This is a genomic window from Anaerorhabdus furcosa, from assembly GCF_900167375.1.
GTDB classification, from domain to species: domain Bacteria; phylum Bacillota_I; class Bacilli_A; order Erysipelotrichales; family Erysipelotrichaceae; genus Anaerorhabdus; species Anaerorhabdus furcosa.
In genome coordinates this window covers 576,712-623,069 of record NZ_FUWY01000001.1, presented here as the reverse complement: position 1 = coordinate 623,069, position 46,358 = coordinate 576,712, and the positions used below count along the sequence as shown (strand labels likewise).

51 protein-coding genes and 1 other annotated feature (1 of these 52 running past the window's edge) are annotated in these 46,358 nt (G+C 31.4%); of the genes, 28 read left to right on the top strand and 23 right to left on the bottom strand.

The annotated features are described in order from the left end of the window. The 4 genes from B5D14_RS03115 to murQ all read right to left on the bottom strand — a co-directional run. A partial coding sequence (locus B5D14_RS03115; protein ID WP_078711116.1) for an HTH domain-containing protein occupies nt 1-310 on the bottom strand: 310 nt, incomplete at its 3' end. Nucleotides 311-354: 44 nt separating this feature from the next. Beyond that, nucleotides 355-1,632 carry an MFS transporter gene (locus tag B5D14_RS03110; RefSeq protein WP_143254376.1) on the bottom strand — a complete coding sequence of 426 codons (1,278 nt, stop codon included), beginning with the start codon at nt 1,630-1,632 and terminating at the stop codon, nt 355-357. A gap of 102 nt (nt 1,633-1,734) precedes the next feature. Next, entirely contained in the window at nt 1,735-2,541 is an 807-nt protein-coding gene (locus tag B5D14_RS03105) for an HAD-IIB family hydrolase (RefSeq protein WP_078711115.1), read from the bottom strand. After that, complete coding sequence (gene murQ / locus B5D14_RS03100; protein ID WP_078711114.1) at nt 2,532-3,431, bottom strand: N-acetylmuramic acid 6-phosphate etherase; 900 nt, start codon at nt 3,429-3,431, stop codon at nt 2,532-2,534. Before murQ ends, B5D14_RS03105 begins: the two co-directional genes overlap by 10 nt. 106 nt (nt 3,432-3,537) lie before the next feature. Between murQ and B5D14_RS03095 the strand changes: the two genes are divergently transcribed. After that, complete coding sequence (locus tag B5D14_RS03095) at nt 3,538-4,695, top strand: hypothetical protein (protein ID WP_078711113.1); 1,158 nt, start codon at nt 3,538-3,540, stop codon at nt 4,693-4,695. Between the two features lie 17 nt (nt 4,696-4,712). Here the strand turns inward: B5D14_RS03095 and B5D14_RS03090 are convergent, their stop codons facing one another. Both B5D14_RS03090 and serS read right to left on the bottom strand, forming a co-directional pair. Next, entirely contained in the window at nt 4,713-5,204 is a 492-nt protein-coding gene (locus B5D14_RS03090) for a GNAT family N-acetyltransferase (RefSeq protein WP_078711112.1), read from the bottom strand. Nucleotides 5,205-5,264: 60 nt separating this feature from the next. Further along, a complete protein-coding gene (serS, locus tag B5D14_RS03085) occupies nt 5,265-6,545 on the bottom strand; it encodes a serine--tRNA ligase (protein WP_078711111.1) in 1,281 nt (426 codons plus the stop codon). A gap of 35 nt (nt 6,546-6,580) precedes the next feature. After that, nucleotides 6,581-6,780: a binding site (T-box leader), on the bottom strand. Between the two features lie 80 nt (nt 6,781-6,860). On the opposite strand from serS, the gene B5D14_RS03080 reads away from it, so the two are divergent. Next, nucleotides 6,861-7,733, top strand: a complete 873-nt coding sequence (locus tag B5D14_RS03080) for a hypothetical protein (RefSeq protein ID WP_078711110.1) — start codon at nt 6,861-6,863, stop codon at nt 7,731-7,733. 133 nt (nt 7,734-7,866) lie between these two features. Here the strand turns inward: B5D14_RS03080 and gyrA are convergent, their stop codons facing one another. The 4 genes from gyrA to yaaA are packed head-to-tail and all read right to left on the bottom strand — an operon-like array spanning nt 7,867 to nt 13,644. Continuing rightward, nucleotides 7,867-10,389 carry a DNA gyrase subunit A gene (gene gyrA / locus B5D14_RS03075; protein ID WP_078711109.1) on the bottom strand — a complete coding sequence of 841 codons (2,523 nt, stop codon included), beginning with the start codon at nt 10,387-10,389 and terminating at the stop codon, nt 7,867-7,869. Nucleotides 10,390-10,407: 18 nt separating this feature from the next. Further along, nucleotides 10,408-12,345: a DNA topoisomerase (ATP-hydrolyzing) subunit B gene (gene gyrB, locus B5D14_RS03070; protein WP_143254375.1), complete on the bottom strand. Its 1,938-nt coding sequence runs from the start codon at nt 12,343-12,345 to the stop codon at nt 10,408-10,410. Next, a complete protein-coding gene (gene recF / locus B5D14_RS03065; protein ID WP_078711107.1) occupies nt 12,338-13,444 on the bottom strand; it encodes a DNA replication/repair protein RecF in 1,107 nt (368 codons plus the stop codon). Before recF ends, gyrB begins: the two co-directional genes overlap by 8 nt. Next, entirely contained in the window at nt 13,441-13,644 is a 204-nt protein-coding gene (yaaA, locus tag B5D14_RS03060) for a S4 domain-containing protein YaaA (RefSeq protein WP_078711106.1), read from the bottom strand. Before yaaA ends, recF begins: the two co-directional genes overlap by 4 nt. 268 nt (nt 13,645-13,912) lie before the next feature. Here yaaA and B5D14_RS03055 point away from each other — a divergent pair, with 268 nt between their 5' ends. Continuing rightward, on the top strand, nt 13,913-14,362 hold the full coding sequence (locus B5D14_RS03055; protein ID WP_078711105.1) for a GNAT family N-acetyltransferase: 450 nt from the start codon (nt 13,913-13,915) through the stop codon (nt 14,360-14,362). A gap of 13 nt (nt 14,363-14,375) precedes the next feature. On the opposite strand, the gene dnaN is transcribed toward B5D14_RS03055, so the two are convergent. The 8 genes from dnaN to B5D14_RS03015 form a co-directional block, all read right to left on the bottom strand. Further along, nucleotides 14,376-15,497 (bottom strand): DNA polymerase III subunit beta, encoded by a 1,122-nt coding sequence (gene dnaN / locus B5D14_RS03050; protein WP_078711104.1) that lies wholly within the window; start codon nt 15,495-15,497, stop codon nt 14,376-14,378. A gap of 146 nt (nt 15,498-15,643) precedes the next feature. Then, nucleotides 15,644-17,020, bottom strand: coding sequence for a chromosomal replication initiator protein DnaA (gene dnaA, locus B5D14_RS03045; protein ID WP_078711103.1), 1,377 nt, complete (start codon nt 17,018-17,020; stop codon nt 15,644-15,646). A gap of 592 nt (nt 17,021-17,612) precedes the next feature. Next, nucleotides 17,613-18,410, bottom strand: a complete 798-nt coding sequence (locus tag B5D14_RS03040; RefSeq protein ID WP_078711102.1) for an MBL fold metallo-hydrolase — start codon at nt 18,408-18,410, stop codon at nt 17,613-17,615. 65 nt (nt 18,411-18,475) lie between these two features. Further along, nucleotides 18,476-19,102: a Jag family protein gene (locus tag B5D14_RS03035; protein WP_078711101.1), complete on the bottom strand. Its 627-nt coding sequence runs from the start codon at nt 19,100-19,102 to the stop codon at nt 18,476-18,478. Nucleotides 19,103-19,104: 2 nt separating this feature from the next. After that, nucleotides 19,105-19,992 carry a membrane protein insertase YidC gene (yidC, locus tag B5D14_RS03030; protein ID WP_078711100.1) on the bottom strand — a complete coding sequence of 296 codons (888 nt, stop codon included), beginning with the start codon at nt 19,990-19,992 and terminating at the stop codon, nt 19,105-19,107. Between the two features lie 13 nt (nt 19,993-20,005). Next, complete coding sequence (gene rnpA / locus B5D14_RS03025; RefSeq protein ID WP_200804743.1) at nt 20,006-20,371, bottom strand: ribonuclease P protein component; 366 nt, start codon at nt 20,369-20,371, stop codon at nt 20,006-20,008. Between the two features lie 13 nt (nt 20,372-20,384). Continuing rightward, on the bottom strand, nt 20,385-20,519 hold the full coding sequence (gene rpmH / locus B5D14_RS03020) for a 50S ribosomal protein L34 (protein ID WP_078711099.1): 135 nt from the start codon (nt 20,517-20,519) through the stop codon (nt 20,385-20,387). A 103-nt stretch (nt 20,520-20,622) separates the two neighbouring features. After that, nucleotides 20,623-21,324 (bottom strand): M15 family metallopeptidase, encoded by a 702-nt coding sequence (locus tag B5D14_RS03015; RefSeq protein WP_078711098.1) that lies wholly within the window; start codon nt 21,322-21,324, stop codon nt 20,623-20,625. A gap of 106 nt (nt 21,325-21,430) precedes the next feature. Between B5D14_RS03015 and B5D14_RS03010 the strand changes: the two genes are divergently transcribed. The 9 genes from B5D14_RS03010 to B5D14_RS02970 all read left to right on the top strand — a co-directional run bounded on the left by B5D14_RS03010 (nt 21,431) and on the right by B5D14_RS02970 (nt 30,475). After that, nucleotides 21,431-21,796, top strand: a complete 366-nt coding sequence (locus tag B5D14_RS03010; protein WP_078711097.1) for a GntR family transcriptional regulator — start codon at nt 21,431-21,433, stop codon at nt 21,794-21,796. Then, nucleotides 21,793-22,497 carry an ABC transporter ATP-binding protein gene (locus B5D14_RS03005; protein WP_078711096.1) on the top strand — a complete coding sequence of 235 codons (705 nt, stop codon included), beginning with the start codon at nt 21,793-21,795 and terminating at the stop codon, nt 22,495-22,497. The genes B5D14_RS03010 and B5D14_RS03005 overlap by 4 nt, the downstream gene beginning before the upstream one ends. Continuing rightward, nucleotides 22,491-23,249: a hypothetical protein gene (locus B5D14_RS03000; RefSeq protein ID WP_078711095.1), complete on the top strand. Its 759-nt coding sequence runs from the start codon at nt 22,491-22,493 to the stop codon at nt 23,247-23,249. The genes B5D14_RS03005 and B5D14_RS03000 overlap by 7 nt, the downstream gene beginning before the upstream one ends. Nucleotides 23,250-23,316: 67 nt before the next feature. Beyond that, entirely contained in the window at nt 23,317-24,090 is a 774-nt protein-coding gene (locus tag B5D14_RS02995) for a hypothetical protein (protein ID WP_078711094.1), read from the top strand. 12 nt (nt 24,091-24,102) lie between these two features. Further along, nucleotides 24,103-25,749, top strand: a complete 1,647-nt coding sequence (locus B5D14_RS02990) for a MucBP domain-containing protein (RefSeq protein ID WP_078711093.1) — start codon at nt 24,103-24,105, stop codon at nt 25,747-25,749. A gap of 101 nt (nt 25,750-25,850) precedes the next feature. Then, nucleotides 25,851-26,411 carry an aminoacyl-tRNA hydrolase gene (gene pth / locus B5D14_RS02985; RefSeq protein ID WP_078711092.1) on the top strand — a complete coding sequence of 187 codons (561 nt, stop codon included), beginning with the start codon at nt 25,851-25,853 and terminating at the stop codon, nt 26,409-26,411. Next, nucleotides 26,408-29,830, top strand: a complete 3,423-nt coding sequence (mfd, locus tag B5D14_RS02980; protein ID WP_078711091.1) for a transcription-repair coupling factor — start codon at nt 26,408-26,410, stop codon at nt 29,828-29,830. Before pth ends, mfd begins: the two co-directional genes overlap by 4 nt. Further along, nucleotides 29,820-30,110: an RNA-binding S4 domain-containing protein gene (locus tag B5D14_RS02975; protein ID WP_078711090.1), complete on the top strand. Its 291-nt coding sequence runs from the start codon at nt 29,820-29,822 to the stop codon at nt 30,108-30,110. The genes mfd and B5D14_RS02975 overlap by 11 nt, the downstream gene beginning before the upstream one ends. Nucleotides 30,111-30,139: 29 nt before the next feature. Beyond that, the gene (locus tag B5D14_RS02970) at nt 30,140-30,475 is read left to right on the top strand and encodes an FtsB family cell division protein (protein ID WP_078711089.1); all 336 of its coding nucleotides are present in this window, start codon (nt 30,140-30,142) and stop codon (nt 30,473-30,475) included. A gap of 34 nt (nt 30,476-30,509) precedes the next feature. On the opposite strand, the gene B5D14_RS02965 is transcribed toward B5D14_RS02970, so the two are convergent. Next, complete coding sequence (locus tag B5D14_RS02965; RefSeq protein ID WP_200804742.1) at nt 30,510-31,406, bottom strand: aminoglycoside 6-adenylyltransferase; 897 nt, start codon at nt 31,404-31,406, stop codon at nt 30,510-30,512. Nucleotides 31,407-31,507: 101 nt separating this feature from the next. Between B5D14_RS02965 and B5D14_RS02960 the strand changes: the two genes are divergently transcribed. The 9 genes from B5D14_RS02960 (at nt 31,508) to B5D14_RS02920 (ending at nt 37,051) form a co-directional block, all read left to right on the top strand. Further along, nucleotides 31,508-32,038, top strand: coding sequence for a 2'-5' RNA ligase family protein (locus tag B5D14_RS02960; RefSeq protein WP_078711088.1), 531 nt, complete (start codon nt 31,508-31,510; stop codon nt 32,036-32,038). A 102-nt stretch (nt 32,039-32,140) separates the two neighbouring features. After that, nucleotides 32,141-32,941: a MerR family transcriptional regulator gene (locus B5D14_RS02955; protein ID WP_078711087.1), complete on the top strand. Its 801-nt coding sequence runs from the start codon at nt 32,141-32,143 to the stop codon at nt 32,939-32,941. Then, complete coding sequence (locus B5D14_RS02950; RefSeq protein ID WP_078711086.1) at nt 32,934-33,800, top strand: ABC transporter ATP-binding protein; 867 nt, start codon at nt 32,934-32,936, stop codon at nt 33,798-33,800. The genes B5D14_RS02955 and B5D14_RS02950 overlap by 8 nt, the downstream gene beginning before the upstream one ends. After that, nucleotides 33,797-34,504, top strand: a complete 708-nt coding sequence (locus tag B5D14_RS02945; RefSeq protein WP_078711085.1) for an ABC transporter permease — start codon at nt 33,797-33,799, stop codon at nt 34,502-34,504. The genes B5D14_RS02950 and B5D14_RS02945 overlap by 4 nt, the downstream gene beginning before the upstream one ends. Before the next feature lie 53 nt (nt 34,505-34,557). Next, entirely contained in the window at nt 34,558-34,935 is a 378-nt protein-coding gene (locus B5D14_RS02940; protein WP_078711084.1) for a hypothetical protein, read from the top strand. A 1-nt stretch (nt 34,936) separates the two neighbouring features. Further along, the gene (locus B5D14_RS02935; protein WP_078711083.1) at nt 34,937-35,278 is read left to right on the top strand and encodes a DUF1801 domain-containing protein; all 342 of its coding nucleotides are present in this window, start codon (nt 34,937-34,939) and stop codon (nt 35,276-35,278) included. A 131-nt stretch (nt 35,279-35,409) separates the two neighbouring features. After that, entirely contained in the window at nt 35,410-35,961 is a 552-nt protein-coding gene (locus tag B5D14_RS02930) for a TetR/AcrR family transcriptional regulator (protein WP_078711082.1), read from the top strand. A gap of 11 nt (nt 35,962-35,972) precedes the next feature. After that, nucleotides 35,973-36,635, top strand: coding sequence for a hypothetical protein (locus tag B5D14_RS02925; RefSeq protein WP_078711081.1), 663 nt, complete (start codon nt 35,973-35,975; stop codon nt 36,633-36,635). 2 nt (nt 36,636-36,637) lie between these two features. Beyond that, nucleotides 36,638-37,051 (top strand): DUF2871 domain-containing protein, encoded by a 414-nt coding sequence (locus B5D14_RS02920; protein WP_078711080.1) that lies wholly within the window; start codon nt 36,638-36,640, stop codon nt 37,049-37,051. Nucleotides 37,052-37,075: 24 nt separating this feature from the next. Here B5D14_RS02920 and B5D14_RS12115 read toward each other — a convergent pair whose 3' ends face one another. Both B5D14_RS12115 and B5D14_RS02915 read right to left on the bottom strand, forming a co-directional pair. Further along, entirely contained in the window at nt 37,076-37,237 is a 162-nt protein-coding gene (locus B5D14_RS12115) for a hypothetical protein (RefSeq protein WP_159443704.1), read from the bottom strand. Then, complete coding sequence (locus tag B5D14_RS02915) at nt 37,230-38,060, bottom strand: helix-turn-helix domain-containing protein (RefSeq protein ID WP_078711079.1); 831 nt, start codon at nt 38,058-38,060, stop codon at nt 37,230-37,232. Before B5D14_RS02915 ends, B5D14_RS12115 begins: the two co-directional genes overlap by 8 nt. A gap of 146 nt (nt 38,061-38,206) precedes the next feature. Between B5D14_RS02915 and B5D14_RS02910 the strand changes: the two genes are divergently transcribed. The 3 genes from B5D14_RS02910 (at nt 38,207) to B5D14_RS02900 (ending at nt 41,029) form a co-directional block, all read left to right on the top strand. After that, nucleotides 38,207-38,695, top strand: a complete 489-nt coding sequence (locus tag B5D14_RS02910) for a YbaK/EbsC family protein (protein WP_159443703.1) — start codon at nt 38,207-38,209, stop codon at nt 38,693-38,695. A 155-nt stretch (nt 38,696-38,850) separates the two neighbouring features. After that, nucleotides 38,851-40,419: a 2,3-bisphosphoglycerate-independent phosphoglycerate mutase gene (gpmI, locus tag B5D14_RS02905; protein WP_078711077.1), complete on the top strand. Its 1,569-nt coding sequence runs from the start codon at nt 38,851-38,853 to the stop codon at nt 40,417-40,419. A gap of 130 nt (nt 40,420-40,549) precedes the next feature. After that, entirely contained in the window at nt 40,550-41,029 is a 480-nt protein-coding gene (locus B5D14_RS02900) for an SAM-dependent methyltransferase (protein WP_078711076.1), read from the top strand. 70 nt (nt 41,030-41,099) lie between these two features. Here the strand turns inward: B5D14_RS02900 and B5D14_RS02895 are convergent, their stop codons facing one another. Next, complete coding sequence (locus B5D14_RS02895) at nt 41,100-42,035, bottom strand: AraC family transcriptional regulator (protein ID WP_078711075.1); 936 nt, start codon at nt 42,033-42,035, stop codon at nt 41,100-41,102. A 130-nt stretch (nt 42,036-42,165) separates the two neighbouring features. On the opposite strand from B5D14_RS02895, the gene B5D14_RS02890 reads away from it, so the two are divergent. Next, a complete protein-coding gene (locus B5D14_RS02890) occupies nt 42,166-44,031 on the top strand; it encodes an alpha/beta hydrolase (RefSeq protein ID WP_078711074.1) in 1,866 nt (621 codons plus the stop codon). Nucleotides 44,032-44,066: 35 nt separating this feature from the next. Here B5D14_RS02890 and B5D14_RS12210 read toward each other — a convergent pair whose 3' ends face one another. Beyond that, entirely contained in the window at nt 44,067-44,438 is a 372-nt protein-coding gene (locus B5D14_RS12210) for a hypothetical protein (RefSeq protein ID WP_200804741.1), read from the bottom strand. 109 nt (nt 44,439-44,547) lie between these two features. Between B5D14_RS12210 and B5D14_RS02880 the strand changes: the two genes are divergently transcribed. The 3 genes from B5D14_RS02880 to murB form a co-directional block, all read left to right on the top strand. Further along, on the top strand, nt 44,548-45,429 hold the full coding sequence (locus B5D14_RS02880) for a VIT1/CCC1 transporter family protein (RefSeq protein ID WP_078711073.1): 882 nt from the start codon (nt 44,548-44,550) through the stop codon (nt 45,427-45,429). Nucleotides 45,430-45,512: 83 nt separating this feature from the next. Then, nucleotides 45,513-46,058 (top strand): glutathione peroxidase, encoded by a 546-nt coding sequence (locus B5D14_RS02875; protein ID WP_078711072.1) that lies wholly within the window; start codon nt 45,513-45,515, stop codon nt 46,056-46,058. A gap of 97 nt (nt 46,059-46,155) precedes the next feature. After that, nucleotides 46,156-46,358, top strand: the start of a protein-coding gene (murB, locus tag B5D14_RS02870) for a UDP-N-acetylmuramate dehydrogenase (protein ID WP_078711071.1). It continues 715 nt past the right edge of the window; 203 of the gene's 918 nt are visible here — the first part of the coding sequence; it begins with the start codon at nt 46,156-46,158; its stop codon lies beyond the right edge, outside the window.

The window sequence follows — 46,358 nt, the reverse complement described above, 5'->3', positions numbered from 1 at the left end:
TTTCATTTTCAAAGGTTAATTTTCTCTTTTTTCCTTTTGAACTATTCTCTTTACGACTAAATCCTTCAGGTCGCATTGCTTGTTCCCGCATTCTAGTTGTCAATGAACCAACTCGCTTTGGTCCTAATATTTTGGGGCTAATTCCTAATTTGTTTAGTGCTTCTATTGGTGATGCTCCTGTATTGAGTAAACCTGTAAATTCATTCTTAAAATCATCTGTAAATCGTACATTTGCTTCACTGATTTTCTTTACATACTTGCTTTTTCTTAATTCTTCTATTTGTTCTTTACTAAAATAATTTCTTCCCATATTTTCTTTCCTCTTCTAAAGTATACTAAAACCCCGTAAGGTAGTCACTTTTTATCTAGTGTCTTCCTTACGGGGTATAGTTTATTATTAACTAAATCATTCTTTTTATTTTCTATTTTTACTTCTTCAAATTGGAAATTTTTTGTTTCATATTTCTTTGCGTACAAGATAAGAATTATTGGGAATAACGAACAGAAGATAACCGACACAGGTAGGTATAATTGTTCAGATAAGAAAAATGAGCTCACTACAATTAAAAACATTCCAAAACATCTACCCGCTGATAAATATATTTCTTTTGCGATTACTCGACCACATAAGTTTTCATTTTTCTCATAACGTTGAATATTATTCATCATAATAACTTGATATGGATTTGCATACAATGGTGTTGCTAAAGCATTTACAATTCCATAATAAATTGCTCCAAACATATTTGGAAAAATAACAAGTGCTATTGTGCTAGACGAGATAAGCACAGCACCTATCCAATAACATTTATATAAATTTCCAGTATTCATTTTCTTAGACAGGATATAGTAAGCTGCTATTGAAACAACCGCAAACACCGTTAGAAGTGAACTGTATAAACCTCCTGATCCTCCTGTTGCATTATAAACTAATAAGCCTGCTAGAGTTAAAATCAAGGAATCTCTCATCCCATATAAGAAAGTAGAAGTCATACAATAACGCCAACGTTGATCTTTTAATATACATAGATTTTTCAAAACAGAAAATTTTTGTCTTGAGTTATTTGCTTTTATTTTAAATGCAGCTACACTCATCACAACATAAACCACTATAACTATTTTAAAGATATTCATGTACCCATCAACATCTGTTGCTGCCATGTCAATCATGATGGTTGCAAATAATGGTGCAAATAGATTAGCAACATTATTGAATATTCCTAAATTACTTACATATGCTGCACGTGATTTATCGGTTGATACAATTTGATTTAAACTATTTACACTGAGCCAAAAGAATCCTTCTCCCGACCCAACTAAAGCCGCTACAATAAAAACTAAATTTGGATTACTTTCAAATAAATTGTTTGCAGATAAAACATAAACTAAAGATAGGATGGTAATAAATAATCCCATGATTAATGTTTGACTGTAATTTTTTCTTTGTGCCCACTTACCACCTATTGTAAAGAACAATGGAAAGAGTCCTATACGAATCATACAATATATTGTCATGACTACAAGTGACCCTGTATATGCATATAGATATACATTGACAAATACTGCTGACATGGTGTTTCCTAACGTCCATAACCCCGAAATTAAACAAACTAGTTTTTCATTTTTACTCATAAAATTTCACTTTTCTTTTCCCTATTAATTGACAGTATAGCATTACATTATCTTAATGTACATAATATTGTATATTATTTTAAAAATAAAAGATAGAAAGATTTATCCGTCTATCTTTTGAAAAATATCCAATGCTTCTTTTACTGAATTTACAATCGTTGTCGCTTCCTTTTTTACTTCCTCAGTGGCATGATTCATGCAGTAACTATTTTTAAAATTAACAAACATACTCACATCATTTTCTGTATCACCCACTACACCTACGAAGTGCTCAGGAATATTATACATTTCAGCAAGTTCCTTTACTCCATTTCCTTTACTACATCCCTTTAAAGTCATATCAATTAAATCGACATCCGACAATACAATTTCTAATTCATTCCCCAAATACTTTTTCAAAATTTCTTTTACTTTATTTACTTCATTTGGATTAACTAGAGCCATGATTTTAGTAACATGATAGTTTGGTCCTTCTTTATAACGTTCTGCAAATTTTTCTAAGAACTCTCCATTATGATTTGAGTTTTTATCATCAAAGGGATAACAACTAGTTGGTACATAAAAGAAACCTTCATCTGCATTAATCGAAACCGTTAAGTTCAGTTTTTCTTCTTTTGCAATATCTTGAACTTTTTTCACCAACTTATTTGGAATAATATGTTTTCTTTGTCGATCTTGTATTTTGATAACTGCTCCATTGTTTCCAACATAATCAATTTCAAAACCAAGTACTTGTTCAAGTTCTTCTTTATAATCAATTCCTCTTGCAGTGGCAACCGCAAAAATATTTCCACTTCTAACAAATTCTTTAATAGCAGTTTTATTCTCTTCACTAACACCTGCAGAATATTGATCACCAATTTTTAATAGCGTTCCATCTAAATCAGAAACAAGAAGCTTTACTTGCATTCAATAGCCTCTCGTATATGTCCTTTTGCTGCTTCTAATTTTTTACTAGCTTCTTCAAAATTACAATTCAGTAAAATCATTGCGATTGCTGTTTTCACTTTTCCATTTGAATCTATTCTAGCTTTTTGCGCTTCTTCTTTTGTACATCCGGTAGCTTCCATAATTATCTTCTCAGCACGTGCTACTAATTTTTCATTTGTTTGCATTACATCTACCATCAAGTTTTGATAAACTTTACCACAGCGAACCATTGTTCCTGTTGAGATCATGTTGCAAATCATTTTTTGAGATGTTCCAGATTTTAATCTTGTTGATCCTGTTAATACTTCTGGTCCATTATCTGGTTCAATCGCTACTTGCGCTACTTGACCAACTTTTGAGTTTTTATTGCACGCAACCGCAACAGTCTTGCAACCAAGATTATTCGCATATTCTAAAGCACCAATTACATATGGTGTTCTTCCACTTGCAGCCAAACCAATAACGACATCCTTGTTTGTGCAATTAATATTCTTTAAATCCTCTACCCCTAATTCAGGTTTATCTTCAGCACCTTCAACAGCTTTAATGAAAGCTTTTTCCCCACCTGCAATTAAACCAACAACAAGATCTGGAGACACACCAAATGTAGGTGGACACTCAACTGAATCTAACAATCCTAGTCGTCCACTTGTTCCAGCTCCTATATAAATAATTCTTCCTCCATTTTCAATTGCATTAGCGCACCATTCAATAGTTTGTGCAACTTGAGGTAAAACTTCCTTTACCCCTTTCACAACATTTAGATCTTCTTCATTCATGATTGTTACAATTTCCAATGGTGTTTTACAATCCAATTCCATTGTTTTTGGATTACGTGTTTCTGTAGTTAATTTCGTTAAATCTAGCATAAATTTCCTCCATTTTAAATTATTATATCATATCAATATACAAAATTATATACATTGGTGTATATTGATGTATAATGATTACAAATACTTGCGAGGAGATAAAGCTATGAAATATTCTATAAAAACAATAACTATTGACTCACCATTTCCAATTAAACAATCTGGATTTATCCAACAAGTTAATCCAATTAGTCAAGTTCACGACGATTTACATGCACGTATCCTTTCTTTCGAAGATAATGATAAAATTCTTTTTCTATTATCTTGTGATAATCTAGGATTTAGAATTCATGTACAAGATGAAATAGAAAGACAACTTACATTAAGAAAAGAAAAACAATGTCATGTTATTCTTTCATCAACACATACTCATTTTGCACCTGATCCTCATGATGAAAAATACCAAGCTTTTTTCATCGATAAAATAGTTCAAGCATGTATTTCGTTAGAATATACTGAATCAAATTTATTTATGTGTTATCAACATGAAAAATTTGATAAAGTTGGCAGAAGTCGTATATCAAATCATACTGCTAATGTTGTTCTTCAAACATTATCTATTTACGATGGTGATAAGAGAGTTATTACTTGTATTACACACAACTGTCACCCTACAATTTTAAATGGTGATACTCCATTCTTTTCAAGCGAATATCCTGGATACACTCTTCAACATCTTAGTGACATGTACAAAGAAACTTTCTTCACTTTCTTTCAAGGAGCTAGTGGTGATATCAGTTCTCGATTCACTCGTATTTCTCAAGACTATGCAGGAGTTGAATATCTAGGTAATATCCTTGTTAATGAAGTAAACACAATGTTGTTCAATGAAAAGAATTTTAAATCTTTTGATTCAATAGATTTTACTGCGAAGGATTTACCACTTGAACATGACTTTACCCCTATTGATTTATCATTAATTCCAGATGGTTTAACAGATAGAGAGAAAGAAACAATAAACATTGGTATCAAAGTAAGGGAAGAACTATTAAAGAATCCTGAGCAACTAAATAAAGAAGTACGAATTTCTAGAGTTAAGCTTGGTGAAATCAAATTGATTTTCTCCCCTAATGAATTATTCAGTTATTATACTAAAGCTATTAACGAAGATGATTCAATGCTTATCTGTTATTCAAATGGCTATTCACCTTATGTAACTGGTATTAACGAAAACTTTATAACTTACGAAAAATTTACTGATACTCTTACACCTGCTACAAAACACGCACTATTCGATTTAATAAAAGATCTATCAAACAATTAAAAACACTTGATATATATTCAAGTGTTTTTAATTTCTTTCTCCATGTATTTGATATCAGTTTCTTCACTGGTATCTTTTCTTTTTCTTATTTCTTTCAATACATAGCCTTGTTTTTGCCAGAAAGTATAACCTTTCATATTATTCATCAAAACACCCAACGCTATTTTTTTATATGCATTTGAATCAATTACTTTTTCTATCAGTTCATAAAACCTTTTACCATACCCCTGTTTATGGTGCTCTCCGTCAATCATTAGTAATCCGATAAATGATGTTTCTTTATCAGGATAACCAAATATAACATCTGATATCCCAATACATTTATCCTCTTCAAACGCCCCATAAAGAGTTTTATTTTCTTCCATTATGCCCGGTGGCCTACAACTCAACATATCTTCTGCTACTTTTCTTGATACTTCATCGTTGGACATTTTATTATATTCATCATTGGACAGTAGGCAATTATATATATCCTCTACATTTTCCTTTGTTAATTTTCTTATTTCCATAACAATTTCTCCTTAAATATATTATAATATGTTTCACGTGAAACAAAAAGAAGTAGTTTCCTACTTCTTAATGATTTCTTTTCCACCCATGTACATTCTAAGTGCCACCGGAATTTTTACACCACCATCTTCCATTAGATTATTCTCTAAGAAAGCAATCAACGTTCTTGGAGGTGCTACTACCGTATTATTAAGTGTATGCGCGAAATACTTGCCATTCTCACCGTTTACCCTTATACCCAATCGTCTTGCTTGTGCATCACCTAAATTCGAACAGCTTCCTACTTCAAAGTATTTCTTTTGTCTTGGCGACCAAGCTTCAACATCACAACTCTTTACTTTTAAATCAGCTAAATCTCCCGAACAACACTCTAATGTTCTTACTGGAATATCCAATGTTCTGAAGAATTCAACCGTATACTTCCACATTTTATCATACCATTCCATACTTTCTTCTGGTTTGCATACAACAATCATCTCTTGTTTCTCAAATTGATGAACACGATACACACCTCTTTCTTCAAGACCGTGTGCTCCTACTTCTTTTCTAAAACAAGGAGAATAACTTGTTAATGTGTGAGGTAGTGATTTTTCATCTAAAATTGTATCAATAAACTTACCAATCATTGAATGTTCAGATGTACCAATTAAATACAGATCTTCACCTTCTATTTTATACATCATATTTTCCATCTCAGCAAAGCTCATTACACCTGTAACAACATCACTACGAATCATAAATGGAGGAATACAGTATGTAAATCCTTTATCAATCATAAAATCTCTTGCATAGGAAAGAATAGCTGATTGTAAACGTGCAATATCCCCCATTAAGTAATAGAAGCCATTTCCACTTGTTTTTCTAGCACTATCAAGATCCACACCAGATAATGCTTCCATTATCTCAGCATGATATGGTATTTCAAAGTCAGGTACAATAGGTTCTCCAAATTTTTCTATTTCTACATTTTCAGAATCATCTTTTCCTAAAGGTACACTTGGATCGATAATATTTGGAATAGTAAGCATGATTTTTTTAATACTAGCCTCTAATTCTATTTCTCTTTCTTCTAATATTTTAATTTCGTCTCCAATATGAGCGATAGCCTCTTTAACCTCTTGAGCTTTATCTTTAAGTCCTTGTTGCATCAAAGAACCAATTTCTTTTGATTTGGTATTTCTTAACGCACGCAAATCATCAGCTTTAGTCTTTATTTCTCTAAATTCCTTATCCAATTGAATAACTTCATCAACTAATACCAATTTCCCATCTTGAAACTTCTTTTTGATATTTTCTTTTACCAAATCAGCATTTTCTCTAATCAATTTAATATCTAACATATTCTTTCCTCCTCAAAATAAAAAGATATCTTCCATCAAGGGACGATATCTCGTGTTGCCACCCTCGTTGTAATTGTTTCACGTGAAACAATTACCACTCAATGCATTTAACGATGCCCCGTAAAGTTTTACTTTAACTCAAAGGTAGATTTCAATCCCAGATGCAATAGCTTTCACCAACCGCTATTTCTCTACAACCATATTAGAATTTACTTATCCTTCTCAACGATTTGTAATACCATTTAATCACCCTCACTTAGGTTTGTCAAGGCTTGTTTAACAGTGTTATAATATTTAATGAAAGACGGTGAACATATGAAGAAATTAATAGTAATCTTATCCATATTCCTCCTAGTTACAGGTTGTTCAACAAAAACAAATGAACCAAAAGAAATGACTTTTGATGAAAGAATGTTAATGCTAATCCAAGAGTGCATTTCTGATTACAATACAAGTGTGGCAGCAGATTCAATAATTCACACACTTGATACCCCTCCTCTACCAGTAGAAATTGAAACTATTACTCAAATAGAATCTCTTAAAGATCTAAAAACTAGAGAAGATGATCATAGCAATGCAAAATATATAGCTGAACTTGATTTAAATCCATACAAAATGGTATTTCATATTTATGGAGAATGCGACAGTTTTTGGGCATGTGGAGAAGCAAGTTTTGAAGTAGATATAGATACAATTTATCCAGATAACCCAAAACTTGCTAGTACAAAAACTATACTAGATGAATTGCTCGCAAAAGATCGCAAAGCATTTGATTATTTATACGGAATTGGTGTTGAATTAGCAAATCAAGAAAGTGAAAAATATCCTGGTTACTATCAAGTCATTAATACAGCAGAAATTGAAAATCCAACTTCAATTGACCAAATTAAAAATTATGTTGAACAAGTTTTTGATATAAATTTCATTTCACAATTCTATGCTGAAGTATTTGAATCTGAGTCTCCTATTTATATTGAAGATAACGGTGTACTTTATTGTATACAAAATGTTCCAAGTATAACTGATGAACAAGTTTTTAATACTTCATTAATTATTAGTTCAAAAGAAATTGAAAATCAGATTTTAGTTGATATCGTTTCATCTTATGGTGATATTATTGATCCTGAACTAAAACGAATAATTATCACAAAAACAGAAAATGGTTATCGCTTAGGTGGTTTATATTAACTTGATTTAATTTCAAGTTTTATTACAAAAAAATACCCTCTCATTTCGTATTTTCGTGGGTTACTGTCCACAAAAATAATTTCGATGCAAATAAGAGGGTTTTTATTTGCTTTAAAAACGTAAAAAATAGCGATTATTCCTCGCTATTTTCACTATTTTCACTAATATTTTCTACCGCATCCAAATCTGCATTTTCTTCTACTTCTTCTGATTTTTCTACGATAGCAATTGTAGATACTTTACTTGCATCACTTGTTGAAATTAATCGTACACCTTGAGCTCCTCGACCATATGTCGAAACTTGTTCAAGTCGAATTCTAATTACAATTCCATCGTCAGTCATGATCATACAATCTTCATCACCATTTACAGCTTTGAGTGAAACAAGTGCTCCATTCTTTTCTGTAATCTTCAACGTCATGACACCTTTTGCTCCACGCTTAGTCATACGGTAATCTTCAAGAGGAGATTTTTTTCCATATCCTTTTTCTGAAATAACTAAGATATAATTTCCCTCATGATTTGTTGACATACCAATAACTTTTGAACCATCGACATTAAATCCTCTAACACCAGAAGCAGTTCTTCCCATTGCACGAATATCTGTTTCTTTGAATCGGATAGCTTTACCATTGCTTCCTGCAATAATAATTTCATCGTCTCCTGTTGTTGGTTTAACACCAATTAGTTCATCGTCTTCTTTTAATGTAATTGCAATTTTTCCTGATTGTCGAATATTTTCAAACTCATCAACTGATACACGTTTTACAATTCCATTTTGTGTTACGAAGAACAAGAATTTATTTTCATTATCTTGTTTTTTAATTGCGACTAATGCTTTTACTTTTTCTTCTTTATCTAAATTCAATAAATTAACAACTGGAATTCCTTTTGATGTTCTACTTGATGAAGGAACATGATAACCTTTTAAGCGATATACTTTTCCTTTATTTGTAAATGCCATTAGGAAATCATGTGTAGACATTGATAAGAACTGATCAATGATATCATCTTCATTTACTGCCATTCCTTTTACACCTTTACCCCCACGGTTTTGTACGCGGTAAGTATCTGCAGGAATTCGTTTAATGTAACCATTGATTGTCATCGTAATTACAATATCTTCAACTGGAATTAAGTCTTCATCTTCCATATCGATATCACCTTCAATGATTTCAGAACGACGTTTATCACCATATTTTTCTTTGATTTCTGTAAGTTCTGTTTTGATTATATCTACTACACGAGAATGATTCGCAAGGATGTCTTTACAATCCATAATGAATGCCATTAAGTCGTTGTATTCTCCTTCAATCTTTTCTCTTTCCAATCCAGTTAAACGTCTAAATTGCATATCAAGAATTGCTTTAGCTTGAATTTCAGATAAACCAAAATTTTCCATTAATCTTGGCATAGCTTCTGTTGCATCTTTAGAATTTCTAATTGTACTTATTATTTCATCAATATGATCTAATGCAATTTTTAATCCTTCTAAAATATGCGCACGATCTTCTGCTTTCTTTAATTCAAATTTTGTTCTTCTTACAGTTACTTCAATTTGATGTTCAATGTAATATTTTAATATATCGCGAATTCCTAATTGCTTAGGTTCATTGTTTACTAACACTATATTGTTTACACCAAAAGAAGATTGTAACGCTGTCATTCTAAATAGTTGATTTAGAATAACATCTGCTTGCACATCTTTTCTAAGTTCAATTACAACACGAATACCTTCACGATTTGATTCATCACGTAAATCTGTAATTCCATCAATTAATTTTTCTCTTACAAGAGAGGCAATCTTTTCAACAAGATTTGCTTTATTAACCATGTATGGAATTTCAGAAACAACGATTCTTGGTTTACCATTTTGTAGTTCATCAACTTCAGTTTTAGAACGCATAATGATACTACCACGTCCTGTTTCATAAGCTTGTTTAATTCCAGAGCGTCCTAAGATATATGCCCCTGTAGGAAAGTCTGGTCCTGTGATATAGTTTTCCATTAATTCTTGAACTGTAATATCTGGATTTTCCATTAACGCAATTGCTGCATCAATTGATTCCACCAAGTTATGTGGAGCCATGTTTGTTGCCATACCAACCGCGATACCTGTAGTACCATTAACTAATAAATTTGGAAAGCGACTTGGAAGTACTTCTGGTTCTCTTTCCTCACCATCATAGTTATCAACCCAGTTCACTGTTTCTTTTTGAATATCTTTTAATAACTCAGTTGAAATTTTTGACATACGTGCTTCAGTATAACGCATCGCAGCTGCACCATCACCATCGATTGATCCAAAGTTTCCATGACCATCTACAAGTGGATAGCGATAACTAAATTCTTGTGCCATACGAACCATTGTTTCATAAACAGCAGTATCACCATGCGGATGATATTTACCAATAACTTCCCCAACGATACGTGCTGATTTTTTGTGTGGTTTATCCGGTGTCATACCTAAATCATTCATCGCATATAAAATACGACGGTGAACAGGTTTCATTCCGTCACGTACATCTGGAAGTGCACGTGCTACAATTACTGACATGGAATAATCTAGAAAAGAGTTTCTCATTTCATGTGATACATCGGTAGATTTTATTTTGCCATGATTAAACGTATCTGGATTATATTTGTTGTCTTCCATTTAATGATTCCCCCTTCCCTAAATATCTAAGTTCTTAACGAACTGTGCATTTTCTACAATAAAGTTTTTACGTGGTTCTACTTCATCACCCATTAACATACTGAACACTGAATCTGCATCAATTGCATCTTCAATTTCTACTTTAATTAATGTACGTACTTCTGGGTCCATTGTTGTTTCCCAAAGCTGCTCTGGATTCATTTCCCCCAACCCTTTATAACGTTGGATAGATAAACGATCTCCTAATTCTTTTTTAATTACTTCTAATTCATCATCACTATATGCATAACGTACAGCATTCCCCTTTTGTGCTTTATACAAAGGTGGTTGTGCAATATAAATATACCCTTGTTCAATAACTGGTTTTAAATAACGATAGAAGAACGTTAACAATAATGTACGAATATGAGCGCCATCGACATCGGCATCGGTCATAATTACAATCTTATGATAACGAAGCTTACTTGTATCAACTTCATCACTCACACCACATCCAAAAGCTGTAATCATTGAACGTATTTCAGCATTTTCAAATATACGATGTAATCTTGCCTTTTCAACGTTTAGAATTTTACCTCTTAGTGGAAGAATTGCTTGGAATTTACTATCACGTCCTTGCTTAGCACTTCCACCCGCTGAATCTCCTTCGACAATATATATTTCAGAGATACTTGCATCTTTGCTTGAACAGTCTGCTAACTTACCTGGTAAACTAGAAATTTCTAAAGCACCTTTACGTCTTGTTAATTCACGTGCTTTCTTTGCAGCCAATCTTGCTTTAGATGCTACTGTTGCCTTATCTAAAATTATTTTAGCTTCATTCGGATTTTCTAATAAAAAGCGTTGTAAGCTATTTCCAAATATATTTGAAACAATTTTACGAACTTCACTGTTTCCCAATTTTGTTTTTGTTTGTCCCTCATATTGAGGATCTGGATGTTTCACTGAAATGATTGCCGTTAACCCTTCACGAACATCATCTCCTTGTAAGCTATCTTCATCTTTCTTGATGATTCCAGCTTCCTTAGCATAAGTATTAATAACACGATTTAAAGCAAGTTTAAATCCTTCTTCGTGTGTTCCACCTTCATTTGTATTGATGTTGTTACAGAATGTATAAATATTAGGTACATAGCCATCATTGTATTGCATTGCAATCTCAACTTGGATTCCCTCTTCAACACCTTCACAATAAATAATATCTTCATGAATTGCAGTTTTATTTTTATTTAAATAAACGATGTATTCTTTTAATCCACCCTCATAATGAAATACTTCAGTTATTTTAGCTTGATCTTCAATTCTTTCATCTGTGAATATAATTCGAATTCCTTTATTCAAAAAAGCAATTTGTCTTAAACGATCTCTTAACACATTATGATCATAGGCAGTTGTTTCTTGGAATATTGTTGGGTCTGCTTTAAAACGAACAGTTGATCCATGTTTTTCAAGATCGCATGTTCCTACAACTTTAAGAGGTACAGCAGTTTCTCCGCCATTTTCAAATCGAACAAAATGTACTTGTCCTCCATTGTATACACTTACTTCTAACCACTCACTCAACGCATTAACTACAGAAGCTCCAACTCCATGAAGTCCTCCTGATACTTTATATGCACCACCACCGAATTTACCTCCGGCATGTAGAACTGTAAAAATTGTTTCTACTGTTGAAATACCAGTCTTCTCATGAATACCAGTTGGCATACCACGACCATCATCTTTGACAGTAACAACATTATCCTTATCAACAATAACTTCGATTGTTGTTGCATAACCTGCTAAAGCTTCATCAATCCCATTATCTACGATTTCCCAAACAAGGTGATGTAATCCTCTTCCAGAAGTTGATCCAATATACATCCCCGGACGTTTTCTTACAGCTTCTAACCCCTCTAAGACTTGGATATCACTCTCATTATAAGAATGATCTACTTTGTTATCAAATTCAGTCATTGTTACCCTCCTTGGCTTGCATTTGCCCATTTTCCACTACATAAATAAATGGCATACTTTTTAATTCATCAAATCCTTCAACTAACTCTGTGGTTGTAATTATTGTTTGACAATAATTATCCAACAACTTAAACAAGTTAATTCTCTTTTGACTATCTAATTCAGATAGAACATCATCTAGTAGCAAAACAGGAATTTTATTTTCAATTCTTTTTATATATTCAACAAGAGAAAATTTAAGCGCTAAAATCACCATTCTTTTCTGACCCTGTGAACAAAACATTTCAACTTTCTTACCATTCATTATGAAATAAAAATCATCACGATGTATGCCGATTGAAGTCATTTTATATAACAAATCTTTTTCTTTATTTTTGTTATATAATTCTCTTAAATCTTTTTTCATTTGATCAAGACTTGTAATTTCAATACAAGATTCATATACCATCTCAATTAAACTATTTTGTTTTGATAAGAAATTATAAAACTTACTAATTGTTTGATTGCATAATTCAAAGAATTTCTTTCTTTCAATAAGAATCTGAATTTGACATTCAATCATTTGATTTTCCAATACAACCAAATAAGATTCATCAACACGATTCATCTTTAAACATGTATTTCTTTCTTTAAGTAATTTTAGATATTTCGATAAATGAAACATATATTGACTAGAACATTTACCAATTTCAATATCCATAACTCTCCTTCTTTCTTTTGGAGAATCATCAAATATTTCTAAATCACTAGGAGAAAACAAAACCACATTTAACTTTCCAATAAAGTCACTACTTTTTGAAACAGGTTGCGAATTAATTAATAAAGTCTTTCCTTTTTGATAAATTACAGCACCTATCTTTTTTTCTTTTTCATCTAAAATTGTACACTCTAGATTACATAATTCTTTATCGTCCTGAATCATTTGTTGATCATACAATAAACGATGTGAACGAGTAGTTGATAAAAAGACAAGACTTTCTAATATATTCGTTTTTCCTTGTGCGTTTTGGCCTAACAAAACAGTAATTCCTTCTTTAAATTTAAGAGTACAAGAACTAATATTTCTAAAATTTCGAAGTTTTAATTCTTTAATTATCATTTTTCAATAATAAACTTTTTACCATGAATCTTTATGACATCATTTGGATATAATTTTTTTCCTCTACGATTTTCTTCTTGATCATTTACTAAAACTTTTTCGTTAGCTAAAAAGTACTTAACTTCTCCTCCTGAACTAACTAAATCTTCCATTTTCAATAACTGTGATAAAGTAATAAAATCAGTATTAATTTTTGTCATAAATATTCCTCTTTTTTAGGCACAAAAACCCTATTAAATTATACCACAAAAACATCAAAATATGTGCATTTTATCAAGCTTTTTTTACACTTTTTACTAATTTAAAATGAATCAAAAAAGTCTTTACTTTTATTTCATTTATTTCCTAATACTTATTCAAATTTCTTGATTGTTTTTACTTCACTTATTCTTACTTTGTCTAGAATAAATAAGCTAATTGGATTAATTCATTACGTTTTGTTATAATCGTAAGAAAGGAGAGTTATTTATGTTAAGACATGTAGAAAAAAAAGATGAATCTTTGTTTATGGAACTGTGTGATGAATTTTATCATTCTGATGCCGTTTTAGAACCAATTCCAGTATCTTATATACAAGATACATTTAATGAAATTATTCGCTCAAAAGACTATCTAGAATGCTTTATATTAGAATTTAATAATGAACCAGCCGGATATGCTTTACTAAGTAAATCATTTTCACCAGAAGTTGGTGGCCCAAGTATCTGGTTTGAAGAAATTTATGTAAGACCTAATTACCAAGGTAAAGGATTAGGTAAAGAAGTCTTTGCCTATGTAAATGCGAATATAAAAGCAGCCCGCTATCGTCTAGAGGTAGAAGAAGACAACCAACGAGCTATAGCTCTATATGAACGCTTAGGATACAAAGTACTACCTTATATGCAAATGGTAAATGATAGAAAAGAAAACAACGATTAATTATCGTTGTTTTTTATGAATAAGTTCTTACTGGTAATACCAATTGAAGAATTGAATCATCTTCATTGTTCTTAATAACAAATGGTTTCATTTCACCACTAAATTGAATTTTAACTGTTGTAGTAGATAAAGTACGAATAGCTTCAAATACATATCTTCCACTAAAACTTATTTCTATTGGATCGCCAGTATAAGAAATTACATTCAATCTTTCTGTAGATGAACCAACTTCTTGCGATTTACTTGAAATAACAACTTCTTTAGAATCAGCACTCAATTTTACAATTGAAATCCCTTCATTTTTAATAAATGATGCACGATCAATAGCATTAAGAATATCACGACTATCAACAATCATTTCATGTAAAAATTCAGTAGGTACTAATCTTTCAGTTTCAGGATATGAACCATCAATTAAGCGTGTTTGAATTAATGTATTACTAATCCAAAATTGTGCTTTCTTATCAGAAACACAAACATTAACTTTACCATCTTTATCAATTGTCTTCACAATTTCATTTAAACTCTTAGCAGGAATAGTAATATTAAAATTATTATCACCTTCTAATTCAATTTCTTTTCTAGCTAAACGATAGCTATCTGTTGCAACACATTCAAGCTTACCACCTTTGCATCTAAAGTTAACACCAGTTAATACTGGTCTTGTTTCTTTATCACTTGTAGCAAAACTTGTTTGATTAATAACTTTCATTAAAACATCTGCATCCATATCAAATTGTTGACTTGGTTTTGAAAAATCAATTGCAGGATAATCACTGCTTCTCATACCATTAATTTTGTATTCTGCAGAAAGTCCACTAATTTTTGTTAATGATCCATCAACGATTTCAAAATTAATTTCATCAGCATCAATTTTTCTAACGATTTCTAAAATGTATTTAGCTTCAATAACAATCGATCCTGTTTCTTTTACAATTAAGTTTAAATCTTCATCATCATTATTCAAAATCTTTTGAATAGAAATATCTGAATCACTTCCTGTTAAAATAATATGATCATCATTTACTTCAATTTTAATTCCTGATAAAGAAGGTAATGGAGAATTTGCAGAGATTGCTCTTGAAACTACTTGTAATGCATTGTAGAAAATTCTCTTCGATACTTTGAAATTCATAGTGGCCTCCTAGTATATATAAATAGTTTTTAAAGAATTATTACTATTAAGACTGTGGAAAAGTGGAAAACTTCCAAATCGCCTTATTTTATAAGTATATTTTAACACTTTTCTATGTGAAATAAAAGCGTAAAAGTGTGTAAAGTTCAAGACTTAATAATTTTTTCAATTTCATTTAAAGCTTGTAAATAAGCACCACTAGCTTTACTTTGTTTTTCAACTTTCTCACAAGAACTCATTACTGTAGAATGATCTCTACCACCAAATTCTTCACCAATTTTAATGTAAGGTAAATCAAGTAACTTACGACACATGAACATAGCAATCTGTCTAGCGGTTGAAATGTTTTTAGTCCGTGTCTTACTTGTTAGTTGTTGCTTTGTTAATCCATAATATTCAGATACACATTTTATAATTTTTCGAACGGTTATACCCGACTTATCAGAAACAAGCACTTGACCTCTTAAAGCGTTGGTAGCCGTATCAAAACGAATCTTTCCATCATCTTTTTGAAACTCAATCGCATAGAATAGAACTCGATTTAAAGCCCCTTCTAACTGTCTTACGTCACGATTGAAGTTAGATGCTATAAAAGATAAAGCTTCTTCATCTATATTTCTTGATTCAAATGCAGAATTACTCATCTTTAATTTTAGAATTGCTAAAGATGTCTCAAATTCAGGAGAATCAATACCAACAGATAAACCTGAAGAGAATCTACTAATCAAACGATCTTCAAGTCCTTTAATTTCAGTAGGTAAACGATCAGAAACGATACAAATTTGCTTACGATTATTAACTAATTCATTAAATATAGAGAAAAATATCTCATGTGATTTCTCTTTACCAGCAATAAATTGAATATCATCAATCAATAAAACATCAATTGAATACATATACTTCTTAAAGGCATCGATTTTACCTAATTTGATAGAATTAACAACATTATCTACAAATTTATTTGAATCTGTATAATATACTTTTTTACTAGGTTCATTTTTCTTTACATAATTACCAATAGCACAAAGCAAATGACTTTTACCTAATCCAGAATTACCATAAATAAACAAAGGATTAAACAAGTTACCAGGATTATATGCACAAGCTAGTGCTGCAGAGTGACTTTCCCGATTACAATCACCAACAATGAAATTCTCAAAGGTTCTATCTTCTCTTAAAGGGCTACTATCAAATGATTCATCCATTGATTCAATAATATTGACTTCATTTGTATTATCAACAAAGCGTGTTAAATCTTTTTCTAATATAATATCGCATTGCAATTTTGTAGGTGCGTTTAATATATCTTCTAATGTAGTAGAAATTAAATCAATTTCATTCATTAATAAAGTTTTATGAATAAACGAAGCAACAGAAATAAGAGCTTTCTTCTCATTTAAATCAACAAGGTTTGATTCCTTATAAAAATTATCAAATACGAAGTTATCTACACGTCCAGAAGTCCCAATTGATTCAAGAGTTCTCGACCAAATTTCATTCAAATAAAAAGAATTGTTAGTCATAAAAATAGTTGCCCCTTCCTTATAAATTTTCACTAAATAAATATAAGTTGTAGGAACATTATAGCATGTTAAATCTAGGTAAAAAACAGCAAATTGTGGAAAACTTTTTTTATCCACAACAGAAAAATAAATAAAGAGTGATAATTACTAACTATTTTTGAGTTTTCCACAATTTTCCACAACTTTAAAAAGGGGATAAATCGTGGAAAAGTTTACCACATAGATATAGATTGTGGAAAATGTGGGAAAATCGAATGTGCCTTGAAGTTATCTCCATTTATCAACAATCAAAATACGCGATAAATAAAGGGTATTTTAGTGTTTTCAACAGTTTTCCACAATTGTGGAAAACTAATGATTGTGGATTGTGATTTCATTGTTGAAAACTCTAAAATATTGTGGATTTCTCATATGATTCGAAGTTAATTTTTTCAACAATTAAAAAAATCATCGGTTATATGTTAGTTTTCCACATAACCGATGAGAATTAAAGCGTTATAAAGCGGTTTCAAGCTAATTTAATGTAGTAGAATGTATTTTGAATCAAATGCTCTATCACGTCTTAAAATGAAGTTAAATTAGAATTTTAATTCTAGTCAAATCTATAGGTTTCACCACACGATAAATAGTGCATACAATCTAGCTTAGATGCTAAATATTCATAACTCTTTATGCCAGTGCAATGGCAAGTGTAAAATTCTATATTTGGATAATTTTCTAACTCCAAAATGATTTGATCAAGTAGTGGATAATTAATTTGTTTCTTTGTTGCTGGATAAGCTAAATGATATCCACCAACACAAATATGAGGATTTACTTCTTTAGCTTTTTCGAGAATATTAATTAAACCTGCATGTCCACATCCCATAATAAGGGCAGTTGTATTTTCATTGATGATTAAATTTTGTTCATGAAGAAAATTATCTTTCCCCTCTTTTGTATAAAGATGATCATTTTCAATAGATCGACATTTGCTTATATTGCTTACTACAAATAAAGTTAATTCATCATCAATTTTTAAATCACCATCCACAAGAATAACTTGAGGATGATTTTCTAAATGCTGATCAATTCCAACACTAATTTTAAATAGACTAATTTTATTATAATGCTTCTCAAATGCTTTTCTTTGCACATAAATTTTTGCGGTATTATTTATATCTAGAAATCTTTTTAGAGCTCCTCCGTGATCATAATGACCATGAGATATGAAAACGACATCAATCATACGAAGATCAATATTCAATTTTTCTGCATTCTCAAATAAAGTTGAATCTGGTCCTAAATCAAATAGTATGTTGTGATGCTTTGTTTCAATAAATAAAGATAATCCATGAATCGGTTTTAAATCTGTGTGAGAAATATTCTCAACTAAAGCAGTAATTTTCATTATGTATACCTCAATACAAAGTATAACAAAAAAAGGGACAAAATTTATCATTCTGTCCCTTCTAATTAATTTGTAGTTCCTTTTTTATTTTCATCATACATAATCTTTAAGTGACGATGATTACCTTCACCTTCAGATTCTGTTTTGATATGATCCATTTCTCCTAAGAATTGATGAATTACTTTACGTTCATCGTTAGGCATTGGATCTAGAACTGCTTCAACTTTTGTTTTTTGTACAGTTCTTGCGATACGCTTAGCCATAGCTTTTACTTTAGCATAACGATCTGTTTTGTAGTTGTTGATATCAATTAATGTAGGAATACGTTTTTTAAATGTACTATTTACTGCACCACGTAATACTGTATTCATTGCTTGAAGTGTTTGACCATTCTTACCAATGAGAATTGCATTGTTTTCAGCATTCAACATGACTTTGAATCCGTCATTTTGTCTTACAATTTCAACTTCAATTTCTTGGTTTAATTCAGTAAAGAATTCGCCTAAATAATTAAAGATAAATTCTTTCACATCATCCATACAGTAAACATCAGCACTAACTGAAGTTCCAATTCCAAGAATACCTTTTTTTTCTTCTGTTACAAAATAAGTTAAATCATTAATTTCTACATGCTTATCATTTGCGGCATTTTTTAAAAGTTCATCTAATGTTTTAGCAGTATATTTTTTCATAATTAACCTTCTTTCTTGTCAATAAAGAATTTTTGTACAATAAGTGTTTTCGCAATCATTGTTAAAGATGAAATAGCCCAGTAGATTGTCATAGCAGATGGCCACATTACAGATAAAACCATAACAGGAACCATCATATAATACATCATGTTGTTTGCTTTGTTAGTTGTTGGTGTATATCTCTTACCTGCAGCTTCAGCTTCCTTCTTCGCTTTTTGTTTTGCTAAGAATTGTGGTAAGTACATTGAACCGAATTGACATGCAAGCATCAACACGAATAAGACGATATACATGTATTGACCTTCTAGTAATCCATTCCAAGGAGTTTGTTCTAAACTTAATCCTAAGAAATGACCATGTGCAACAGCTTCAGAACGTTGAACAGATTGATAGATAGCTAAGATAATTGGTAATTGCAAGAATGTTACTAAAATCATTGAGAATGGATTGATATTGAACTTCTTGTATAGGTTTTGCATTTCTTGTGCTTGTGCCATACGAGAACGATCATCTGTTTTACCTTCATACTTCTTTGTAATTTTATCCATCTCTGGTTGTAGTTGTTGCATTCTTTGAGAAGCTACAGTTGACTTAACAGTAAGTAACATTGTAAATACGTTAACTCCAACAGTAACAATAGCGATTGCCGCAACAACACCAATGATTGGTGTTAAGTAATTCATTAATTGTGATAATGGGAAAACAATTAATGCACTGAACCAACTCTCAGAATTAAATATGTCTTGGAAAGTTGTTGAAGTTGTAATTAATTTTACGACTTCTTTTCCTGTCTCAGGATCTTTGACCATGGGAGTAGTACATCCACTTAATAGAAATAGTGCTGCAAAGATTCCTACTAAGAGAATAATTTTTTTTGTTTTTCTTTTCATTTAAATCTCCTCATCATATATGCTTTATAATTGTAACTTTATTTAATAAGCTTTCCAAGTCTTTTTTGTTATCTAGATAAGACTGCTTAGTAAATTTATTTCTAACAATAATGATTAAATCACAAGGATAACTGTTAAAATCTACAGTTTCTTGTAAAATCATTCGACATTGTCTTTTGTATTTATTACGGTAAACGGCATTTCCAATCTTTTTACCCACAGAGATACCTATTCTAGACCAAAGCTCTTGTTTAGGTTGATAGTATAGGACAAAAGTAGCGTTCGCAATTGATTTTTTCTTACCTATTATGGTTTGAAATTCTTCTTGTTTCTTAATGCGATATTGTATCTTCATAAAATTTTGAAAAAAAGTCACCATCTGGTGACTTTTCTTAAGCCGATAAGATCTTTCTACCTTTACTGCGACGGCGTGCTAGTACCTTACGGCCACCAACCGTTTTCATGCGGGCTCTAAATCCGTGGACTTTTTGGTGTTTTCTTTTGCTTGGTTGATATGTTCTTTTCATCAAATCCACCTCCATTTTTACTATAATAAATAGAACAATTGCTTTATAATCATAAGGGACAGTTATTTAAAAGTCAATAAAAACCATAATAAGTTCAAAGAGATTAATTCATATAATTATAGAATTCTTCTAGAGTCAATCCACTTTCAGTTATTTTTTGAGCTTCTTCTAAGCCTATATAACGGAAATGCCAAGGTTCATAGATATAACCTGTAACTTCTTCTTTTTCTTCTGTATAACGTAGGACAAAACCATATTTATATGAGTTTTCAGCTAACCAAATCCCTTCAGGGGTATTTTTAAAACTGTTTTTTAACCAGTTGTTCATACTTCCATCACTTATATCCACTGCCCAACCTGTTTGATGCTCAGATTGCCCAGGACGAGCGCTATAGCGATTTGCGGCTTCTTCACCATCTTTTGCTACATAATTATTAAAAAGGCGATTTTGAGTGCTATATGAACGATATCCACTACCTAATCGAAGTGTAATACCTTCCTCTTTTGCAGCATTAAACATATCTTCTAGTGCAGTGGCTGCCTCTTGACGGATTTGCAATCCATCTTTTGTGGCAAGGACATTAGGTACTACAAGATCACTTGGCTCAAAATCCTCCGGTAATGGGTGATTCTTATTTATAATAACGTATAAACTATCATAAGTATCATGATCTAAAGGGATAGGTGTTGGCTCAACTGTACTAATAGGAGTTGGGATAGGTGTTGTTGTCGATTCTGGTTTTTTCTTATCTGAACATCCAACAAGAACTAAGCCAACAAGCAATAAAGCAATCAATTTTTTCATTAATACTACCTCAAATCTTTCATGAAAAGAATTATAACACGAAATAAGTGTTGACAAAAGTTATTGTGTTACTGTACTATTTGATTAATACAAGGAGATGATACATATGATTAACTTTGATTCGAATATACCTATCTATATTCAAGTAATGGATTATATAAAAAAAGAAATTGTATCGGGTAAACTGAAATCAGGTGACCAAGTGGATACAGTAAGAGAGATGGCAATCTTCTTTGGTGTAAATCCAAATACCATTCAAAGAGCATTACAAGAATTAGAGAGAGAAGGACTTCTTAAGTCAGAAAGAACATCAGGAAGATTTATAAGTGCTACAAGTGAAACGATTCAAGAATTAAAACTTCATCAAGGACATGAAAAAACAACAAGATATGTAATTGAAATGAAGTCACTTGGATTTACAAAAGAAGAAACGGTAAACCTTGTAAAGGAATCGAAAGGGGATAACGAATGAGTGAGAAAGAATTAATTAAAATTGAACAATGTACGAAAACATACGGTAAGAAAGTTGCACTATGTAACTTCAGTTGTTCATTAAAGGGTGGAAGAATCGTAGGATTACTTGGCCCAAATGGTAGTGGAAAAACAACACTAATAAAGATTCTAAATGGTTTACTAAAGGATTACCAAGGAACAGTATTGATTGATGGGCAAAAACCAAATACCCATACAAAAAGTATTATTTCATATCTACCAGATGAAACCTATTTGGAAGACTGGATGAAAGCAAGAGACGCTTTATCAATGTTTCATGATTTATACAAAGATTTTGATTTAGAAAAATGTTTAACACTGATGAAACGTATGGATTTACATCCAGACATGCGTATTAAATCAATGTCAAAAGGGATGAAAGAAAAATTCCAACTTGCATTAGTAATGAGCAGAAAAGCAAAAATCTATATCTTAGATGAACCAATTGGCGGTGTAGATCCAGCTGCAAGAGAACTAATACTTGAAATTATTTTAAATAACTATTCAGAAGATAGTTTAGTACTAATTTCAACACACTTAATTAGTGATATAGAAAAAATCTTTGAAGAAGTTATTTTCATTAAAGATGGTGAATTAGTAATCAGTGGTAACGCAGAAGAATTAAGACACGAAAGAGGTCAATCAATTGATGAAATTTTCAGAGAGGTATTCAAATGCTAAAACTAATTAAATATGAAATGATTCACAGCTATAGAAGCTTTGCGATTATCTTTGGAGTTTTCTTGCTTGCTTGTGTATTGGTACCATTTTTACCATACGATATAAGTATTATTGGAGCTACATTAATTATGTTTGCATTCTTTGGAATATCAATTGCAGTCTTTGTAACAATTATAAGAAACTACAACACATCGATGTTTAAAAAACCGGGATACTTAACACTGACCTTACCAGTAAGTACACATGAGCTAGTTATCTCAAAAGTATTATCTGCATTGATTTGGTTGTTTATTACATCAGTAATTTTATTCTTAGGACTTATAATTCTAGTTATGGCGGTTATGGTTGTGGAAGGATATCAAGTCAACTTATTTGAAATTATTAATGAAATATTCAAAAATTTTAGTAAATTTGATTTTGCATCCCTATTCTCACTTCTTTTCCAACTTACTGTTCAAAGTATTGTGACAATTCTTGGTTTCTTTGCTTTAACAACAATACTACAAACAAAATATACAAGAAATCACAAAACAGCATTGGGCTTTATTATCTTTGTACTCTATGCATTTGTAACAGCTATTATCGGGGATATGTTACCAATAAATAATAATGAATTATTTATGGAATTTAACAGTTATGGTAATTTCCATCTTAATATTAATTGGATGGCAGTATTATATAGTTGTATTGAGATAGCATTCTTCTACATTATAACAATCTTCGTGATTAATAAGAAAATTGAGATTGAATAAGACAGTTCATAAGAACTGTTTTATTTTTATACATTATGTTAAAATTAATTTAAAGTAAGGTGAAAATATGGAATTTATAAGTCTAGCACTCAACATCATTATGTTGGGATTAATTGTTTTCTTTTCAATCTCATTTGTTTTTTTAATTAAGAGAAATAAAAAGAATAAGAAAATCGTAGATTGTATTACTTCATTTGATGAAGAAAAAATATTTTTTGAAAAATTAGAGGATTATTTAAAAACAACAACAGATCCAGAATTTTATATGAAAGGAATTGTATTGAATTTGTGGGGTTCAGTATTCTATCGACACGATGATGAAATACTACCGTTATTAGATAAAGTACAATGCTTTCCACTAGTAGATAATAGAGGCCCTTTTAAACGTGATACAGCACAATTAAATGAAGATAGTTTGTATTATCTTTGCTTAGCATGTGTTAATGCATTGTATGGTAGAAAAGATATTGAAAAAATAGAAAAATTCAAAGAAAAAATAAATGAGAACTGTGAATATTTAAAAGATACGATGGTTTATCATGTTTCACAACATGCATTCAAACTATATGAAGGAAAAGAAGATTTAGGTGAACAGTTTTTCAAAGATATTTTAGATGGTGATTATTCAGGTTATAAATATGCAAAACAGTTAATAGGAATGTATAAAGATTTATGTCAAGCCTATCTAGTGAAAATTTATTCAGTACAAAATCGAAAAGACGATTTTGATTTAATAAAAGAAGATGTGCAACGATTCTATGATACAAAACTTGGAAAAAGATATCTTACAGAATTAGGCATTAATCTTGAGTGGTTAAATCATACTGAGAAAGATAACTAAGGGAGAGTAAACATGAAAAAGGTTTTAAAATGTTTTCTAGCAATAATGTGTGTTATTGCATTATCTGGATGTCAATCTGGAGGAAACAAAACAAGTAGTAATTCAATAGAAGGAATATTAAAGTCTTTCAGTGGAAATCTACTTACAATTAACACAATCCAAGGAGATGAATTAATTTTTGATGTCTCACAAGCAACAGTCGAAACTACCCATGGCTTATTATCAGGAGATGATATTTTATTACAATATGAAGGATCTATTAAAGATAAAGATACTTCAAAAGCAGTAGTAAAACGTGTCATTGATAAAACAAAAGATGACCCAAATGTTGAAGAAACAGTTATTTCAGGAGAAGTAGTTGATTCATCAATGAATACAATAACAATCAAAGTAAATGGAAAAGAAATCGTATTCAATACCGCAATGGCAGAGATGGATATAAGAGATGGAATCAAATTAGGTAACATGATTTACATTACTTATATTGGTCAAATTCAAGATACGGATGCAACGGGTGTACAAGTTCTTAAAATTGTAGACAATGAAGAAAATGCAAAAGCAGAAGAACCAAAAGCAAGTGCAACACCAAAACCAACACTTGTTCCAGTTGAGAACATTAAAGTAACTGAGAAAAAGGATTGGTTATATGGTGTATTGGATACAAACATTTATGCAGGAAATTCAAAAGAATATAAAAAAGTTGGATTCTTATGGCAACACCAAGGAATTGATGTAACTGGTGTGACAGACAATGGATGGACAAGAGTATTCCTTGATGGAACTACAGGATTTGTTCCTTCCGATATGCTAACGTCTACCGTACCTGCAACACCAACACCAAAACCAACAGAGGCACCAAAAGTGACACCAACACCAACGCCAGCACCTAAACATACATTAAATATTGAATATGTAGATACGGACGAAAAACCATTATTCAAAAACTATGTAGATTCAATTAAAGAAGGACAAACATATGATATTACAAGTCCAACAACGAATGATTATGTAGTGAGTATCGGTGAAGTAAAAGGTGTTATGGGACAATCTGATGTTGAAGTTACGGTTGTGTATACACACAAAGATGCACCAACACCAGAGCCAACAGTTGAAGCTACACCTGTTTCAACACCAGAGCCTACAGTAGAGCCAACACCAGTTACTACACCAACACCGGCACCAGTTGTATATAAAACAATCACTGGTTATGTTGTATCGACAGATGCTTCATCAATTACAATTGATGTGGATGGAGTAGATTTACAATTTAATACTGAGAATGCTTCAACAAATTATTCCAATGGTTTGTTGGTAGGAAATAAAGTTGATATTGAATATGCAGGAGATATTAGCGGCGAAGATACTACAAATACAATGGTTTCTTCAATTACTGATAATGCAGAAAATGATAACAACCCACACCTTAAGGGTGCAGTTATAGGTACAACGCAAAATACATTTACAATTTGTACACCTGATGGAGCTGAGTTAACATTCTATTATGGCGATTACACAACAATAGAAACAGAATCAGGAACAATTGATCAAGGAGCACGTATTAAAGTATGTCCAGATGGTTCAAAAGGTGCTACTGGGAATATCTTCTATTCAAAAGCTGTTAAAACAGATACAGACATGAATGGAAAAGTAATGTACTAATTAATAAAGTATGTAAAGACAAGAGGGGAAAACCTTCTTGTTTTTCTTTGGTATTTTGTACAAGTCGTGATAAAATAATTGAGCATAGAAGGAGGATGACAATGAAATTAATTGTAGGACTAGGTAATCCTGGAAAAGAATATGAACACACACGTCACAACGCTGGTTTTGATGTGATGGACGAACTCGCAAAGCTTTGTCACACTTCTATTGATCAAAAGAAGTTTAATGCTCTAGTTGCACAAGTTCGTGTTGGAAGTGAACAAGTGATTCTAATGAAACCACAAACTTACATGAATGCTTCTGGAGAGGCAGTTATCCAAGCTGTTAATTTCTATAAGATTGATCCAAAAGATATTTTGGTTATTCATGATGATTTGGATTTACCAATAGGAAAATTAAGATTAAGGACGCAAGGTAGTTCTGGTGGACAAAAGGGTATGCAAAGTATTATGAATCACTTGCATACGCAAGAAATACAAAGAATAAGAGTGGGAATTGATAAAAATCCATTAATTCCAGTTGTAGACTATGTGTTAGGTAAGATTCCAAAAGAAAGTAGACAAGATTACGAAGCTTCACTTCAAAAAGCGGCAGAGGCTGCCTACATGAGTATAAATCATGAATTTAGTGAAGTAATGAATCGACATAACAAATCATGAAATCATGGTTATTAAAAGAATTAGAAAGTAATCCGGCAGTTCTTGATTGTACCAATGGATTATCACCAATAACATTTACCTCTTTTATTCAAGAAGCACTCATCTTAGCGAGTAGCTATCAAAAAAAACCAAGACCCATCGTAGTTATAGAAAAGAATTTATATTCGGCACAACGCCTTTATGAGAGATTAAGCACCCTCCTCCCTCAAGAGCAATGTGTCATTTTTAGCGTTGAAGAATCTCTTCGAGTAGAAGCAATAGCAGCAAGTCCTGAAAACATGGCTAACAAAGTAGAAGCACTTTCGCTACTTTTAGATAATCCAAATCGAATTGTGATTACTCATGCTTCGGCATGTGTAAGGCAGTTACCAAGTCCAACCTTATTTAAAGATAGTTGTATTCATTTAAAAATAGGTCAAACGATTACCATGGATGAATTAAAACGAAAACTAATTCAAAGTGGTTATTCTCAAGTATCACATATTGATACACCCTTATGCTTTGCATCAAGAGGGGGCGTCTTAGATTTCTATTCAATGAATAACCCAATGCCTGTACGTATTGAATTTTTTGATACAGAAATTGAACGACTTTGTTACTTTGATATCGAAACACAACGCACTGTAGAAAATATAAATGAAGTTACTTGTATTCCTGCAACAGATATTTTATTCAGTGATGAGGATGTAAAACTAATTACTCAAAAGGTAACCGTACTTCTTGATTCATTACATAATGATCAATTAAGAGGTAAGGTAGAAATGGATTTACAATATCTACAAAATCATATACAAGATCATAGTTTATATACATACATGAGTTTCTTAGATAAAACGAGTCATTTATTAGAGTACGTGGATCATCCAAGTGTGATTGTATCGACAGTGGAAGAATGCAATGAAGTATTACACCATGCACTGGAAGAGAATACAAGCTATCTTCAAGAAATGGTACAAGAAAATAAGGTGTTACCAAAATTTAGTGTAATGCATGATTTTAATCGTATTCTTGACTTATATACTATTCAAAATGTTGATCGATTCGATGATAATACATCTAGAATTCAAGAAGTAAATTTACCAAAAGAATCCATGTCAGTTCAAATTGGATTACTAAAAAAACATATTGAACACAAACGCTATTATTTCTGTTTAAGAGATTCTGAAATTAAACAAGTAATGGATGCTTGTATTGAACAGGGTGTGGAATATCATTTTCTTCAAGAAAATGAGCCTGCAGGGTTAGGAATTAATATCACATTTGCATCAATTTATGAAGGGTTTGAAGCAGGATTTGAAAACTTGATTGTCATTACTTCAGCTGAATTATTCGAGACAAGAAGAACACAATCAAAATTTACAAACAAATTTAAAAATGCTGAGGTATTGAAAAGTTATCAAGATTTAAAACCAGGAGATTATGTTGTACACAATCAACATGGTGTTGGGCAATACATGGGTCTTGAAACAAAAGATATTTTAGGAGTTCATAAAGATTTTCTAAAAGTAGTTTATAAAGGAAACGATGTATTACTTGTGCCTTTAGAACAATTTAGATTAGTACGTAAATTTGTCTCAAGAGAAGGTGTTGTACCCAAATTACATAAATTAGGTTCAAATGAATGGACTACAACAAAAGCAAAACTAAAAGAAAATGTAAATAACATTGCGGAACGATTAATTCAACTTTATTCACATCGTGAAGAACATATTGGCTATGCATATGGCGAAGATAGTATTTATCAAAAAGAATTTGAAAATGATTTTGAATATGAATTAACACAAGATCAACAAATAGCGATTAATGAAGTAAAGCAAGATATGATGAAACCAAAACCAATGGATCGATTATTGTGTGGTGATGTTGGCTTTGGAAAGACAGAAGTGGCAATACGTGCTGCATTCAAAGCAGTAAGTGAAGATAAGCAAGTAGCGTTTTTATGCCCAACAACAATCCTCGCAAGACAACACGCAAAAACATTCACAAAGCGATTTAGGAATTATCCTGTAAACATTGAGTTAATGAATCGCTTTGTATCACCTGGAAAACAAAGAGAAGTAATACAAGGGTGTAAAGAAGGTAAAGTAGACATCCTCATTGGAACCCATCGTTTATTAGGTAAGGATATTAAGTTCAAAGATTTGGGACTACTTATTATTGATGAGGAACAACGCTTTGGAGTAGAGCATAAGGAAAAGATAAAAGAGTTAAAAGAATCAGTTGATGTATTATCTTTATCGGCAACACCAATACCAAGAACTCTTCAAATGTCTTTAATTGGTATAAGACAATTGTCTCAACTTGAAACACCACCAAACAATCGAATATCGGTACAAACGTATGTGGTAGAAAAGAATTTTTCTTTAATAAAAGAAGTAATTGAAAGAGAATTAGCTCGAGATGGACAAGCTTTTTATCTTCATAACAATGTAGAAGAAATTTATCATACTGCAAGAAAGATACAGGAATTAATACCGGATGCTAAAGTAGCGGTAGCTCATGGACAAATGGGTAAAGAAGAGATTGAAGATGTTATGTTAGGATTTACAAGTGGAGAGACCAATGTCCTTGTCTGTACCACAATCATCGAAACAGGAATTGATATTCCAAATGCAAATACTATTTTAGTTGAGCACGCAGAAAACTTTGGGTTATCTCAACTTTATCAAATAAAGGGAAGGGTAGGGAGATCAAATCGCTTAGCCTATGCTTACCTGATGATACCAAGCAAAAAACAACTATCTGAAATTGCATCAAAGCGACTACAAGCAATTAAAGATTTTGCACAATTAGGTAGTGGTTATAAAATTGCGATGCGAGATTTAACGATACGTGGTGCAGGAGATTTACTTGGACCAGAACAATCTGGCTTTATTGATACAGTAGGTATTGATATGTATATAGAAATGCTAGAAGAAGCAATTCAAGAGAAAAAAGGAATTAAAAAGAAAGAAAGAAAAGAAACAGTCAAACCAAATATATCGGTTGATAGTTATATTCCTGAAATATTTGCACCTGATGATTTTGATAAAATCAGTATGTATCAAAAAATTGATGCAATTGAAACGGAAGAAGAACTTGAAATTTATGAAGATAAAATCTTAGATGAATTTGGACAACTTCCAAAATCAGTAAAAGTTTTATTTGAGAAAAAACGTCTTGAGATTTTAATAAATTCAGAAGATGTTGAAAAGTATAGAGAAGTAAAAGGGCAAATCGAAATCGTATTTTCACAAATGTTTAGTGCACATGTGGATGGAGTAAAGTTATTTGAAATTTTTACTACAATTTCAAAAGATATCACTTTACGCTATACAGATCAAAAAATCATTGTAAGATTACCGAAAGTAAATGATGGTTTGAAACTAGCAATCGAAGTACTGATTCGAAGTAAAGAGGCAAAGAAAAATGAGAATTGATAAATATTTAAAAGTATCTCGCATATTAAAACGAAGAACAGTGTCAAAAGAATTAGCACTTCATCAAAGAATTGAAGTCAATGGGAAGTTAGTAAAACCATCCTATGATGTAAAAGTTGGTGATGTCGTAACGATTACTTTTGGACAAAGACAAATGACAGTAAAGATTTTAGAAACGACTAACTTTACTAAAAAAGCAGATGCACCGATGATGTATGAAGTTGTCGATGAAAAATGGTTAGAGGATACAACTTGCGAAGAAAGTAATCAATCACTATAATAGAGGTATCCGAAGAAAGGAGAAAGGTAATGACACAACAAACTGTTCGAAGAAAAGTAGTCAAACGCAAAAAACCAAAAAGAACATTACGTCCTCTTACAAAACTATTGTGTATAGCGGTCATTCTCTTTTCAGGTTGGTTAATTTATGGTGTAGTAGAAGAAATTGGAACAACCATCGCACTACAAAAACAACTGAAAGAAGTTAAAGTAAAACTAGAAACAGTAAAAGATGAAAATGAATATCTGGTATCTCAACGAGATAAATTAGCTGATCCAAATTATGTTCAAAGTTATGCACGTGGTAACTATATGATGACAAAAGATGGAGAAAAGATTTATTACTTGCCATCAAAAGATAAATAAATGAAAAAGGATTTTGCATTAATTGCAAAGTCCTTTATTTATCATCACGACACTTTCTTAAGTATTCTAACATATTGTTTTCATCATTTAGGTTATACCTAAAGTTCAACTGATTGGATACTTGTAGTGCATAGTCACTAAAGAGGCTACAACAAGTAAAAACAGCTGTCCATATGTTTTCAATTGAAGCATCTGAATAGGTAGCTAGGTATTTTTTGTAATCTGAAGGACTTAGGAAATTCTTATAAAATTTACCCATCTTCCCACTAGAAATAGAAAAATTAGTTTGGCAACCAATATGCCAATCAATCATTTGGTGAAATACTTCTCTTACATAAACATGAAACATTGACAGTGCATAAGGTATTTCATTTCTCGCCAATCCCTTCGCAACATTATTTAGACACCACCAAAATTCATTTGAACAAGCATCAAATAATTCTTGGGAAGGCTTATGTATGTGATAGTCAATGTCAGAGGAAGGTGGAATAGAATCAAGACAGTGATCTTTATCCAACAAAATTTTAGTTAAACTGGAGTTGTGTATATTTTTTTTGGATTCACTCACAAGCTCAATATGCAAATCAATTCGATTTCCATCTTTATATAAAATTAACCAAGTATAGGATTTAGAAAAATCTGCATTCTCCTTTAGTCCAGTTTTACAATCAATATAATCTGGTTCTTGAATCATACAGACTTCACCAAACAGTTTAATCCAGTCTTGATGCTGAAGGAAATATTCGGTGGTAGTAACACCAAAAACAAGATCATAATCTTGGTATTTATCTTTTTTGATCATTGGATTTACTCTAGAGCCATTCATATAAACAAGACGAACATCGTCACGCAAAGAAGCTAGGGTAAGAATTAAATCCATCATTTTCTTTTCATTAAGCATTTCCAGTTCCATCCCTTTTGTAATTATCATAGCATACTCTATGAAATAGAATAAAAGATATAAAAATATAGAAAGCCAATGAATACTTGAAATGGGTTATGTTATAATAAATTTCTAGTGAGGAATAAATTATGGAATATGCATTATGCTATACATTTGATTGTGAATCAGAAGAGAAATTAAATCGATATATTAAGGAAGTTGCAGCTGTTACAGGAAATACAATGATGTTGGATAATAAGATTCCACCACATATTGTGGTTGGGTGTTTTGAGACTGAAAATGAAGAAGTATTGATCGATTTAGTAGAAAGTGCTCTTAAAAATATCGTGAGTCAACAAATCTATGTGGGAGTTGTAGGTACTTTTAAACCTAATGTACTTTTTGTTGCACCTCAATTAAATGAATTCTTACAAGACTCATGTGAAGCTTTCTTTGATTATTTACATGAAATTGCAACACCAGGGGATAATGGATATTTTAGACCATTTAAGTGGATGCCCCATATTACAATTAATATAACAGATACCAAGGCAAAAGAAGGATTAGCTAAATTAGTAGAATTGTTTGAAGCAGGTAGAGTCACTTGTGAAAAACTAAGTATTGTTCAGTGTAATCCTTATACAGAAGTTAAAACATTTGAATTAATGAAAAGCAATTAAGTGGAGAAATCCACTTTTTATTATGAAAATGAAAAAACTTTTAATTTTTGCTTGCTTGTTACGTTACGTAATGTTTTATACTCAAAGTATGAGGTGATGACAATGAGTAAAAAAGAATACTTAACAGTTGGGGAATTATCAAAAATTATGAATGTTACGGTAAGAACGTTGCAATATTATGATAAAGAGGGAATATTATGTCCATCAAAGATGAGTGAAGGTGGTAGAAGACTATACTCATCAAAGGATATTGTTAAATTGAATCAAATATTATCATTTAAATATCTAGGATTTTCGCTAGATGATATCAAAGAAAAAATCTTCAAGTTTGATACAACAGAAGAGGTTGTGGAAGCATTAAGTCAACAAGAAAGTATCATGGAAATGCAAATCAATAACCTATCAAAAGCACTAAAATCACTTAAAACATTTAAGGATGAAGTAATTCAAATGCAAGATGTTAATTTTGATAAATATGCCACAATCATAGAATTAATCAGATTGAATAGCAAAGAGTATTGGGTAATTAAAGCTATGGATGATACAGTCATAGATCATTTAAGAGAAACGCTTCAAAATGATTTTAAAAAGGGTGAAGAGTTGTTCCTTTTCTATAAAAAGGTATTGGAAGAAACACTTGAAATGAAAAAGATGAATATTTCAAATACAAGTGACCAAGCAATTGAATTAGCAGGTAGATGGTGGGCAATGATTATGGATTTCACCAAGGGGGATATGTCACTTTTACCAAAATTAATGGAATTTAACGATAATAAACAAATCTGGAATCCAGAAATAGCTGAAAAACAAGAACAGATTGATGAATTTATAGGGAAAGCATTAGAAGCTTACTTTGCAAAACAAGGAGCGTCATTTCCACAGGAGGATAAGGAAAATGAATAATATAGTTGAAGTTAAACAATTAAAGAAAAGTTATGGCAAAAATGAAATTTTGCATGGAATTTCATTTACTGTAAATAAGGGAGAAATATTTGGATTGTTAGGAGTAAATGGCGCAGGAAAAACGACAACATTGAGTTGTTTAGAAGGTATTACTAAATATAACGAAGGGGAAATCTTTGTTAATGGTAAATTAGGTGTCCAGCTACAAGTTTCCTCTTTGCCAAAGAACATTCAATGCTTAGAAGCAATTGAATTTTTCGCAAAATGGAATAAAGTACAAATCGATATGAAAAGTGTTGAAAATCTAGGTGTATTGGAATTTAAAAAGAAACAATACAAAGATTGTTCAACTGGACAAAAAAGAAGACTTCACCTTGCAATCGCTTTATTAGGGAATCCGGATATTGTTATCTTGGATGAGCCAACAGCGGGCTTGGATGTAGAAGGAAGAATTGCTTTGCACGAAGAAATTCGTAATTTGAAAAAGCAAGGGAAAACCATCTTACTAGCGAGTCATGACATGGCTGAGGTGGAAGACTTATGTGATCGTATCGCAATTTTGAAAGATGGTGAGATTGCATTTATTGGTGTACCACAAGAATTATCAAAAATAGTTCAAAAAAAATTAAATATAAAAGTTAAATTCGAGAAAGAGTTTATTAGTTCGAATTTACTTAAGAGTAAATACACAGATGAAGATCATCATTATTATGTATTTGAAACAAATAACATTACAACCGCTATCGAAGAAATTTGCATTGAAACAAATAAACAAGGAAATTCAATAAGAGATATAAAAATTGACTTGCCTACACTAGAACAACAATTTATGGCTATCGCCAAGGAGAAAAACGCATGAGTGGACTATTATATAGCATTGGATTACAATGGAAATTAAATTTTAGAGATAAAGAAATTATCACAGTTTATTATTTGGTACCATTAGTTTTCTACTTATTCATGAGTGGTATCTTTATGAATATTATGCCAGGTATGGAAGAAACACTGATTCCATCCATGGTTGTTTTCGGAGGAACAATGGGTACAATTCTAGGAAGTCCATCTCCACTTATCGATGTCTTTGCATCAGATATAAAGAAATCATATATTACAGGGAATATTCCGTTGTCTTCAGTAATTATTACAAATTTCTTATCTGCATTTTTACACATCTTTATTATGTGTTGCATCATCACATTCTCAGCCCCAATTATTTTTAGAGCCACATTACCAACATCGGGTGCATATTGGGTAGGTCTTATATTATTCTTAATTTCAAGTTTAAGTATAGCAACATTAATTGGTGTATTTGTAAAAGAAAATTCAAAGGCAACAATGCTTGGACAATGTGTTTTTCTACCAACTGTCATGTTATCAGGAATCATGATTCCTGAAACTATGTTACCCAATGCAATTACAGTAATAAACAAAGTATTGCCTGGGACATGGGGATTTCAATTAATGAATTCATCCAACATAACCATTGAGCCAGTACTATTCTTAGTGATTATTTCAATTGTAGCTTTAGTGATTAGTTTTGTAAAAGCTAATAAATCATATTAATTGAGTATAGAGATTGGCCATGATATAAGAATATTGTATAGGAAGGCAAATCTATGGAAAATACAATATTCAAAAAAATGCATTTAAAAGATGATGCTTCAATGATATGCATAAATGCACCACAAGAGTTTTTTGAACTAGTTACAGATCACTCATCTATAAAACTAATCAAAACAGGAAAAGCAGACTATGTCATTATGTTTGTATCAAGTTTACAAGAGTATGATGCAAAGATTAAATCAGCGTTATCAAAGCTAAATTCAACAGGAATTTTGTGGATAAACTATCCAAAATCAAAGGGTAAAATTAAATATGATGTAAATCGTGATATTTTATATCGACACTCAAACAAAGATGGCATAGAACCTTGCGCAATGGTAGCTCTAAATGATAATTGGTCTATGATGAGATTTAGAGAAATTAAGGAATAGTATGCATACAGTTGATCATTACCTAGAATCACTTAAAGGTATTAGAAAAAACCGACTTGAAGAAGTGGTCGATTACATAAGAACAAAGTACCCACATGTAGAAGAAAGTTGTAGTTTATCGCCAAAATGGAATTATCCAACATTTAAAACAGGAGATAATTATGTTGCACTAGCAAGCGTGAAGAACTATATCTCAATTCATTTTGGTCGATATGGAGCAACAAAGATTATAGGAGAAAGAAATCCTAAAATTCAAACAAAAGTTGGTTGTGTAAACATTAAAGATAAAGATGAGTGGCCAATCGAAGATATTCAAAAAGCAATTGATTTTACATTAAGATAATAAGTAAAAGAGGATATAAGTATATATCTTCTTTTAGTTTATTTAGGTATATAAATAACTTATTGATAATGATTATTGACAATTGAGTAATATAGGTTTAAAATGAACAGTGTTCAGTTTGGAGGGATAAGATGTATAAGAAACTAGAATCAAAAGAAGACATTCTACTTGAAGCAATTGACTTAGTAAAGACTAAAGGATTTAAAGAACTAAGTATTCGTTGTCTTGCCAGTCAGTGTAATGTTTCTGTAGGAACTATTTATAACTACTTTCCATCAAAACAAGAATTACTTGTAGAAACGGTAGAAATGATTTGGAGAAAAGTTTTTCATAATCAAGTGTGTGATTATGAGAATAGTAGTTTCTTTGAAGTTTTAGCATGGTTTGAAACTTGTATAAGAAAAGGAATAAGAGAATTTCCAGATTTCTTATCAAAACACAACCAATACTTCAGTGGTAAAGAAGTCCAAGCTGGTAAAAAACAAATGAGTGAATATTTTGTACATATGCAAAGAGGAATTTTATTCTCCTTACAAAAAGAAGAGAGATTGTGTAAATCTTTAAAAAGTCAGAATATAAACGAAAAAGAATTTATAGACTATGTTGTATGGAGTTTGATTGATTGTATTACCAACAAGCGAAGTACAGATGTCTTATTTAAAATGATTCATGCAATGAATTAGGAGGAAAATGTATGCAAGCAATTATGGAAACAGGGTTTGATGTAGTCTATTTAGTTACAGTTGTGACCCTTGGAATCATCATGGTTCTAAAAGGAAAAAGTAAAGAAACAAAATTATTCGGAATTATGGCAATTACACTTGGTTTAGGTGATTCATTTCATTTAGTTCCAAGAGCATTAGCTTTATGTACAACAGGTTTAGAGAGTTTTACAGTAGCATTGGGTATAGGTAAATTCATTACTTCAATCACAATGACAGTTTTCTACATTTTACTTTATTATGTATGGCGTTTGCGTTATAAAGTTGAAGGCAAAAATGGATTAACAATTAGTATTTATGTTTTAGCAATCGCACGTATAGCTTTGTGTCTTTTCCCACAAAACATGTGGACTAGTGCAGCTGCACCATTAAGCTGGGGAATCTATCGTAATATTCCTTTTGCACTAATGGGGTTATTGATAATTGTCTTATTTTATAAGAGTGCTAAAGAACATCATGATACATCATTTAAATATATGTATCTTACAATTGTCTTGAGTTTTGCGTTCTATATCCCAGTAGTCTTGTTTGCAGATACAATACCTTTAGTAGGAATGTTGATGATTCCAAAGACTTGTGCTTATGTATGGACAGTATGGATTGGATATCAAGATATGAAGAAGGGTGGTAAATAAAAATGAAAAAAATGATTAATCTAGCTTTTATTTATAGTATTGTTGCGATGGTTGCAGGTGTATTCTATCGCGAATTTACAAAATTAAATGGTTTTGTAGGAGTAACGTCACTAGGCAAGATGCATGTGCATTTACTTGTACTGGGAACAATTTTCTTTCTTATTTTAGGATTATATTGTGATCGTACAAAAGTTCAAAACCAAAAAGGATTTAATAAAGCACTTATTACTTACAATGTGGGTTTATGTTGGATGGTAGTGATGATGTTAGTGCGTGGAATTACAGAAGTATTAAATACACCACTATCTTCAGGAATGAGTGCTGCAATTTCAGGGATAGCAGGAATCGGCCATATTATTCTTGGTGTAGGGATTGTACTTATCTTCTTAAAACTAAAAAAAGCTGCAACAGAATAAACAGAAGAAAAATCTTCTGTTTTTTTAATCATTTAAATTATTTTTATTGTAGATACATAAACCAAATACAAAGAGTAGAATTGCACCGATTGAATTTACATTAAGCGTATAAATATTTTTATTAAGAAAGATATAAATAATTCCAATTAGAATATAAAGCAATCCAAAGTAATTGTTCTTACTCATCAGGTAGATCCTTGTGATTAAATATATCACGGTAAATTCCTGGAGATAGACCAATGAATTGACTAAAATAATTTGTGAAATGACTTTGATCAGAGAATCCAGTTAAATGTGCTACTTCGATTGGAAGAAGGCCCTCTTCTAAATATTTTCTAGCTTTACTTATGCGAATCGTTTCCAAGTAGCGATAAGGTGTAACTCCTTTTGATTTGGTAAATCCTCGAAGTAATGATGATTTACTAAGTCCAACAGTTTTACAGATTTCATCTAAAGATAAGTGTTGATTGTAATTGTCTTCTATATAACGACACGCTTTTTCGATTTCATTATCACAATTAACTGAAGTAGTATCAAATTGTTGATTGTAGTTTTGTAATAAATGAGAGATAAGTAAAAATAAGTGTTCTTCTTTTTCAAACTCTGTAGTTCTTTCCATTATCATATGATGCAAAGGACGGTAAATTGCGATAGCCTCATCATCTTGAATGACATTGGTAAAGAAGACTGGTAGAGATCGCTCTCCTGTAATTTCTTCAACGAGTTTAAGTAAAACATCTTTTGGAACATTTAGTCCGTAATAAGTTAAGAGTTCATCTCCAAGTTGTGCACATCCATGGTTATCATTTGGATTGAAAATAATCATATCATTTTTCTTTAAGGCATATTCTGAATTCTTGCATTTAAGATATCGTTGTCCTTGGTCCATCAAACCAATTACATAAAATTCATGAAAATGATTAGGAAAAGGTTGAACAATGCCTTGTAAGATATAAGCTTCTATTTTTAGTTGTTCATCATAAATTACAATTCTTGATTCATTTTCCATAATGAGCACCTCACTGATTGGTCATATTCTAACACTAAAATAAAAACAAGGCTTGTAAAATATAGTCAAAATGAATGTTAAGAAAAGGCAAAAGTAAGTCAGATAAAAGTTTTCAATGTTATAATATATACATTGAGGTGAATAAGATGAAATATGATTTATTAAAGATTATGGATGATCTAGGAATTCAGTATCAATATGTTGAACATGAACCAATGACAAATTATGAAATTGCTAAAAAGGTTGATGAAGAATACAATCTTGAAGGGACAGAAAGCAAGAACTTATTCCTTAAAGATAAAAATGGCACATATTATGTGTTTATAACTGAAGAGGGTATACGATTTAATCGAGCATTCTTAAAAGAAGTAACAGGTGAAAAATTATCAATTACTTCAGCTGAAGAGTTAGAAGAAAAAACAGGATACAAAGTAGGTTGTGCTACAAATTTTGGATATGATGCAGATGTCGTTTTTATTGTGGATGCCGAGATTTTCAATCATGAGAAACTTATTTGTTCTGCAGGATCTCCAACTCAAAGTATGGTAATTCATACAGCTGACTTAAAAAAGATCTATCAAACAATTTCAAATCATATATTGTATGTGCAAGCACCAAGGGAGCCTCAATTGTAGGCTCTTTTCTGTCTAAAAGGCTTATATTGTGAAAATAAATTGATTAATAGCAAAGTAGTAAAAAATAGCGATACGATTTGTTTTAATTAATGCTATTCTAGTGAAAAAACAAACAAATCGTGCTAAACTAATACATGAAAGTAGAGGAAGGATTTATGAATAAAAAACCAGTAGTATTAGTGGTTATGGATGGTATCGGATGTACTGAAAAAGACAACGGTAATGCAGTTATGCATGCTTACAAACCACAATTAGATACACTTATCAAAACATGTCCAAATATTCAAATTAAAGCTCATGGGCTTGCAGTAGGATTGCCTAGTGATGATGATATGGGTAACTCTGAAGTTGGGCACAATGCATTAGGTTGTGGCCAAGTATATAGCCAAGGGGCAAAACTTGTAAATGAAAGTATTGAAACAGGAGCAATTTTCAAATCAGAAACTTGGAAAGAAGCACTTGATTCTTGTAAGAGTGGAACTTTGCATTTCTTAGGATTATTATCTGATGGAAATGTTCACTCAAATATCGCACATTTAGAAGCTATGCTTAAACAAGCAAAAGCAGATGGAGTAAAGAAAGTACGTATCCATGCATTATTGGATGGTCGTGATGTTCCTGAAACAAGTGCACTACAGTATGTAGATCAAATTGAAAACTTGATTCATGAATTAAATGATGAAAACTTTGACATTAAAGTTGCTTCAGGTGGTGGACGTATGAAAATTACAATGGACCGTTATGAAGCAAACTGGAAAATGGTTGAAGAAGGATGGCATATCCATGTTCTTGGAGAAGGAAGAAAATTTGCTTCAATGAAAGAAGCAATTGAAACTTATCGTAAAGAACTTGGTGTATCTGACCAAGATTTACCAGGATTTGTTATTGAAGAAAATGGTAAACCAGTAGGAACAATTGAAGATGGCGATAGCGTTATTCTTTATAACTTCCGTGGTGACCGTGCAATTGAAATCTCTAAAGCATTTGGGAATGAAAACTTTACTGAGTTTGATCGTGTACGTTTCCCTAAAGTATTCTACGCTGGAATGCTTCAATATGATGGAGACTTAAAGATACCTAACAAATTCTTAGTAGCTCCACCACATATTACAAATACAATGAGTGAATTCCTTGTAAAACAAGGTGTTAAATCATATGCAATTAGTGAAACACAAAAATTTGGTCATGTAACTTATTTCTGGAATGGAAATCGTTCAGAAAAATTCGATGACAAATTAGAAACTTGGGTTGAAGTACCAAGTGATGTTATACCATTTGAACAAAGACCTTGGATGAAAGCAGCTGAAATCACTGATTTACTTGTTGATGCAATTACATCAAAAGAATATGATTTCTTACGTGTTAACTATCCAAATGGAGACATGGTTGGACATACAGGAAACTATGAAGCTACATTGATTGGTGTTGAATCAGTTGACTTAATGTTAAAGAGAATTATGAATGCTTGTGATAAAGCAGGATATACTTTATTAGTTACAGCTGACCATGGGAACGCTGATGAAATGTATGAAAAGAGAAAAAATCCAGAAGATGCACCTAAACCAAAAACAGCTCATACACTAAATCCAGTACCATTTATTGTATACAATAGTGATGTACAATTAAAAGAAGGACATTTTGGATTAAGTAATGTTGCAGCAACAGTTGTTGAATTATTAGGATTTAAAGCACCTGAGGGTTGGGATGAAAGCTTAATTAAATAAGCGAAAATTTATGCTAACTAAAAGAATATCAGTAATTATTGATATTCTTTTTTTTCTGTCTTGTAGTGTAATTTTGAAATGCTATACTGGGATTACGGCGCCGTAAAACACAAAATTAAAGGAGAAAACGATGAATAAAAATTTTGTAATGAATCAAATCGGTGTAATTCATGCCAATGAAGAGGGATTCTATTTAAAAGTAAAAGAAGAATTTAGAGATGCCTTAATTGGCATTGAGGATTACAAGTACATTAACGTTATGTGGTGGTTTTCAAAGAGTGATAACATAACAGATAGAAATAATTTAGTTGAAGAAAAGCCATATCACAAAGGACCAGAAAAATTAGGTATTTTCGCAACACGTTCTCCACAAAGACCAAATCCAATTGCCTTGTCTTGTAGTTGTATAACATATGTTGATAGAGAGAAAGGGATTGTTGGATTAACTTATATTGATGCAAATGATAATACTCCTCTACTTGATATAAAACCATACATCCCCAGCTTGGATCGAGTTGAAGAAGTAACCTCACCAAAGTGGAGTAAACATTGGCCAGAAAATGTAGAAAGCAGTGGTGATTTTAATTGGGAAGAAGAATTTAACTTTTAATCGTTGATTCTACAGTTTATCAATAATTCAAGTTTTATCAAAAGAGTTTGTTTTTAAAACAAACTCTTTTCTAATACATAAAGTCTTTGTTGAATCCAAGTAGATTTAGAGTATCTTCAACTAAGCGACTGCATTCAGGTAAGGTTAAAAAATATTCATCTGATTTTCGATTTGGGTGATTAAGAAGTGTTGTTTTTTGAAGAGAACGATATTGATTAGGTGTGCAATCACAATATAAACGAAAAGCCTTAGTCATGTAACGATAATCAGAAAATCCACAGAGCAAAGAAATATCCAACATAGATAATGAGGTTGTTTGAATCAATATTTTAGCGTGATTTAATCTTGTTATCGTCAAGTAATCTTGAAAATTATGTTGTAAATTCTCACTTATAAAGTGAGATAAAAAAGAAGTAGAAAGATTTTCGCTTTTTGCAAGTTCTTGAAGCGTAATTTTGTTTGCGAAGTTAGATTCAATGTAATGAACGATTCTTTTTAAACGTTTATTGCGTAATTGTAAGTCATTGTATTTTGATGATGATAATTGATAACTAGAAAAATGCAAAAGAAAATAATTAAAAAGAATATTTATATATCCTGCAATTCGAACTTCATAGTAAGGGGGAGTCGTAAAGTAAATATAAGCTAAATGAAGGAAAGTTAGTTCAACAATTTTATGATCTTTTAAATTGACATTGTAATGTCTAAATACAGTTTGATGAATTTTTGAATAATATGAATCAAAGAAAGACAAAGATAATTGAAGAATTGCGATTGTAACAGTTTCTGATGTAGCAACTAATTCATGAGCTTCATTAGAGTTTACAATAATAAGATCTCTTGGTTTGTAGTGGGAGGTCTTGCCACCGATAATTATGTTTAATTCTCCCTTTAGAATATAAAGACACTCAATTTCAGGGTGTAAATGACTTGAACGAAAATTGATATCCACAATAAATAATTTGACACAAGAGATGTCAGAATATTGAATAAATTCGTAATCCATAAAATACCTCCTTACCTATATTATAAGACATGTATATAGAAGTACAGCATATTTGTCATATAAATACAACAAAATTGACAAGGAAAATGAAAGCGCTTCACTATATGATTCAAGTATGAGGAGGTAGGAAATGAAAAAAATAAATTTTACAGCTAAAAAAGGACTTATTATCTCGATTGTAGTTACGTTATTGTGCCTTATTGGTGCGAATTTAATCTTAAGTGACTTTGGAAAAGTTAAGATTGAAACTACAACAGTTCAAACATTGTCTGGTGATAATGTAAGCATTCGTGTTTATAGTCCTAAAACAGCTACAAGTACATCAAAAGCTCCGGCAGTTGTATTCACTCATGGATTAGGGACAACAAAAGAGTGCTATGCACAATATGCCTTGGAATTAGCAAGAAGAGGGTTTGTGGTAATCACACCTGATATGCTTAATCATGGTGGTTCAGATATTACTTCGTATGAAACTTTCTTTATGGATCCAAATTCAGAGGCGGATGGATCTTATGCAGCAGTACGTTATTTAGATACTTTAGATTATGTAGATTTAAACCAAATTGGTGTAGCAGGACATTCAATGGGAGGAAATGCAGCAAACAGTAGTGTAATTGCGGATGATGCAGCAGGAAATCACTTAGTTTCGGCAGTTTACTTAGTTTCTAGCGACCCATTGTATAGAAATGCAGAAGGTGAATTTGACAATTTATATGGTGATCGTAGTGTAGGGTTGTATTACACACTATATGATCATGTTTATTTTGCTACAAAAGATGAAAATGGTGCACCAATGAATGCGCAACAATATTTAACATCGAATGAAGCAAAATCATTTGTTCAATTTGGAGCAAGTAATCCAAAAGATGAACAAGTAAGAGTAGGACATACTTATAAGACAGTAATTGATGGTAAAGAAGTAATTCGTATTATCAATAAAGCGGAAGAAATTCATCCCCATCCACAAGGGGGAAGTGGTGCATTAGCAGCGTCAGTAGATTTCTTCCAAGATACTTTTGAAGCACCGCATTATATCGTGGGAACTCTTCAAATTTGGAAGTTTTATAGCGCTCTTTCTTTAACAGCATTGTTTGGAGCATTAGCAATTTGTATATTTACGGTTGCAACATTAGTTAAAACTAAATTCTTTGCAAGCTTAAAAGCAGAAGATAACAAACAATTAAGACCAGCACCAAACAAACAGGGTAAAATATGTTTTTGGATTTTAACAATCGCTAACTGTGCCTTCGCGTTTATAAGTGTTTCACTCATTTTTGCGAATGGATATGGGTTCTTTAGAACGATGATATTACCACAACAAACAACCAATATTTACGCTTTGTGGGCATGTGCAAATGGAATATTTATGTTGATTACTTCATTTGGTTCTTATTTCTTATATGGAAAGAAACAAGGACAAAGTTTAAAAGATTGGGGTTTAATCATTCCGATAAAAGATATTCTTAAATCTATTCTTTTAGCAATTATTGCAGTATTAAGTACATTGACAGTGGTTTATATTGCTGGGTATGTTTTCCAAATGGATCTACGTTATTATCTATGGGGAATTCGTGATATGCGATTAGAAAACTATTACTTATTCTTTACATATTTACCATTCTATTTGATTTTTGGATTAGCAGTGAGTATTGCACTTAATTCAGCTTATTATTCAAAAATTGGTAAAGAACCAACATGGGCAAATGATCTATTCTTTGCAATTATGAATATGATTCCAGCTTTAGCTATTACAGTTATTGGGTATTGGATTTTCAACAAAACAGGTGTACAAGCTAATATATTTGGTGCACCATTTACATTCACATATATGATTAATGCTATTCCAGTGTTCCCAGTAGCAGTCATCGTACTTCGAAGAATCTTCAAATTTTGTAACAATCCATACATTCCAGGAATTATTGTGGGTGCATTATTGTGTTATATGCAAGTAGCATCTGTATTTACAGTTCATGTAGAAATGATGATGCGTTTCTAGAAAGTAATTGAAGTATAATAAAATCTCACTAATTTTTAATCAGTGAGATTTTTTATTTGGTTTATTAATTCAAGAGCAATTTCAAAAGCTTTAATTCTTCGAATGCCTAAAGTATGTTGCGATGTGCCAACATTAAACTTAGGCATCACCTTTTCTACTCTTTGTATCGATGTAGAATAAAAATCAATAGCACGATCTAGTTCTTCAGAGGAATAGAAATCAATACTGGACTGTTCAAGTTCGTGTTGAATCAAATTTAGTGCCATATGATATGACTTGATTCCCTGTTCAAGTAAGCGATACTGAAAAGTGGTTTCTTTTAATTTGGTAATTGCTTTTTGACTTTTGTTTAATGATGAAGTAATAGCGTAAATTGCAGCATTGTAGTCATCTAATGTATAGTCCATTCAGTATTCCTCCAAACTCTAATAGATATCATACACGAAGTAGTATATGATTTGTATGAAAAGATAGAAAAAGGTATAATGATACCACGTACTAATAAGGAGGAAGAAAATGACATCAATTAATAATGAAGTAATGAAGCTGGTAAAGTCATCTCAGTTGGATGAAGAAGAAGGCGTATTAATGTATGCTTTTATGGCAAAAAGACAAAAAGATGAAAAAAACAAAGCAATACTAGAAAAAATGTCGAGTGATGAAAAGATGCATGCGAAAGTATGGGAATCAATATCAAATGAAAAGATAAAACCAAATCCAATAAAGATTGGGTTTATGAAACTAGTAACAATTTTATTAGGGTTTACTTTTATGGTTAAAAAAATGCAAAGGAATGAACAACTTACAATAGAAGGATATGATTTACTTGCGAAAGAGTTTGAACATACTGCAAGAATTGTAGAAGATGAAAGACGACATGAAAAAGAATTATATGCCATGTTGGATGAAGAAAGACTTCACTATGTAGGCGCAATGGTTTTAGGATTGAATGATGCACTTGTGGAATTAACAGGAGCAATTGCGGGTGTTACATTTGCGCTACAAGATACAAAATTAGTTGCGATGACAGGAATAATAACTGGAATTTCTGCAACCCTTTCAATGGCTGCATCCAATTATCTAGCAGAAAGAGCGAATGGAAATGAGAATGCGATCAAATCAAGTTTTTATACTGGAGTAGCTTACATTGTTGCGGTAGGATTAATGGTATTACCATATCTATTATTACCATCTGAAATGTATGGTACAGCTTTTGCATGTATGATTGCGACTGTACTCTTTATCATTTTATTTTTTAACTATTATATATCTGTTGCTAAAGATGAACCATTTGTTAAGAGATTCTTAGAAATGGCAATCATTTCATTATCTGTTGCAGCAATTTCATTCGTCATTGGATTGCTAGCAAAACAATTCTTAGGAATTGATACATTGTAGTAAGAAGCATATGTTTTGAATAAAGTGTTTTTCCTTGATAGGATGAAGATAGAAGTTAAGGAGTGCCTTAACATGGAGGAAAAATGAAAATTTACGAATTTAATGTAATGACACCAAAAGGTGAAACAATTTCAATAGGACAATACGAAGGACAAGTTTTACTAATTGTAAATACTGCAACTAAATGTGGATTCACACCACAATATGAAGAACTAGAATCAATCTATAAAAAATATCATGATCAAGGATTTGAAATCTTAGATTTCCCTTGTAATCAATTTCATAATCAAGCACCAGGAACTGATGAAGAAATACAAGAATTCTGTAGTTTAAATTATGGAACAACATTTCCACGTTTTTCGAAAATTGAAGTTAATGGTGAAAATGAACATGAATTGTATACTTATTTAAAACATGAAAAAGGATTTGCAGGATTTAATCCAAAACATAAAATCACAGCAAAACTTGAAGAAATTTTAATGAAAGTAAATCCTAAATACAAAGAAAGTCCAGATATTAAATGGAACTTTACAAAATTCTTAATTGATCGTCAAGGAAATGTAGTTGCTCGTTTTGAACCTACAGAAGATTTAGCGGTTGTTGAAGAAAAGATTAAAGAATTATTATAATTAGAGTTGGTGTGTAACACCAACTTTTTTATGTTATGCATCTCTATTTTAAAAAAGTAGTTTTCAGTTTAAAATATCAATATAGACGAGGTTTATTATGAATAAGAGAATAGAGTTTGAAAACTTTTGTGTTCAGCATGAAATTTCAACTTTTAAGGATTTAGAAATGTCGAATTATACGACACTAAAATTAGGTGGACCGGCTTGGTACGTAATTGAAATAAATAATATCGAAGAAATACAACTAATTAAAAAAGAAGTAGAAAGAATAGAACTACCTATGCTTATCTTGGGAAATGG

Bases quoted from the DNA above. Each gene is read 5' to 3' on its own strand.
- B5D14_RS02890 (WP_078711074.1), top strand. From the start codon at position 42,166: ATGAAAAAAATAAATTTTACAGCTAAAAAAGGACTTATTATCTCGATT.
- B5D14_RS03110 (WP_143254376.1), bottom strand. From the start codon at position 1,632: ATGAGTAAAAATGAAAAACTAGTTTGTTTAATTTCGGGGTTATGGACG.
- mfd (WP_078711091.1), top strand. From the start codon at position 26,408: ATGAAATCATGGTTATTAAAAGAATTAGAAAGTAATCCGGCAGTTCTT.
- B5D14_RS03105 (WP_078711115.1), bottom strand. From the start codon at position 2,541: ATGCAAGTAAAGCTTCTTGTTTCTGATTTAGATGGAACGCTATTAAAA.
- B5D14_RS02975 (WP_078711090.1), top strand. From the start codon at position 29,820: ATGAGAATTGATAAATATTTAAAAGTATCTCGCATATTAAAACGAAGA.
- B5D14_RS12115 (WP_159443704.1), bottom strand. From the start codon at position 37,237: ATGAGTAAGAACAATTACTTTGGATTGCTTTATATTCTAATTGGAATT.
- dnaA (WP_078711103.1), bottom strand. From the start codon at position 17,020: ATGACTAACAATTCTTTTTATTTGAATGAAATTTGGTCGAGAACTCTT.
- B5D14_RS02880 (WP_078711073.1), top strand. From the start codon at position 44,548: ATGACATCAATTAATAATGAAGTAATGAAGCTGGTAAAGTCATCTCAG.
- dnaN (WP_078711104.1), bottom strand. From the start codon at position 15,497: ATGAATTTCAAAGTATCGAAGAGAATTTTCTACAATGCATTACAAGTA.
- B5D14_RS03090 (WP_078711112.1), bottom strand. From the start codon at position 5,204: ATGGAAATAAGAAAATTAACAAAGGAAAATGTAGAGGATATATATAAT.
- B5D14_RS02950 (WP_078711086.1), top strand. From the start codon at position 32,934: ATGAATAATATAGTTGAAGTTAAACAATTAAAGAAAAGTTATGGCAAA.
- B5D14_RS02960 (WP_078711088.1), top strand. From the start codon at position 31,508: ATGGAATATGCATTATGCTATACATTTGATTGTGAATCAGAAGAGAAA.
- serS (WP_078711111.1), bottom strand. From the start codon at position 6,545: ATGTTAGATATTAAATTGATTAGAGAAAATGCTGATTTGGTAAAAGAA.
- B5D14_RS02910 (WP_159443703.1), top strand. From the start codon at position 38,207: ATGAAATATGATTTATTAAAGATTATGGATGATCTAGGAATTCAGTAT.
- B5D14_RS03080 (WP_078711110.1), top strand. From the start codon at position 6,861: ATGAAGAAATTAATAGTAATCTTATCCATATTCCTCCTAGTTACAGGT.
- B5D14_RS02875 (WP_078711072.1), top strand. From the start codon at position 45,513: ATGAAAATTTACGAATTTAATGTAATGACACCAAAAGGTGAAACAATT.
- murQ (WP_078711114.1), bottom strand. From the start codon at position 3,431: ATGCTAGATTTAACGAAATTAACTACAGAAACACGTAATCCAAAAACA.
- B5D14_RS02915 (WP_078711079.1), bottom strand. From the start codon at position 38,060: ATGGAAAATGAATCAAGAATTGTAATTTATGATGAACAACTAAAAATA.
- B5D14_RS02920 (WP_078711080.1), top strand. From the start codon at position 36,638: ATGAAAAAAATGATTAATCTAGCTTTTATTTATAGTATTGTTGCGATG.
- yaaA (WP_078711106.1), bottom strand. From the start codon at position 13,644: ATGACAAAAATTAATACTGATTTTATTACTTTATCACAGTTATTGAAA.
- recF (WP_078711107.1), bottom strand. From the start codon at position 13,444: ATGATAATTAAAGAATTAAAACTTCGAAATTTTAGAAATATTAGTTCT.
- B5D14_RS02990 (WP_078711093.1), top strand. From the start codon at position 24,103: ATGAAAAAGGTTTTAAAATGTTTTCTAGCAATAATGTGTGTTATTGCA.
- B5D14_RS02895 (WP_078711075.1), bottom strand. From the start codon at position 42,035: ATGGATTACGAATTTATTCAATATTCTGACATCTCTTGTGTCAAATTA.
- B5D14_RS02965 (WP_200804742.1), bottom strand. From the start codon at position 31,406: ATGATAATTACAAAAGGGATGGAACTGGAAATGCTTAATGAAAAGAAA.
- B5D14_RS02940 (WP_078711084.1), top strand. From the start codon at position 34,558: ATGGAAAATACAATATTCAAAAAAATGCATTTAAAAGATGATGCTTCA.
- B5D14_RS03010 (WP_078711097.1), top strand. From the start codon at position 21,431: ATGATTAACTTTGATTCGAATATACCTATCTATATTCAAGTAATGGAT.
- B5D14_RS12210 (WP_200804741.1), bottom strand. From the start codon at position 44,438: ATGGACTATACATTAGATGACTACAATGCTGCAATTTACGCTATTACT.
- B5D14_RS03095 (WP_078711113.1), top strand. From the start codon at position 3,538: ATGAAATATTCTATAAAAACAATAACTATTGACTCACCATTTCCAATT.
- B5D14_RS02955 (WP_078711087.1), top strand. From the start codon at position 32,141: ATGAGTAAAAAAGAATACTTAACAGTTGGGGAATTATCAAAAATTATG.
- B5D14_RS03000 (WP_078711095.1), top strand. From the start codon at position 22,491: ATGCTAAAACTAATTAAATATGAAATGATTCACAGCTATAGAAGCTTT.
- B5D14_RS02900 (WP_078711076.1), top strand. From the start codon at position 40,550: ATGAATAAAAATTTTGTAATGAATCAAATCGGTGTAATTCATGCCAAT.
- gyrB (WP_143254375.1), bottom strand. From the start codon at position 12,345: ATGACTGAATTTGATAACAAAGTAGATCATTCTTATAATGAGAGTGAT.
- B5D14_RS03055 (WP_078711105.1), top strand. From the start codon at position 13,913: ATGTTAAGACATGTAGAAAAAAAAGATGAATCTTTGTTTATGGAACTG.
- B5D14_RS02995 (WP_078711094.1), top strand. From the start codon at position 23,317: ATGGAATTTATAAGTCTAGCACTCAACATCATTATGTTGGGATTAATT.
- B5D14_RS02945 (WP_078711085.1), top strand. From the start codon at position 33,797: ATGAGTGGACTATTATATAGCATTGGATTACAATGGAAATTAAATTTT.
- B5D14_RS02925 (WP_078711081.1), top strand. From the start codon at position 35,973: ATGCAAGCAATTATGGAAACAGGGTTTGATGTAGTCTATTTAGTTACA.
- pth (WP_078711092.1), top strand. From the start codon at position 25,851: ATGAAATTAATTGTAGGACTAGGTAATCCTGGAAAAGAATATGAACAC.
- B5D14_RS03040 (WP_078711102.1), bottom strand. From the start codon at position 18,410: ATGAAAATTACTGCTTTAGTTGAGAATATTTCTCACACAGATTTAAAA.
- B5D14_RS02935 (WP_078711083.1), top strand. From the start codon at position 34,937: ATGCATACAGTTGATCATTACCTAGAATCACTTAAAGGTATTAGAAAA.
- yidC (WP_078711100.1), bottom strand. From the start codon at position 19,992: ATGAAAAGAAAAACAAAAAAAATTATTCTCTTAGTAGGAATCTTTGCA.
- B5D14_RS02970 (WP_078711089.1), top strand. From the start codon at position 30,140: ATGACACAACAAACTGTTCGAAGAAAAGTAGTCAAACGCAAAAAACCA.
- B5D14_RS03005 (WP_078711096.1), top strand. From the start codon at position 21,793: ATGAGTGAGAAAGAATTAATTAAAATTGAACAATGTACGAAAACATAC.
- gyrA (WP_078711109.1), bottom strand. From the start codon at position 10,389: ATGGAAGACAACAAATATAATCCAGATACGTTTAATCATGGCAAAATA.
- rpmH (WP_078711099.1), bottom strand. From the start codon at position 20,519: ATGAAAAGAACATATCAACCAAGCAAAAGAAAACACCAAAAAGTCCAC.
- B5D14_RS03035 (WP_078711101.1), bottom strand. From the start codon at position 19,102: ATGAAAAAATATACTGCTAAAACATTAGATGAACTTTTAAAAAATGCC.
- B5D14_RS02930 (WP_078711082.1), top strand. From the start codon at position 35,410: ATGTATAAGAAACTAGAATCAAAAGAAGACATTCTACTTGAAGCAATT.
- B5D14_RS03015 (WP_078711098.1), bottom strand. From the start codon at position 21,324: ATGAAAAAATTGATTGCTTTATTGCTTGTTGGCTTAGTTCTTGTTGGA.
- gpmI (WP_078711077.1), top strand. From the start codon at position 38,851: ATGAATAAAAAACCAGTAGTATTAGTGGTTATGGATGGTATCGGATGT.
- rnpA (WP_200804743.1), bottom strand. From the start codon at position 20,371: ATGGTGACTTTTTTTCAAAATTTTATGAAGATACAATATCGCATTAAG.